The sequence below is a fragment of the Streptomyces sp. BV286 genome (genome assembly GCF_019090165.1).
Classification (GTDB): Bacteria; Actinomycetota; Actinomycetes; order Streptomycetales; family Streptomycetaceae; genus Streptomyces.
The window spans coordinates 57,672-104,028 of sequence record NZ_JAHRIB010000059.1; the positions used below are offsets into that span (position 1 = coordinate 57,672).

General features: G+C 70.3%; 34 protein-coding genes (1 of these 34 running past the window's edge). 9 read left to right on the forward strand and 25 right to left on the reverse strand.

What is annotated here, in order from left to right; translation table 11 throughout:
• The 5 genes from argF to KUF83_RS08365 form a co-directional block, all read right to left on the reverse strand.
• A protein-coding gene (argF, locus tag KUF83_RS08345; protein WP_217453944.1) for an ornithine carbamoyltransferase crosses the window boundary here: on the reverse strand, window positions 1-689 show its 5' portion. It extends 319 nt beyond the left edge of the window; only the first 689 of its 1,008 coding nucleotides appear in the window; the start codon lies at window positions 687-689; its stop codon lies beyond the left edge, outside the window.
• A gap of 157 nt (window positions 690-846) precedes the next feature.
• Window positions 847-2,073, reverse strand: coding sequence for an arginine deiminase (locus tag KUF83_RS08350; RefSeq protein WP_217453945.1), 1,227 nt, complete (start codon window positions 2,071-2,073; stop codon window positions 847-849).
• A 208-nt stretch (window positions 2,074-2,281) separates the two neighbouring features.
• Window positions 2,282-4,852 (reverse strand): polynucleotide kinase-phosphatase, encoded by a 2,571-nt coding sequence (locus KUF83_RS08355; protein ID WP_217453946.1) that lies wholly within the window; start codon window positions 4,850-4,852, stop codon window positions 2,282-2,284.
• The gene (locus KUF83_RS08360) at window positions 4,849-6,342 is read right to left on the reverse strand and encodes a 3' terminal RNA ribose 2'-O-methyltransferase Hen1 (RefSeq protein ID WP_217453947.1); all 1,494 of its coding nucleotides are present in this window, start codon (window positions 6,340-6,342) and stop codon (window positions 4,849-4,851) included. The genes KUF83_RS08355 and KUF83_RS08360 overlap by 4 nt, the downstream gene beginning before the upstream one ends.
• Window positions 6,343-6,734: 392 nt before the next feature.
• Window positions 6,735-7,655, reverse strand: a complete 921-nt coding sequence (locus KUF83_RS08365) for an LLM class F420-dependent oxidoreductase (protein WP_217453948.1) — start codon at window positions 7,653-7,655, stop codon at window positions 6,735-6,737.
• A 237-nt stretch (window positions 7,656-7,892) separates the two neighbouring features.
• Here KUF83_RS08365 and KUF83_RS08370 point away from each other — a divergent pair, with 237 nt between their 5' ends.
• Window positions 7,893-8,057, forward strand: a complete 165-nt coding sequence (locus tag KUF83_RS08370; RefSeq protein ID WP_217453949.1) for a hypothetical protein — start codon at window positions 7,893-7,895, stop codon at window positions 8,055-8,057.
• 145 nt (window positions 8,058-8,202) lie between these two features.
• Here KUF83_RS08370 and KUF83_RS08375 read toward each other — a convergent pair whose 3' ends face one another.
• From KUF83_RS08375 to KUF83_RS08390, 4 genes are all read right to left on the reverse strand, one after another.
• Window positions 8,203-8,664, reverse strand: coding sequence for a DUF6099 family protein (locus KUF83_RS08375; RefSeq protein ID WP_217453950.1), 462 nt, complete (start codon window positions 8,662-8,664; stop codon window positions 8,203-8,205).
• A 219-nt stretch (window positions 8,665-8,883) separates the two neighbouring features.
• Window positions 8,884-9,210, reverse strand: coding sequence for a nucleotide pyrophosphohydrolase (locus KUF83_RS08380; RefSeq protein ID WP_217453951.1), 327 nt, complete (start codon window positions 9,208-9,210; stop codon window positions 8,884-8,886).
• Window positions 9,207-10,373: an ATP-binding protein gene (locus KUF83_RS08385; protein ID WP_217453952.1), complete on the reverse strand. Its 1,167-nt coding sequence runs from the start codon at window positions 10,371-10,373 to the stop codon at window positions 9,207-9,209. The genes KUF83_RS08380 and KUF83_RS08385 overlap by 4 nt, the downstream gene beginning before the upstream one ends.
• 132 nt (window positions 10,374-10,505) lie before the next feature.
• The gene (locus KUF83_RS08390; RefSeq protein ID WP_217453953.1) at window positions 10,506-10,940 is read right to left on the reverse strand and encodes a cell division protein SepF; all 435 of its coding nucleotides are present in this window, start codon (window positions 10,938-10,940) and stop codon (window positions 10,506-10,508) included.
• A 305-nt stretch (window positions 10,941-11,245) separates the two neighbouring features.
• On the opposite strand from KUF83_RS08390, the gene KUF83_RS08395 reads away from it, so the two are divergent.
• Window positions 11,246-15,349 (forward strand): bifunctional nitrate reductase/sulfite reductase flavoprotein subunit alpha, encoded by a 4,104-nt coding sequence (locus tag KUF83_RS08395; RefSeq protein WP_254643553.1) that lies wholly within the window; start codon window positions 11,246-11,248, stop codon window positions 15,347-15,349.
• 54 nt (window positions 15,350-15,403) lie between these two features.
• Here the strand turns inward: KUF83_RS08395 and KUF83_RS08400 are convergent, their stop codons facing one another.
• The 4 genes from KUF83_RS08400 to KUF83_RS08415 all read right to left on the reverse strand — a co-directional run bounded on the left by KUF83_RS08400 (window position 15,404) and on the right by KUF83_RS08415 (window position 20,478).
• Window positions 15,404-17,392: an ABC transporter permease gene (locus KUF83_RS08400; protein WP_217453954.1), complete on the reverse strand. Its 1,989-nt coding sequence runs from the start codon at window positions 17,390-17,392 to the stop codon at window positions 15,404-15,406.
• A gap of 6 nt (window positions 17,393-17,398) precedes the next feature.
• On the reverse strand, window positions 17,399-18,190 hold the full coding sequence (modA, locus tag KUF83_RS08405) for a molybdate ABC transporter substrate-binding protein (protein WP_217453955.1): 792 nt from the start codon (window positions 18,188-18,190) through the stop codon (window positions 17,399-17,401).
• A 95-nt stretch (window positions 18,191-18,285) separates the two neighbouring features.
• On the reverse strand, window positions 18,286-18,690 hold the full coding sequence (locus tag KUF83_RS08410) for a molybdopterin-binding protein (protein ID WP_217453956.1): 405 nt from the start codon (window positions 18,688-18,690) through the stop codon (window positions 18,286-18,288).
• A 312-nt stretch (window positions 18,691-19,002) separates the two neighbouring features.
• Window positions 19,003-20,478: an MFS transporter gene (locus KUF83_RS08415; protein ID WP_217453957.1), complete on the reverse strand. Its 1,476-nt coding sequence runs from the start codon at window positions 20,476-20,478 to the stop codon at window positions 19,003-19,005.
• A gap of 334 nt (window positions 20,479-20,812) precedes the next feature.
• Here KUF83_RS08415 and KUF83_RS08420 point away from each other — a divergent pair, with 334 nt between their 5' ends.
• Window positions 20,813-21,250 (forward strand): Fur family transcriptional regulator, encoded by a 438-nt coding sequence (locus tag KUF83_RS08420; protein ID WP_217453958.1) that lies wholly within the window; start codon window positions 20,813-20,815, stop codon window positions 21,248-21,250.
• 34 nt (window positions 21,251-21,284) lie between these two features.
• On the forward strand, window positions 21,285-23,507 hold the full coding sequence (gene katG / locus KUF83_RS08425; RefSeq protein WP_217453959.1) for a catalase/peroxidase HPI: 2,223 nt from the start codon (window positions 21,285-21,287) through the stop codon (window positions 23,505-23,507).
• A 502-nt stretch (window positions 23,508-24,009) separates the two neighbouring features.
• Here the strand turns inward: katG and KUF83_RS41840 are convergent.
• The gene (locus tag KUF83_RS41840; RefSeq protein WP_254643546.1) at window positions 24,010-24,207 is read right to left on the reverse strand and encodes a hypothetical protein; all 198 of its coding nucleotides are present in this window, start codon (window positions 24,205-24,207) and stop codon (window positions 24,010-24,012) included.
• 990 nt (window positions 24,208-25,197) lie between these two features.
• A complete protein-coding gene (locus tag KUF83_RS08435; protein ID WP_217453960.1) occupies window positions 25,198-27,126 on the reverse strand; it encodes a TerD family protein in 1,929 nt (642 codons plus the stop codon).
• A 127-nt stretch (window positions 27,127-27,253) separates the two neighbouring features.
• On the opposite strand from KUF83_RS08435, the gene KUF83_RS08440 reads away from it, so the two are divergent.
• Together KUF83_RS08440 and KUF83_RS08445 are read left to right on the forward strand one after the other, a co-directional pair.
• Window positions 27,254-27,694, forward strand: coding sequence for a hypothetical protein (locus KUF83_RS08440; RefSeq protein ID WP_217453961.1), 441 nt, complete (start codon window positions 27,254-27,256; stop codon window positions 27,692-27,694).
• A gap of 177 nt (window positions 27,695-27,871) precedes the next feature.
• Complete coding sequence (locus tag KUF83_RS08445) at window positions 27,872-28,114, forward strand: hypothetical protein (protein ID WP_217453962.1); 243 nt, start codon at window positions 27,872-27,874, stop codon at window positions 28,112-28,114.
• A 574-nt stretch (window positions 28,115-28,688) separates the two neighbouring features.
• On the opposite strand, the gene KUF83_RS08450 is transcribed toward KUF83_RS08445, so the two are convergent.
• The gene (locus tag KUF83_RS08450; RefSeq protein ID WP_217453963.1) at window positions 28,689-32,861 is read right to left on the reverse strand and encodes an NACHT domain-containing NTPase; all 4,173 of its coding nucleotides are present in this window, start codon (window positions 32,859-32,861) and stop codon (window positions 28,689-28,691) included.
• Complete coding sequence (locus KUF83_RS08455) at window positions 32,858-33,976, reverse strand: 5'-methylthioadenosine/S-adenosylhomocysteine nucleosidase (protein WP_217453964.1); 1,119 nt, start codon at window positions 33,974-33,976, stop codon at window positions 32,858-32,860. Before KUF83_RS08455 ends, KUF83_RS08450 begins: the two co-directional genes overlap by 4 nt.
• 772 nt (window positions 33,977-34,748) lie before the next feature.
• On the opposite strand from KUF83_RS08455, the gene KUF83_RS08460 reads away from it, so the two are divergent.
• Window positions 34,749-35,042, forward strand: coding sequence for a hypothetical protein (locus KUF83_RS08460; RefSeq protein WP_217453965.1), 294 nt, complete (start codon window positions 34,749-34,751; stop codon window positions 35,040-35,042).
• A gap of 104 nt (window positions 35,043-35,146) precedes the next feature.
• On the opposite strand, the gene KUF83_RS08465 is transcribed toward KUF83_RS08460, so the two are convergent.
• The 4 genes from KUF83_RS08465 to KUF83_RS08475 form a co-directional block, all read right to left on the reverse strand.
• Window positions 35,147-35,593, reverse strand: a complete 447-nt coding sequence (locus tag KUF83_RS08465) for a thermonuclease family protein (protein ID WP_254643557.1) — start codon at window positions 35,591-35,593, stop codon at window positions 35,147-35,149.
• Window positions 35,556-35,750: a hypothetical protein gene (locus tag KUF83_RS41845; RefSeq protein WP_254643560.1), complete on the reverse strand. Its 195-nt coding sequence runs from the start codon at window positions 35,748-35,750 to the stop codon at window positions 35,556-35,558. The genes KUF83_RS08465 and KUF83_RS41845 overlap by 38 nt, the downstream gene beginning before the upstream one ends.
• A gap of 550 nt (window positions 35,751-36,300) precedes the next feature.
• Window positions 36,301-37,641 carry a class I SAM-dependent RNA methyltransferase gene (locus KUF83_RS08470; RefSeq protein WP_217453966.1) on the reverse strand — a complete coding sequence of 447 codons (1,341 nt, stop codon included), beginning with the start codon at window positions 37,639-37,641 and terminating at the stop codon, window positions 36,301-36,303.
• Between the two features lie 116 nt (window positions 37,642-37,757).
• The gene (locus KUF83_RS08475) at window positions 37,758-39,809 is read right to left on the reverse strand and encodes an APC family permease (protein ID WP_217453967.1); all 2,052 of its coding nucleotides are present in this window, start codon (window positions 39,807-39,809) and stop codon (window positions 37,758-37,760) included.
• A gap of 428 nt (window positions 39,810-40,237) precedes the next feature.
• Here KUF83_RS08475 and KUF83_RS08480 point away from each other — a divergent pair, with 428 nt between their 5' ends.
• Complete coding sequence (locus KUF83_RS08480; protein ID WP_107021535.1) at window positions 40,238-40,909, forward strand: TrkA family potassium uptake protein; 672 nt, start codon at window positions 40,238-40,240, stop codon at window positions 40,907-40,909.
• Complete coding sequence (locus KUF83_RS08485; RefSeq protein WP_217453968.1) at window positions 40,909-41,586, forward strand: TrkA family potassium uptake protein; 678 nt, start codon at window positions 40,909-40,911, stop codon at window positions 41,584-41,586. The genes KUF83_RS08480 and KUF83_RS08485 overlap by 1 nt, the downstream gene beginning before the upstream one ends.
• 72 nt (window positions 41,587-41,658) lie before the next feature.
• Here KUF83_RS08485 and KUF83_RS08490 read toward each other — a convergent pair whose 3' ends face one another.
• The 4 genes from KUF83_RS08490 to KUF83_RS08505 form a co-directional block, all read right to left on the reverse strand.
• Window positions 41,659-42,378 (reverse strand): DUF3159 domain-containing protein, encoded by a 720-nt coding sequence (locus KUF83_RS08490; RefSeq protein ID WP_217453969.1) that lies wholly within the window; start codon window positions 42,376-42,378, stop codon window positions 41,659-41,661.
• 3 nt (window positions 42,379-42,381) lie between these two features.
• On the reverse strand, window positions 42,382-42,780 hold the full coding sequence (locus KUF83_RS08495) for an OB-fold nucleic acid binding domain-containing protein (RefSeq protein ID WP_055615472.1): 399 nt from the start codon (window positions 42,778-42,780) through the stop codon (window positions 42,382-42,384).
• A gap of 166 nt (window positions 42,781-42,946) precedes the next feature.
• Window positions 42,947-43,630 carry a response regulator gene (locus tag KUF83_RS08500; RefSeq protein WP_217453970.1) on the reverse strand — a complete coding sequence of 228 codons (684 nt, stop codon included), beginning with the start codon at window positions 43,628-43,630 and terminating at the stop codon, window positions 42,947-42,949.
• Window positions 43,627-46,212: a sensor histidine kinase KdpD gene (locus tag KUF83_RS08505; protein ID WP_217453971.1), complete on the reverse strand. Its 2,586-nt coding sequence runs from the start codon at window positions 46,210-46,212 to the stop codon at window positions 43,627-43,629. The genes KUF83_RS08500 and KUF83_RS08505 overlap by 4 nt, the downstream gene beginning before the upstream one ends.
• Between the last annotated feature and the right edge of the window lie 145 nt (window positions 46,213-46,357).

The window sequence follows — 46,357 nt, forward strand, 5'->3', positions numbered from 1 at the left end:
TCGGCGCCCGCGACACCCTCGGTGACCTCCTCGGTGAGCGTGATCCGCGCCCCGCTGCGCACGGCGAGCTCACGCGCCTGCTCCACGACCTCCTCGGCGGGCCAGTAGGCCCTGGGCGCGACGATCCGTACGTCCATGCCGAGCAGCGCCCCGGTGACCAGGTACGAGTTGCCCATGTTGAGGCGGGCGTCGCCGAGGTAGGCGAAGGCGATCTCGTCGAGCGGCTTGGCCGAGTGCTCGGCCATGGTGAGCACGTCGGCCAGCATCTGCGTCGGGTGCCAGGCGTCGGTCAGGCCGTTGTAGACGGGCACGCCGGCGTGGGCCGCCAGCTCCTCGACGCCCTCCTGGCTGTCCCCCCGGTACTCGATCGCGTGGAACATCCGGCCGAGCACCCGAGCGGTGTCCTTCACGGACTCCTTGTGCCCTATCTGCGAGCCGGACGGGTCCAGGTACGTGGTCGACGCGCCCTGGTCCGCCGCCGCGACCTCGAAGGCACAGCGCGTGCGCGTCGAGGTCTTCTCGAAGATCAGCGCGATGTTCCGGCCCCGCAGGTGCTGGGTCTCCGTCCCGGCCTTCTTCGCCGCCTTCAGCTCGGCGGCGAGCTCGATCAGGCCGCGGAACTCCTCCTGCGTGAAGTCCAGCTCCTTCAGGAAGTGTCGGCCGGCGAGGGCGTACGGGACTGTCGCCATGGGGGCGCTCCAGGGTTACGTAAACAGGGACTCTTGGAATTCTATACGACGCTCCACATTTCTATACGGTCTCGTTTTCGAGACGACTGTCCCGCTCCCCGGGCATCGGTCCCGCTCCGGGGCGGCGCGACGCGTCAGGGGCCCTCGGAAACCGGGCCTAGCCCACCGGGTCCCGCTCGACCGGGCAGCTCATGCAGCGCGGTCCGCCGCGCCCCCGCCCCAGTTCGCTCCCCGGGATCTCGATCACCTCGATGCCCTGCTTGCGCAGATGCGTGTTCGTGGTCTGGTTCCGCTCGTAGGCGACGACGACGCCCGGCTCGACCGCGAGGACGTTGCAGCCGTCGTCCCACTGTTCGCGCTCGGCGGCGTGGACGTCCTGCGTGGCGGTCAGTACGCGGATCCTGTCGAGCCCCAGTGCCGCGGCGATCGCGCGGTGCATGTGCTCCGGCGGGTGGTCGGTGACCTTCAGTTCCTTGTCGCCGACGCCCGGTTCGATGGTGTACGAGCGGAGCATGCCGAGCCCCGCGTACTGGGTGAAGGTGTCGCCGTCGACCATCGTCATCACCGTGTCGAGGTGCATGAGGGCACGCTTCTTCGGCATGTCGAGCGCCACGATCGTCTGTGCCGAGCCGGTGGCGAAGAGCTTGTGCGCGAGCATCTCCACGGCCTGGGGGGTGGTCCGCTCGCTCATGCCGATGAGCACGGCGCCGTTGCCGATGACGAGTACGTCGCCGCCCTCGATGGTGGACGGGTAGTCGGCCTGCCCCTCGGACCACACGTTGAACGTTTCTTCTCTGAACAGCGGGTGGTGCCGGTAGATCGCCTCGAAGTGCACGGTCTCGCGTCTGCGCGCGGGCCAGCGCATGGCGTTGATGGAGACGCCGTCGTAGATCCAGGCGGAGGTGTCGCGGGTGAAGAGGTGGTTGGGCAGCGGTCCGAGCAGGAAGTCGTCGAGGTCCATGACGTGGAAGCGCACGGACGTCGGCTCCGCGTGGGCCTCCAGGAACTCCCGCTTGGTCGTCCCGCCGACCAGCACCTCGGCCAGCTCGCCCGCCGGCAGCGTCTCGAAGGCGGCCCGCAGGTGGTCGGTGGCGAGCGGCCCGTACTCCTTCTCGTCGAAGACCCGGTCCAGGACGAGCGACCGGGCCGCCGGGATGGCCATGGTCTCGGTCAGCAGGTCACCGAAGAGGTGGACGGTGACTCCGCGGTCCCGCAGGACGTCCGCGAAACCGTCGTGCTCCGCGCGGGCCCTGCGCACCCACAGCACGTCGTCGAAGAGCAGGGCGTCCTTGTTGCTGGGGGTGAGCCTTTTGAGCTCCAGATCCGGCCGGTGCAGGATGACGCGGCGCAGGCGCCCGGCCTCGGAGTCGACATGGAATGCCATGTCTCCATCCTGACCATCCGGACGCGCGTTCACCCACCGAAGTGCGGAGGTTTTCGCCCCCGCCGCTCCTGCCCGCCCGGACCCCGGCGCCCCCGCTTCCCGGCTTCCCGGCTTCCCGGAACGCCGGAACCCCGGACGGGCTGAGGCTCTCAGCCCGTCCGGGGTTCCGAAAGCGTGCGCTCCAGGGCGAGGCGACCCCTGCAGACCTCTACAGCCGCGGGTCCACCGGCTCCGACTCCAGGGCCAGTACCCCGAACACCGCCTCGTGGACCCGCCACAGCGGCTCGCCCTCCGCCAGCCGGTCCAGCGCCTCCAGCCCCAGCGCGTACTCGCGGAGCGCGAGCGAGCGCTTGTGGTTGAGGAAGCGGCCCCTCAGCCGGTCGAGGTTCTCGGGCCGGGTGTACTCCGGCCCGTAGATGATCCGCAGGTACTCGCGGCCCCGGCACTTGATCCCGGGCTGCACCAGGCGTCCCTCCTTGCCGCGCGCGAGGGCCTGGACGGGCTTGACGACCATGCCCTCGCCGCCACGGCCGGTCATCTCCAGCCACCAGTCGACGCCGGCCTCCACCGAGGCCGGGTCGTCCGTGTCGACGAAGAGACGCCGGGTGGTCCGCAGCAGTCCGGACGGGTCGGCCGTCACCAGCCGGTCGATCAGCGTGAGCTGCTCGTCGTGCGGCACACCCGCAAGGCTCCGCCCCTGGACGGCGAGGATCTGGAAGGGCGCGAGCCGCACGCCGTCCAGGCCCGACGTGGTCCAGCAGTACCGCCGGTAGGCGTCGGTGAAGGAGGCCGCGTCGACGGCCCGTTCACGCTGCTTGGCGAGCAGGTCCGCCACGTCGACGCCCCGCGCCGCGGCCCCTTCGAGTGCGGCGACCGCTCCCGGGAACACGGCACCGGCGGCCGCGCCCACCGCGGCGTACTGCGAGCGCAGCAGCCCCGACGCCTTCAGCGACCAGGGCAGCAGCTCGGCGTCGAGCAGCACCCAGTCCGTCTCCAGCTCCTCCCACAGCCCGGCCTCCGTGACCGCGTCCCGCACCCGCCCGAGGATCTCCTCGGTGACGGAGAGGCCCTCGGACGAACCGCCGGCCTGTTCCGCGAAGAACGGCCGTCCGGTACGGGTGTACAGCGCGCCCGAGGCGCCGGCCGCTCCGAACCGCTCCCGCGCGGTCCCGGCGTCCCGGCACACCAGCGCCACCGCCCGCGACCCCATGTGCTTCTCCTCGCACACGACCCGGGCGACCCCGTCCGCCCGGTACTGCGCGAAGGCCTCGGCCGGGTGCTCCAGGTAGCCCTCCACCTTGGACGTCGCGGTGGGCGCCATGGTCGGCGGCAGGTACGGCATCAGCCGCGGGTCCACGGCGAAGCGGCTCATGACCTCCAGGGCCGCGGCCGCGTTCTCCTCGCGCACGGAGACCCGGCCCGCGTGCCGGGTCTCGACGACCCGGCGGCCGTGCACGTCCGCGAGGTCGAGCGGCCGTCCCTCGTGACCGCCCGGCGCCTCGGAGGCCAGCGGCTTGACCGGCTCGTACCAGACCCGCTCGGCCGGTACGTCGACGAGTTCGCGCTCCGGCCAGCGCAGCGCGGTGAGCTTGCCGCCGAAGACGGCACCGGTGTCCAGGCAGATGGTGTTGTTCAGCCAGGTGGCCTCCGGGACGGGGGTGTGGCCGTAGACCACGGCCGCCCGGCCGCGGTAGTCCTCGGCCCACGGGTAGCGCACCGGCAGCCCGAACTCGTCGGTCTCGCCGGTGGTTTCGCCGTACAGCGCGTGCGAGCGCACCCGGCCCGACGTACGCCCGTGGTACTTCTCGGGCAGCCCGGCGTGGCAGACGACGAGACGGCCGCCGTCGAGGACGTAGTGGCTGACGAGTCCGTCGACGAACTCCCGCACCTGCTGCTTGAACTCCTCGCTCTCGCCCTCCATCTGCTCGATGGTCTCGGCGAGGCCGTGGGTGTGCTGGACCTTGCGGCCCTTGAGGTAACGCCCGTACTTGTTCTCGTGGTTGCCCGGCACGCACAGGGCGTCGCCCGAGCCGACCATGGACATCACCCGGCGCAGGACGCCCGGGGAGTCCGGGCCGCGGTCGACGAGGTCGCCGACGAAGACGGCCGTGCGCCCCTGCGGGTGCACGCCGTCGGCGTAGCCCAACTTGCCCAGCAGGGCGTCCAGTTCGGACGCGCAGCCGTGGATGTCGCCGATGATGTCGAACGGGCCGGTGAGGTGGGTCAGGTCGTTGAACCGCTTCTCGGTGCGGACCTCGGCGCTCTCCGCCTCCTCCGCGCCCCGCAGGACGTGCACCTTCCGGAACCCCTCGCGCTCCAGGTGCCGCAGGGAGCGCCGCAGTTCGCGGGTGTGCCGCTGGATGACGCGGCGCGGCATGTCCGCGCGGTCGGTGCGCGAGGCGTTGCGCTCGGCGCACACCTGCTCGGGCACGTCGAGGACGATGGCGATGGGCAGCACGTCGTGCTTCCTGGCGAGCTCGATCAGCTGCTTGCGGGCCTCCTGCTGCACGTTGGTCGCGTCCACGACCGTGCGCCGGCCCGCCGCGAGCCGCTTGCCCGCGATGTAGTGCAGGACGTCGAAGGCGTCCCCGCTGGCGCTCTGGTCGTTCTCGTCGTCGGCGACCAGGCCCCGGCAGAAGTCCGACGAGATCACCTCGGTCGGCTTGAAGTGCTTGCGCGCGAAGGTGGACTTGCCCGAACCGGACGCGCCGATCAGCACGACGAGGGAGAGGTCGGTGACGGGCAGCGTGCGCACCCTGGTCTCGTTGTCGTCGCTCATGCGGCCTTCTCCCCCTTCGCGTTCCGTGTGATGGCAGTGCTTGCTGCGGTCTCGGTGGCCGCGGTGAAGACGGCCATCTGCGTCGGCGGCCCCACCTCCGGGTCGTCGGGGCCGACCGGTACGAACTCCACGCCGTACCCGTGCCGTGCGGCCACCGCGCCCGCCCAGTCCCGGAATTCGGCGCGGGTCCACTCGAAGCGGTGGTCGCCGTGCCGGACGTGGCCGGCCGGGAGGCTCTCCCAGCGGACGTTGTACTCGACGTTCGGTGTCGTCACGAGCACGGTCCTCGGGCGCGCGGAACCGAACACCGCGTACTCCAGGGCGGGCAGCCGCGGCAGGTCGAGGTGCTCGACGACCTCACTCAGCACCGCGGCGTCGTATCCCTTGAGCCGCTTGTCGGTGTACGCGAGCGAGCCCTGGAATAGCTTGACGCGGTCGGCCTGCCGCTCGCCCATGCGGTCCAGTTTGAGGCGCCGGGAGGCGATGGTGAGGGCCCGCATCGAGACGTCGACCCCGACGATCTCGGTGAAACGCGGATCCTTCAGCAGCTCCTGCACCAACTGGCCCTGCCCGCACCCGAGGTCGAGCACACGAGCGGCATCGGCGGCCTTCAGCGCGGCGACGATCGCGTCCCGTCGGCGGACGGCGAGCGGTACCGGCTTCTCCTCGGTGTCCGCCTGCTCGTCCACCGCGTTGTCGATCTCCTCGACCGCGCTGTCGTCCGTCTCGGCGAGCCGGACGAGCTCCAGCCGCTCCATGGCCTGCCGCGTCAGCGACCAGCGGCGCGACAGATAGCGGCTGGTGATCAGCTTCTGCTCCGGGTGGTCCGGAAGCCAGCCCTCCCCCGCCCGCAGCAGCTTGTCGACCTCGTCACTGGCGACCCAGTAGTGCTTGGCGTCGTCGAGCACCGGCAGCAGGACGTACAGATGGCGCAGCGCGTCGGCGAGACGCTGCTCGCCCTCCAGGACGAGGCTCACATACCGGGAGTCGCCCCACTCGGGGAACTCCGGGTCCAGCGCCACGGGTTCGGCAGCCACCGTCCAGCCGAGCGGTTCGAAGAGCGCGCGTACGAGACCGGCGCCGCCGCGGGCCGGCAGGGCCGGCACCTCGATGCGCAGGGGCAGCGGTCGCGCGGGCAGCTCGGGCCTGGCGTGGCACGTCCCCTTCATCGCGCTGGAGAACACGCTGCTCAGCGCCACGGCGAGCAGCGAGGACGCGGCGTAGGGGCGGTCGTTGACGTACTGCGCGAGAGCCGCGTCCGGTGCGCCGCCACGGCCCTTGCCCTTGCCGCGCCGGACCAGTGCGACCGCGTCGACCTCCAGGAGCAACGCCGCCGTGCAGCGCTCCGCGCTCGCCTCGGGATAGAGGACGTGCGCCTTGCCGTAGGAGGTGGAGAACGCCTGCGTCTTGTCGGGATGCTTGTGCAGCAGGAAACCGAGGTCGGTCGCGGGGCGCTCCGGGGAGCCGGTGGTACTGATCGTCAGGAACACTGTTCTGCCTCGAAACGTCTTCTGAACTGCGGGAACCTACCGTGCTGCCCGATCACGGCGCACCGGGGCACGCACGCGTCGGACACCGGCGAACCACAGCGATGGGAGTGCGCGCCCCCAGATCACCGCTCCTGGCCCTCACTCGCCCTCGCAGCGGTGTGTACGCCGCGCTGCGGCAGGCCGCCCGCGCGGCGCCCCTTCGTCGGCGCGCCTGCTCAACGTACAGCGAACACCCCTGCCGCACGCAGGCATTTTCGTCCCCTCGGCTGCTCCGGCGGAGCACGCGCCCGCGCCGCGCCCGGCCGGAGCGGCCACGCGGTCCGAGCCCGGCACGGCCGGTCGCCGGGCCGCCCGGTGGCGTCGGCCGTCCCGGCGGGGACGGGCCGTCACCGCTACAGCTGCGACTGGACCTGCGAGGAGATGAGGTCCAGGTGGTCCAGGTCGTCGAGGTCCAGGATCTGCAGGTAGATCCGCTGGGAGCCGATCTCCGCGAAGCGGCCGATCCTGTCGACGACCTCGTCGGGGGAACCCGCCAGGCCGTTCGCCTTCAGCTCCTCCACCTCCCGGCCGATCGCGGCGGCCCGGCGGGCCACCTCCGCGTCGTCCTTGCCCACACAGGCGACGAGCGCGTTGGAGTAGACGAGGTCGGTGCCCTTGCGGCCGGCCTCCACCGCGGCGGCGCGCACCCGGCCGAACTGGCGCTCGCTGTCCTCGACCGACGCGAACGGCATGTTGAACTCGTCGGCGTACCGGCCGGCGAGACGCGGAGTGCGGGTCGCGCCGTGACCGCCGATGAGCACCGGCACCTTGGCCTGCGCGGGCTTGGGCAGCGCGGGCGAGTCGGTGAGCTGGTAGTAGGTGCCGTCGTGACTGAAGGTCTCGCCGATCCCGGTCCCCCACAGCCCCGTGACGATCGCCAGCTGCTCCTCCAGGCGGGCGAACTTCTCCTTCGGGAACGGGATGCCGTACGCCTTGTGCTCCTCCTCGAACCAGCCTGCGCCCAGGCCCAGTTCGACGCGGCCGCCGGACATCTGGTCGACCTGGGCGACCTGGATCGCCAGGACGCCGGGGAGACGGAAGGTACCGGCGGTCATCAGTGTGCCGAGACGGATCCGCTTGGTCTCACGGGCGAGTCCGGCAAGGGTGATCCAGGCGTCCGTCGGCCCGGGAAGCCCGTCCGCGGACCCCATGCGGAGGTAGTGGTCGGAGCGGAAGAAGGCGTCGAACCCCAGGTCTTCGGTGGCCTTCGCCACGGCGAGCAGGGTGTCGTAGGTCGCCCCTTGCTGGGGCTCGGTGAAGATTCGAAGATCCATGCCTCCATCCTGCACGGTCGAACGCCGGTCAACCCCATCGGTACCGCGGGTCCCCCTCGTCCCCCGCCGGGTGAAATCCGTCAACAGTGCGCCCGGCGCGGGCCGGCGGCAGTTACCCGGCTCCGCGGTGATCGTTGGCTCGGGCGGAGCCGGACCGCCCGGCACCCGTCGTCGGCGGCCGGCCGGCGCGTTGCTGGTTCTCCCCTCAGGGGGAGGGTGTAGGCCGAGGAGGCCGTCATGTCCCAGGAAGCCGTTCCCTCGTCGCAGCCCAAGGGTCTGCTGCAGCAGATGGAGGAGCTGATGGCGACGCTCAACGCTGATCTGTCGCAACTCGACGCGGAGTTCCAGCAGTCGGGCGCTCGGCCGTCTCCGGCTCCGGCCGACCGTCCCGACTGCGTCTGAGGAGTTCGCCCGAACAGTTCGTCCCGCCGCCCTGCCCGCTCCTTCGGCGTCCGCGTCCGGGGAGCGCGGGTCCGGTGGCAGCGTCCCCGAGCGGGTGCCGCGGAGTGCGGGAGACGGCGAGAGCCCGGGGCGAACCGGGCCCCGGCTACCCGGCCGCGGCCTCCTGATCCCGTACCGCGAGTCTTCGGAGCATCTCCAGCACCCGGTCACGCGCCTCGTCCGCCGCGTCGATGGCCTCCATGCACTGCCAGTACGTCCCCTCATCCGCCGCTCCGCAGGCGATACCGACGAGGGCGATACCGACCTCGCCAAGCAGGCCACCGAGGTCGAGCAGCGCCCGGCGCGCGTCACCGAGCTCGGTGAGCTGCGCGGCCCGCAGTCTGCTGATGTCGAGCACGGGAGCGTCCAGCACCCCGCATCCCCGGCCGGCCAGCTCCGTCAGCCCCAGTGCCTCGCCTCGTAGTTCGGGCGGCCCGGACACCGCCAGCCGACTGCCTATCGCCTGGGCGAGGGCCTGTGCCTGCCAGGCCTCCGCCATGATCTCGGGGGCGTCGCCGCTCCCCATCAGGGCACACCTGCTCGCGCTGATGAGCCGCACCGCGTCCATGCGCTGCCCCTCTGTCCCGACGCGCTTTTCACACGCCTGCCCGAACTCCGCCTGTCCACTACCCAGAGTGAAGTGCCTCGGGACGAAAAGCCAGAGGAAGCCTGAAATCTGTGGACACGGAATCGAATGTGGACAGATCAACAACTCCGGAGAGTGACAATCGGGGATTTCGAGCCCGTTCCCGGGGAGGGAGGAGGGCTGAGCGCCGGAGCGGCTGGTTCATTCCCCCACCGGAAACCTCCGTTCGTTCCGGTCGATCTTCGCGTCGAGCGCCGCGAGGGGATCGACCCCGAGCACCTCGCACAACTGCAGCAGGTACGCGAGCACGTCCGCGACTTCGTCCCTCACACGAGGCGCCTTCTGCGGGTCGTCCATCACCCGGACCGACTCCTCGGGTGTCAACCACTGGAAGATCTCGACGAGTTCGGACGCCTCCACGCTGAGCGCGGCCACCAGGTTCTTGGGCGTGTGGTAGGGCTGCCAGTTCCGCGCGGCGGCGAACGCGGCCAGTCTGCGCTGCAGTGTCGCCACATCAAGTTCGGTCACGGCTCCAGGTCTACCACCGTCACCCCGCCCACCCCGGCCGCCCAGGACGCGTCACTGACCGCCCCCACCAGCCGGATGTGCCCGCGCTCGCACATCCGCGCGGCCAGCCGCACGAGCCCCACCCGCTGCCGTACGTCCAGATCGCGGTCGAATCCGTCGGCGAGCACGGTGAGCGTCTGCAGCGTCGCGGGCACCTCCCCCGCCGGGTCGACCTCCAGCACACCGGGACCCGTGAGCAGCACCAGGGCCAGCGCCAGGTATCTCAACTCCCCGTCCCCCAGCCGCCCGAGTGGTGTCCGCAGACCGTCGCCGCGGTCGAGCAGCGCCCGGACCGTCCCGTCCACCCCGCCGGTCGCGGTCTCCGCCAGCAGGTCGCGGACCGGTCCCGCGCAACCCGCCCGCACCGCGTCGACCAGAAGTCCGTGCCGCCGCCCGCACTCGGCGCGCGTACGCCACAGCACCTCGGCGAGGTTGCCGCAGCCGCGCAGCAGCCGTCCCGCGCCGAGCGGTACGGCGGAGCGCATGGAACGGGGCAGTGGGTCGCAGGCGTAGACCGACCGCAGGGCGACCACCATCTGTTCGGCGGCGGCGAGGACCTGGCGCTGGCCGTCCGTCTTGCCCGCGACGCGCAGGGGAAGGAGCGCGGTGCCGAGCCGGTCGTCGGGGAGCGGCGCCCTCGTCACCGGGGACGAACCGGCGGTGTGCCAGGCCGCCTGCACCGTACGGCGGCCCGGATCGCGCAGGGCCGTCTCCAGCAGGGTGAGCCCGCCGGCGGTCAACCGCTCGCCCACGATGCGCAGTTCGGGTTCGGCCTGCACGGCCACATCGAGCCGTACGGGGCCCTCGGGGCCGTCCGCCGTGCAGCCGATGCGGAACCCGCGCCGCCGCTGGGAGTCGGGCCGGGCCCGCTCGGGCACACAGGCCACCGGGTCCGGGAACACCTCGTCCAGTTCGGCGCCGCCGCCGAGCCGGGCCAGTGCCTCGTAGGCGCGCAGGGCACTGGACTTGCCGCTGCCGCTGGGTCCGGAGAAGAGACTGAGGGGGCCGAGCGGGAATCCGGCACGGCGGTGGGCGGCGAACGCGGCGAGCCGCAGTTCGGTGACGCTCGGCCGGTCCGGTCGTGGTTCGGCTTCCGCGCGGGTCCCGGGCGATGACAAGGTCATGTCCGGACCGTAGGGCTCCGCCCGGAGGCCGAACCGTTTCGCCCGCGGACCTTCCTACGATCGAGGTACCCGGCCACCGCGGTGGACGGGCACGCTCACCACACACCGGCCGGGGCCCGGCTTCCGGCCTCGTCAGACGCCGGGGATCCCCGCCCCCTCCATCAGTCCGCGCACCTCGGTCCCGGGCGGCGTGAGCAGGAACACGTTCCGGTCCACCCGGTGCATTCCGCTCGCGAGGCCGAAGACGACGCCCGTACTGAAGTCGAGCACCCGCTTGGCGACGTCCGTCTCGGCGCTGGTGAGGTCCAGGAGGACCGGGATTCCGGCCATCAGGGTCTCGGCGACCTCACGGGCGTCCGCGAAGATGGTGATCCGCAGGACCACGAAGCGGCGCCGCGTCTCGGTCTCCGCCTCCGGCATCGACCGGTGGCCGACCGACGACGGCCAGGCATCGCGGCCGCGCAACGGAACGACCTGGGCGAGCCCTTCCCACTGTTCATCGGTGACGTCGTGGCTGTTCACCGGCTCCCCCCGACCTGAATCGCATTGATTGCCTGCACTGACCATTGTTGCGCATGGTCACCCGTTCGGCCCAATGCGACACGGTCCGCAGCAGACCGGCCGCGACCCGTTCGGGCCCCCCTCACACCGGATCGGAGGTGACTGTGTGACGGGTGTAACTCCTCATGATCGCGCCATGTGACACAGGCGTAACGGGCAATTCGTACGCTCACGTACCGAGGTTCTGTCGGAAGCGTTCCGAGAACGCCGAGGACTGATCCGAGAAGGCCGGAGAAAGGCAGCGTGTGAGCACGACCTCCCCCACGACCCAGGTGCGCACGGTCTGCTCGTACTGCGGCGTCGGCTGCGGCATGGTCCTCGACATCGGGATGGGCCCCGACGGCCGGCGTACGGTCCTGAAGGCGTCCGGGGACAAGACGCACCCGGCGAACCACGGCCGGCTGTGCACCAAGGGGGCGACCACCGCGGACATGCTCGCGGCGCCGGGACGGCTCTCCACCGCGCTCGTACGGGAGGACCGCGGGGCCGAGCCGGAGCCGGCTCCCGTGGACGCGGCGATCACCGAGACCGCGAGGCGGCTGCGGGCGGTCATCGACGAGCACGGTCCCGACGCCTTCGCCTTCTACGTCTCGGGGCAGATGAGCCTGGAGGCCCAGTACCTGGCGAACAAGCTGGCCAAGGGCTTCGTACGGACGAACCAGATCGAGTCGAACTCCCGGCTGTGCATGGCGAGTGCGGGCGCGGGCTACAAGCTGTCGCTGGGCGCCGACGGGCCGCCCGGCTCGTACCAGGACTTCGAGAAGGCGGACGTCTTCCTCGTCATCGGTTCGAACATGGCCGACTGCCATCCGATCCTCTTCCTGCGGATGATGGACCGGGTGAGGTCGGCGGGCGCCAAGGTGATCGTCGTCGACCCGCGGCGCACCGCCACCGCCGACAAGGCCGACCTGTTCCTGCGGATCAGGCCCGGGACCGACCTGGCCTTCCTGAACGGGCTGCTGCATCTGCTCCACAGGGACGGGCACACCGACCCCGCGTTCATCGCCGCACACACCGAGGGCTGGGACGCGATGCCCGGCTTCCTCACCGACTACCCGCCCGCCGCCGTCGCCGACATCACCGGCATCGCGGAGGACGACCTCCGCGAGGCCGCCCGGCTGATCGGCGAGGCGGGCGAGTGGATGAGCCTGTGGACCATGGGCCTCAACCAGTCCACGCACGGCACCTGGAACACGAACGCGCTGGTCAACCTGCATCTCGCCACCGGTGCGATCTGCCGTCCGGGGTCCGGCCCCTTCTCGCTCACCGGACAGCCCAACGCCATGGGCGGCCGCGAGATGGGGTACATGGGGCCCGGCCTGCCCGGGCAGCGGTCCGTACTCGTCGACGACGAACGCGCCTTCGTCGAGGAGCTGTGGGAGCTGGCACCCGGCACCCTCCGCAAGGACGGGGTCGGCAAGGGCACCGTCGAGATGTTCCGGAAGATGGCCGACGGCGAGATCAGGGCCTGCTGGATCATCTGCACCAACCCGGTCGCCTCGGTGGGCAACCGCCGCACGGTCATCGAGGGCCTGGAGGCCGCCGAGTTCGTCGTCACCCAGGACGTGTTCGCCGAGACCGAGACCAACGCGTACGCCGATGTCGTGCTGCCCGGCGCCATGTGGACCGAGACCGAGGGCGTCCTCATCAACAGCGAGCGCAACCTCACGCTCGCCCGGGCCGCCGTGGAACCGCCCGGCGAGGCGCTCGCGGACTGGCGTCTCATCGCCCGGGTGGCCTGCGAGATGGGCTACGAGAAGGGGTTCTCGTACGAGAGCGCGGAAGAGATATTCGAGGAGATCAAGCGGGCGTGGAACCCCACGACCGGGTGGGACCTGCGAGGTGTGACGTACGAGCGGCTGCGGGACACGTCCGTGCAGTGGCCGGCCGCGCGGGAGGACGGACCCGACCGCAATCCGATCCGGTACGTCGGTTCCGGTGACGGTGACGGGGCGGGTTCCGGTGAGGGGGCGGGGGCGGGGGCCGTGAACGGGGGTCCGGTCTTTCCCACGGCCAGTGGGCGGGCCGTGTTCCACGCCCGGCCGCACCTGCCGGCCGCCGAACTGCCCGACGACGACTTCCCCTTCGTACTGAACACCGGTCGGCTCCAGCACCAGTGGCACACGCTGACCAAGACCGGGCGGGTGGCCAAGCTCAACAAGCTCGATCCGGGGCCGTTCGTGGAGGTGCATCCGGAGGATGCCGCGGAGCTCGGCGTGGCCGACGGGGACCGGGTCGAGGTCGCCTCCCGGCGGGGGCGGGCCGTGCTGCCCGCGGTGGTGACGGACCGGGTGCGGCGTGGGTGTCTGTTCGCTCCGTTCCACTGGAACGACCTGTTCGGTGAGTACCTGAGCGTCAACGCCGTCACCAGTGACGCCGTCGACCCCGTGTCGTTCCAGCCCGAGCTGAAGGTGTGCGCGGTAGCGGTGGCGAGGGTCTCCTCCCCCGTTCCGTCCCTCTCCGGAAGCGGAGCGCCGCCCCGGGCTCCGCTGGGTGCTCTGCCCCCGGGCCCCGGCTCCCCGGGCGCCGGACGGGCCGGGGACCACCCGGCCGCCGCCCGTACGGCCGGTGTTCCCGCGACGGCCCACGTCGGCGAGGTCTTCGGGCTCGTCCCCGCACCTCCCCCCGTCCTGACCGCTCAGGAGCGCCAGTACCTCACCGGGTTCCTCGCCGGGCTTCCCGCCGGCTCCGAGGGGGTGCCCGTGCTGCCGGCCGACGCCCCCTTCGACCCCGACCACGCGCTCTGGGTGAACGGCGTTCTCGCCGGGATGTACTCGCGTGCCGCGGCCACCCCGCCGAACCCGGTCACGCCTCTTCGCGAGGTCGTCGTCCTGTGGGCCTCACAGACCGGGAACGCCGAGGAGTTCGCCACCGCCGCCGCCGAGCGGCTCGCCGCGACCGGCCATCGGGCCACGCTCGTCGGGATGGACGACGCCGACCCGCGCGCGCTGCCGCCCGGTGCGGACCTGCTGCTCATCACCAGCACGTTCGGCGACGGGGACGCGCCCGACAACGGCTCCGGTTTCTGGTCGGCCCTGGACGAGCCGGGGTCCCCGCGCATGGACGGCGTGCGCTATGCCGTGCTGGCACTCGGCGACTCCTCGTACGACGACTTCTGCGGGCACGGCCGCCGGCTCGACCAGCGGCTGGACGAGCTGGGCGGAGTGCGGCTCGCTCCGCGCACGGACTGCGAACCGGACTACGAGCCGTCCGCGCAGGCCTGGCTCGACCAGGTGGTCACCGCGCTCGCGCCGGGCCAGGAGCCCGCCCCCGCGCCTGCTCCCCCGTCGAGGAGGCCCGCGGCGGTCACCGCCCGGCTCGTCGGCAACCGGCTGCTCAGCCTGCCCGGCGCGGACAAGGAGGTGCGCCGCTTCACCTTCGACACCCGGGACAGCGGTACGCCGCTGACGTACGAGGCCGGGGACGCGCTCGGCGTACGGCCGGTCAACTCGCCGTCCCTGGTGGCCGAATGGCTGGAGGTGTCCGGACTCGACGCGGCAACCACCGTGGAGGTGAACGGAGTGGGCCACACCTCTCTCGCCGACGCGCTGGAGCGGCATCTCGACATCACCAGGATCACCCCCGATCTGCTGCGTTTCGTCGCCGAACACACCGCCGACAACCGGGAGTTGAAGAGGATGCTGCGGCCGGACAACAAGGACGGGCTGGCCAAGTGGAGTTGGGGCCGGCAGGCCGTGGACGTGATCGCCGAGCATCCCGTGCGGGCGGGCGCCCAGGAGTGGGCCGAAGTCCTGAAGCGGCTCCAGCCGCGCCTGTACTCCATATCCTCCAGCCCGCTCACCGACCCGCACCTCGTGTCGCTGACGGTCTCCGTCGTGCGCTACGAGAACCTCGGCGGACAGGCCCGCGGCGGGGTCTGCTCACCCTTCCTCGCCGACGCCGAACCGGACACGCCGGTACCGGTGTTCGTGCAGCGCTCCCCGCACTTCAGGCCCCCGGCGGATCCGGCGGCCCCGATGGTGATGGTGGGGCCCGGTACCGGAGTCGCGCCCTTCGTCGGATTCCTGGAGGAGCGGCGGGCCCTCGGCCACCGGGCGCCCAACTGGCTGTTCTTCGGCGAGCAGCACCGGGCGACCGACTTCTACTACGAGGACGAGCTGGCCGGCTTCGTCGCCGACGGCACCCTCACTCGCCTGGACACGGCGTTCTCCCGGGACCAGCGTGCCAAGGTCTACGTCCAGGACCGGATGCGCGAGCACGGGCCCGAACTGTGGTCGTGGCTCCAGGACGGCGCCCGCTTCTTCGTCTGCGGGGACGCCTCCCGCATGGCGAAGGACGTCGACCGGGCGCTGCGGGACATCGCGGTCACCCACGGCGGCCTGGGCGAGGCCGAGGCCGCCGCGTACGTCAAGCAGCTCGCGGCGGACAAGCGGTACGTCAGGGACGTGTACTGACCAGGGGCGTCCGCCGCTGCCCCGGAGGCCGTCCCAGCTGCCCAACGGGGCGTCTCAGAGGGGCACCACGGTCGTCTCGGTCGCCTTGACGCTGGTCCACACCGGCACGCCGTCCGCGAGGCCGAGTTCGGCGGCGGCCTGCGGGGTGATCTCCGCGACGACGTCGGGCGCGCGGTCGGACCCGATCAGCACACGCAGCCGGCTGCCGCTGGCCGTGATCTCGCGCACCGTGCCCGGCCAGACGTTGCGGGGGCTGCCGGTGGGCCTGTCCCGGTGGACGGAGACCGCCTCGGGAGCGATGATCGCCAGCGCCAGCGTCCCTACGGGCAGCGGCTCGGCGATGACGAACAGGCCTCCCCCGTCGGCGAGTTCGAGTCCTTCGGCGCTCGCCGTGCCGGGCCAGGCGTTGCGGCCGAGCATCCGGGCGACCCAGGGCGAGCGGGGGTGCCGGGTGACCTCGGCGGGCGGCGCGTCCTGAAGGGCGCGGCCCTCGTCGAGTACGAGGACGCGGTCCGCGAGGGAGACGGCCTCGACGGGGTCGTGGGTGACGATCAGGCAGACGCCGCCGAAGCCGTCGAGGTGGCGGCGCAGGGTGTGCCGTACGCGCGCGCGGGTGCTCTGGTCGAGTGCGGCCAGCGGCTCGTCGAGGAGCAGGAGCCGGGGGCGGGCCGCCAGTGCCCGTGCCAGGGCGACGCGTTGGGCCTGTCCGCCGGAGAGCTGGGCAGGCCTGCGGTGCGCGAGGTGGCCGACGCCGAGCCGGTCGAGCCACTCCTGTGCGGCCCGACGGGCCTCGGTCCGGTGCACGCCCTGCGCCCGGAGCCCGTACGCGGTGTTGGCGAGCGCGGTGAGGTGCGGGAACAGCGCGCCGTCCTGGGGCACCCAGGCGACTCCTCTGCGGTGCGGGGGCAGTCCGGTGACGTCGGTGCCGCCCAGGCGCAGGTCGGCGTGGGCCCGCGGGGTCAGGCCGAGCAGGGCGCGCAGGAGGGTGGTCTTGCCCGCGCCGTTGGGTCCGACGACGGCGATGGTGGTGCCCGGGTCGGCGTCCAGGACCAGCGTGTTGAAACCGGTGACGTCGGCATGCAGCGACCAGAGCGTCCCGTCGGGGCCGGGAGCGGGACCGGGAGTGAGGCCGTCGGCCGGGGCCGCGCCGGCCTCGGCCGCCCCCGGCGGGTCCTCCTCCGGGGGCGGCTTGGCCACGTACGCGCGGGTGCCGCCCGGGGTGCCCGTGAAACGGCCGCGCAGGGCGACGAGGACCGCCATGGCGATGGCGAGGAGGAGGAGCGAGACGGAGGTGGCGGCCTGCGGGTCGTCCTGGAGGAGCAGATACACCTGGAGGGGCAGGGTCTGGGTGGTGCCGGGGAGGTTGCCCGCGAAGGTGATGGTGGCCCCGAACTCCCCGAGGGCGCGGGCCCAGGTGAGTGCGGCCCCGGCGATCAGGCCCGGGGCGACCATGGGCAGGGTGACGGTCACGAACACCCGTACCGGGGAGGCTCCCAGCGAGGCCGCGGTCTCCTCGTAACGCGGCCGGAGCCCCGCGATCGCCCCTTCGAGGCTGATCACCAGGAAGGGCATCGCGACGAACGTGGCGGCGAGGACCGCTCCCGAGGTGTGGAACGGCAGCGTGACGCCGAACGTGTCCTCCAGCCAGGGTCCGAGCAGCCCGCGCCGCCCGAACGCGAGCAGCAGCGCGACACCTCCGACGGTGGGCGGCAGCACCATCGGCAGCAGCACCAGAGAGCGGACGAGCGCCTTGCCGCGGAACGGCACCCGGGCCAGCAGCCAGGCCAGCGGGACACCGAGTACGAGGGACAGACCGAGCGACCAGAAGGAGACGACCAGCGAGAGCCGCAACGCCTCGCTGGTGTCCGGGTCGCTCAGGTGCCCGCCCAGGTCCGCCCAGTCGGTGCGGGCCAGGATGCCGGCCAGCGGAAGGACGAGGAAGACGATGGCGAGCAGCGCGGGAAGGGCCAGCGGGAGGGGCGCGCGGAAGCCGCGGGAGCGCCTGCTTCCGTGGTCCGGCCCGGGTGTGCGTACGGCTTTCACGGCCGGTTACGGCTTCTCGAAGCCCGCGTCGGTGAGGATCTTCCGGGCCTCGGCGGAGGAGAGCCACTTCACGAAGGCCGTGGCCGCCGCGGAGTGCTTCGACTCCTTCAGCGTGGCGGCCGGGTAGGAGGCGATGGCGTTCTGGCCGTCGGGGATGGCCACGGCGTCGACCTTGCCGGTCGCCGCGGCCGCGTCGGTCCGGTAGACCATGCCCGCGTCCGCCTCGCCGAGTTCGACCTTGCTGAGCACGGCGCGGACGTTGGGCTCCTCGGAGACCGGTTTCACGGTGATCTTCCGGGCGTCGAGGATCTGCCGGCTGTAGCGGCCGACCGGGACCTCGGGGGCCGCGAGCACGACCTTCAGCCCGGTGTCCGCGAGGTCGTCGAGGCCTTCGATCTTCTCCGGGTTGCCCTTGCCTGTGGCGATGACCAGGCGGTTCCTGGCGATGACGACCGGTGTTCCGGTGTCGGCCTTGAGCCCGTCCATCGTCTTGGTGTCCGCGGTGACGAGCGCGTCGGCGGGGGCGCCCTGCCGCACCTGGGCGGCCAGTTCCTGCGATCCGGCGAAGGAGAAGGTCACCTTCGTGCCGGGGTGCTCCTTCTCGTACACCGCGCCCGCGTGCTTGAAGACGTCGGTGAGGGAGGAGGCGGCGAGGACGGTCAGCTCGGCCTTCGAGGAGCCTGCGGCGGCCTGCGTACCGCTGTCACTGTCGTCGCCGCCGTCGGCGCCGCAGGCCGCGAGCGTGACGAGCAGGGCGGAGGCGAGGGCCGCGGTGGCGGCGCGGCGGGTGGGGAACACGGTGGCGGGCTCCTTGGGACTGCGGACGGCGACCGCCGTCCGAGCGGATGGGACGGGGCCGCGCCGGGACGGCGACGCGCCGCGGAGGGCTGCGGTCAGGTGCGGTCGATGTGCACGTTGGTCGACTTCACGCGGGCGGTGGCCCGCATGCCGACCTCCAGGCCCAGTTCCTCGACGGCCTCCCGGGTCAGCAGGGACACCAGCCGGTGCGGGCCGGCCTGGATCTCGACCTGGGCCGCGACGTCACCGAGCTTGATGGCGGTGACGATGCCGGGGAACGCGTTGCGGACCGAGGTGTACGGGGTCTCGTCCTCGCCGGTTCCGGTGGTGCCGTTCTGCGCGAGCTCGACGGAGAAGGCGGCGAGGTCCCGGCCGTCGATGACGCGACGGCCGCTGTCGTCACGGTGGGTCGTGACCCGGCCGGCGTCCGCCCAGCGGCGCGCGGTGTCGGGGCTCACGCCCAGCAGACGCGCCGCCTGACCGATGGTGTAGGACTGCATATGCGACAGATTAGGCCGCGAACCCTCTCATCTGCAATGCACCCCCGGATTGCCCATGGCAGATGCGGTACGGGCCGCAGGTCGTGCGACACCGACGATCCGGCGCCCCGGACTCCGGGCTCGGCCACTCCCGCCCCTGCTCCGGCGACCGCGGCCGGGTTCCGTAGGCACCGCCCTCCAGGTACTTCCTCCCAGGTACGCCCTCCGGTCCTCCGGCCTGAGCCGGCGGTGCCGCCGCGCACGCCTGCCCGGGCCGGAATCCGGCCCGGGCAGGTGCGTCGAGGCTGTGGGGTCGAACCTGAGTCAGGGGAGTCAGGCCCTGGCTTCGGCTCCGGCCGCCTCGGGAGCGGCGGGGCCGGGCGCCGCTGCGGACCCGGAGGCGTCCGCCTTGGGGACGGGGATGAGGGAGGCGACGGCCGCGGCCGCGAGAGCCACCGCGCAGCCGATCAGCATGGCGACGCGGAATCCGTCCTCGGAGGGCAGGGCGAAACCGCCGAAGTCCGTGGTCATCTGCGCCAGGACCACCGCGATCACGGCGGCCGACACGGAGCTGCCGATCGAGCGCATCAGCGTGTTGAAGCTGTTGGCCGAGGCGGTCTCCGACTGGGGCACCGCGCCCATGATGAGGGCCGGCATCGCACCGTAGGCGAAGCCCACGCCCGTGTTGCAGACGATGGTGGCGACGAGCAGACCGCCGGTGGAGCCGAGCAGCGGCAGGGAGAGGCCATAGCCGAGGGCGATGATCAGGGCTCCGACGGTCAGCGTGACCTTGGGTCCGCGCGCGGCCGATACCTTGGCGCCGAGCGGCGACATGACCATCATCATCAGGCCCGCCGGGGCCATCCAGAGCCCCATGGCCAGCATCGACTGGCCCAGTCCGTAGCCGGTGGCCTCGGGCAGCTGCAGCAGCTGGGGCACGACCAGCGACTGGGCGTACATCGCGAATCCGACGAGGACCGACGCCGCGTTGGTCATCAGTACCTGCGGGCGGGCGGTCACCCGCAGGTCGACCAGCGGCTCGCTCGTCCGCAGCTCCCACCGGCCCCAGGCGGCCAGCACGACGACCGCGGCGCCGAGCAGCCCCAGCGTGGTGGCACTGCCCCATCCCCAGTCGGCGCCCTTGGACACCCCGAGGAGCAGGCAGACGAGGCCCGTACCGAGGCCGACCGCGCCGACCAGGTCGAAGCCGCGGCCCGCGGCGGTGTTCACCCGGCCGCCCGGCACGACGAACCAGATCAGGGTGGCGACCGCGAGCGCCAGGGCGGCGACGACCCAGAACAGCACCCGCCAGCTCGCGTTCTCGGCGATCGCCGCAGAGAACGGCAGGCCGAGCGCGCCGCCGACCCCCATGGAGGCGCTCATGATCGCGATGGACGAGCCCAGCTTCTCCGCGGGCACCACGTCCCGCAGGAGGCTGATGCCGAGGGGCACCACGCCCATGCCGAGGCCCTGGAGGCCGCGTCCGGCGATCATCGGGATCACGGAGGAGGACAGGGCGCAGACCACCGAGCCCACGACGAGCGGTACCAGCGAGACCAGCAGCATGCGCCGCTTGCCGTACATGTCCCCGAGGCGTCCGGCGACGGGCGTCGCCACCGCCGCGGCCAGCAGCGTGGCGGTGATCACCCACGAGGCGTTCGAGGCGCTGGTGTCGAGCAGCGTCGGAAGCTCCCCGATCAGCGGCACCACCAGGGTCTGCGTGACCGCGGCGACGATGCCGGCGAAGGCGAGGATGCCGATGACACCGCCTGAGCGGTTCTCGGCCTTGGGACTGTCAGAACTCTCCACGGGCTCCCCTCCAGGGCTTCCGGACCACGGCGCCACGCGCCGGACGGCAACACCGGACGCCAGAATGCATCATGCACAGAATGTGCATCTTACATATCCAGTGCATCACCCATACCGCGCGAGCGGCCGGCGGGGCGGCACGCGAACACCCGACAACCGTGCAGACGTGCAGTCGCGCCGCCGCGCAGCCGTGTCGCACACCGGATTCACCGCCCGTCCAGGACATACAGGACATGAGTCGACGGGCCGGCGAACACCCGCCCAACGCGACACGCCAAAACTTGCATCATTCGTTTACTTGAACTGTTCGTGTTTATGGACGTAGGTTTGGCCCATGACCGCATCCGGTACTCCGACCACCGCCGCCGAGCTGCGTGGTGCCGGGCTGCGGGTGACGGCCGCCCGCGTCGCGCTGCTCGAGACCGTCCGGGACGGTGATCACCTCGATGCCGAGGCCATCGCCTCCGGGGTACGCACCCGCGTGGGCCACATCTCCCTCCAGGCCGTGTACGAGGCGCTCCACGCGCTCACCGCGGCGGGACTCGTACGCCGCCTCGAACCGCCCGGCAGCCCGGCCCGGTTCGAAGGGCGCGTCGGGGACAACCACCACCATCTCGTGTGCCGGTCGTGCGGAGTCGTCGCCGACGTCGACTGCGCGACCGGTCACGCCCCCTGCCTGACCGCTTCCGACGACCGCGGCTTCTCCGTCGACGAGGCCGAGGTCATCTACTGGGGCCAGTGCCCCGACTGTTCCACCGCCCTCAGTTCCTGAGCTTGTGATCCACCACGTTCGGAAGGATTCCCCCATGACCGAGAACCACGACGCGATCGTCACGGACCCGAAGCCGGAGGAGACGGGAGGCTGCCCGGTCGCGCACGGTCGCGCCCCGCACCCGACCCAGGGCGGCGGAAACCGTCAGTGGTGGCCGGAGCGCCTCAACCTGAAGATCCTCGCCCAGAACCCCGCGGTGGCGAACCCCCTCGGTGAGGAGTTCGACTACGCCGAGGCGTTCGGGAACCTCGACCTTCCCGCGGTCAAACGGGACATCGCCGAGGTGCTGACGACCTCCCAGGACTGGTGGCCCGCCGACTTCGGCCACTACGGCCCGCTCATGATCCGCATGGCCTGGCACAGCGCCGGTACCTACCGGATCAGCGACGGCCGCGGCGGCGCCGGCGCCGGCCAGCAGCGCTTCGCCCCGCTGAACAGCTGGCCGGACAACGCCAACCTCGACAAGGCCCGCCGTCTGCTGTGGCCGGTCAAGAAGAAGTACGGCCAGAGCCTGTCGTGGGCCGACCTCATGATCCTCACCGGCAACGTCGCCCTGGAGTCGATGGGCTTCGAGACCTTCGGCTTCGCCGGCGGCCGCGCCGACGTGTGGGAGCCCGACGAGGACGTGTACTGGGGTCCCGAGACCACCTGGCTCGCCGACGAGCGCTACACCGGCGACCGTGAGCTGGAGAACCCGCTCGGCGCGGTCCAGATGGGCCTCATCTACGTCAACCCCGAGGGCCCGAACGGCAACCCCGACCCGCTGGCCTCGGCCCGCGACATCCGTGAGACGTTCCGCCGGATGGCGATGAACGACGAGGAGACGGTCGCCCTGATCGCGGGCGGTCACACCTTCGGCAAGACCCACGGCGCGGGCCCCGCGGACAACGTCGGCGACGACCCCGAGGCCGCCACGCTGGAGCAGCAGGGCCTCGGCTGGAAGAGCACGTTCGGCACCGGCAAGGGCGGCGACACCATCACCAGTGGCCTCGAGGTCACCTGGACGAGCACTCCCGCCCAGTGGAGCCACGGCTTCTTCAAGAACCTGTTCGAGTACGAGTACGAGCTGACCCAGAGCCCCGCCGGGGCCAACCAGTGGGTGGCGAAGGACGGCGCAGGCGCGGGTACGATCCCGGACGCCCACGACCCGTCGAAGAGCCACGCCCCGACGATGCTGACGACCGACCTCGCGCTGCGCTTCGACCCGGCCTACGAGCAGATCTCGCGTCGCTTCTACGAGAACCCCGACCAGTTCGCGGACGCCTTCGCCCGCGCCTGGTTCAAGCTGACCCACCGTGACCTGGGCCCGAAGTCGCAGTACCTCGGCCCGGAGGTCCCGTCGGAGACGCTGCTGTGGCAGGACCCGCTGCCGGCCGCCGAGGGCGAGGCCATCGACGCCGGTGACATCGCGGCCCTCAAGGCCAAGCTCCTCGACTCGGGGCTGACCGTGTCCGAGCTGGTGTCCACCGCGTGGGCGTCCGCCTCGTCCTTCCGCGGCAGCGACAAGCGCGGCGGCGCCAACGGCGCGCGCATCCGTCTGCAGCCGCAGAGCGGCTGGGAGGTCAACAACCCGGACCAGCTCGCGACGGTGCTGCGCACCCTTGAGGGCATCCAGCAGGAGTTCAACTCCGGCGCCAAGAAGGTCTCCCTGGCCGACCTGATCGTGCTCGGCGGCGCCGCTGCCGTGGAGAAGGCCGCCAAGGACGCCGGTCACGCGGTCGAGGTCCCCTTCACGCCGGGCCGTGTGGACGCCTCGCAGGAGCAGACGGACGTCGAGTCGTTCGCCGCGCTCGAGCCGACCGCCGACGGCTTCCGCAACTACCTCGGCAAGGGCAACCGCCTCCCCGCCGAGTTCCTGCTGCTCGACAAGGCGAACCTGCTCAACCTGAGCGCCCCCGAGCTGACCGTCCTCGTCGGCGGCCTGCGTGTCCTGGGTGCGAACCACGGGCAGTCGGCGCACGGCGTCTTCACGGACACCCCCGGGACCCTGACGAACGACTTCTTCGTCAACCTCCTCGACCTGGGCACGACGTGGAGCTCGACCTCCGGTGACCAGACCACCTTCGAGGGCCGCGACGCCGCCACGGGCGACGTCCGGTGGACCGGCACGCGTGCCGACCTCGTCTTCGGCTCGAACTCCGAGCTGCGCGCGCTCGCCGAGGTCTACGCGAGCGACGACGCGAAGGAGAAGTTCGTGAACGACTTCGTCGCGGCATGGGTCAAGGTCTCGAACCTGGACCGCTTCGACCTCGTCTGATCACCCCACCCGCACAAGGGCGATGCCCGGGCCGGTCCCTGTGGACCGGCCCGGGCATCGCCTTTTCCGCTCGACGTCCGCCGACGGGACGGGGACGCAGGGCGTCAGCCGTCCTTCTTCACCGGCTCCAGGATCGCCACGCACTCCACGTGATGCGTCATCGGGAAGATGTCAGCAAGCGAAGAGTCGATAATATCCGCAGGTCAGGGGCAGTTTTCGGCCCGGCTGGACGGCTCCTTGGTTGCCCTGAGCGTCACGCCCGGCCAGAGCAGCGGCCGGTCGAACCGGCGCCCTCAGTCAGGATCCCAGCCGAAGCGGCCTGGCTCGGGGCTGTAAGGGCTCCAGCCCTTCAGGAACGGCTTCAAGTCCTCCGGTGTCGGCTCACGGCGGTTCGGCATGACCGGTAGCCGACCGAGCGGGTCAAGCGCCCGAATGTACAGTCGAGCCCAGTCCAGCCACAGCCTCGACGCTTCCCTGTCGGGCCTGTCGACGTCCTCGACGTTTACGAGTCGGCCCTCCGGTGCGTCGCAGTAGCGCGCAGCAGCATCGCCTCGTGCCAGTCGCCAGCCTGTTCACGGAGCACTTCGGCGAACTGGGCCTGTAGAGCCTGCTCCCTCGCCTCGACCATGGCCGCTTTCCACCGGACCTCACGGTCGGCCTTGGCCCGCTCCTCGTCCACCTTGCGCTGTGCGTCCTCCACAGCAGGGCCTCGATCTCCTTCAGGACCGCGCCCAGCGCGTCCTCAACGACCCACCTCTTTCGATCTCCCCATCGGCGCTGACGTCGCGACCTGTCGTAGGGGAGCTCGATCACGAGCTTCCCAGAACGTTCCGGGTTTTCGGGCTGAGGGAACTCCTGCTGGATCGTGACCGTGCACGTGAAGTCGTCGACGACCACATCCACCTCGCCCGCTCGCCATGAGCGGGCCGGACTGCCCTCCACCTCGTACGCACGTCGCACGGCCTCGCCGACCAGCCCCTGCAAAAGAAGGAGCGTCCGCCGACGAAGCGCGGACGGCATAGTCGGCCGCTCATTGTCCCGGAGCGCCAGGACAACAGGGTGCGGCGAACGTAGCTGGGCCGGGACCCGGACTTCCGGCGCGTCGCTCGGCGCCTGCCCCCGCGAGTTGACGTGCGGGCCTGTCGCCAGGAACATCTCCAGTCCGTTCCGGCCGTAGCTCGTCCTCTCGATGCGCTTACCCTGGGGCTCCAGACCGTGCCGCTTGGCATAGTTGATGACGCGACGCCACTCCGTGACCTCGTCCTCATCGGGATGGCTCACGACGACGCGCCCTTCGGCCAGCAGTCGTTCAACGAGTTCGGTGGCCTTCGCACGTCGCGCACGAGCGACAGGGCGCTCACTGTACGGCGTCGGAGCATGCGCTGCCTTCCCGACTGACGCGCCCTCCTCGCACTCCTGCGGTGCGCTGGATGGTCCGGGTGATGGCCGTTCCGAAGATAGAACGTCCCTGCCTCGGTCACCTGCAGATGCGCTTCGTCTTCGCCGCGCCTGACCGTCAACAGCCCCCGGTCACGTAACGCGTAGGCCGAACGCCACTCGCCCGGTGCTCAGCCGCCGGAATCCTCGCCGTCGGCTATGCGGCCGCCCACACCGCTCCGACGTCCCCTGCAATGACGCATACGGGTGATAGCGCCTTGAGGGCCCGGCCCTCCCGAAGTGCACCCGTCGCTCACTCGTCGGCGTCGACGTCGACGCCGTAGCCGCGAGCAAGGTTGGCCAGTCCATGGTCGTACCCCTGCCCGACGGCCCGCAGCCGCCACCCGTCGCCCCTGCGGTAGAGCTCGGCAAGGATCATGGTGCGCTCGGTGGTGGCGGCGTCGAGGGTGGCCCGGGCGGTCGGGGCGGCGCCGATTCCGCAGGTGACGGTGATTTCGACGGCCCCGACGTCGGCGAAGGTCGCGGCACCGTCGCTCGCGGCGGCGATCACGACCCGGTGGATCTCCAGGGGAAGCCGCTCCAGGTCCGCGGTGACGGCCTGCTCTGTCGGACCGTCCGTGGCGAGCGTTACGGTGCCGTCCGGGTGCTCGGGTGCGCCGTAGAAGACGAAGTCCTCGTCTCCCGGGACCTGTTCCTGCGCGTCGACCGCGAAGGCGACGACGTCCACGTCGCAGGCGGTCTGCTGACGCCAGGCGGCGGCCATGGTCCAGGCCGTGCCGGTATCGGGCAGGTCGATGACAGCGCCTCGGACCAGGACATCAGCAGTGTCCGGCCGGTTCCCGACCGCGCCTTGCGTCGGCGCGGGGGTGGGTGCGCGGAGCCAGTCGGCGTCGTGCACGCGCAGAGCGAGCGCGGTGATGCGGCCCATGCGTCGGTCCGTTTCGCCGCCGGGCAGCAGGACGACGTCGGAGACGCTGGCCGAGAGGTTGACCGCCGCGGAGGCGCCGAGGGCGATGGCACGAGCGCGCGCCTCGACAGCCTCGTCGTGGGTGCCGCCCAGGACCAGGACACGGCGTCCAGCGAGCGTCTGGGTCGCTGTGCCGGTGGACGCGGTTGGCGTGGCATGGCTCTGGGCCAGGGCGTTCGGCGCGGACGCGGCCGGTACGGCAGGACGTTGGGCCGGCACACTCGGCGTGGAAGCGGTGAGCGCCGCAGGATTCTGGGCCGGGGCGTCCGGCGCCAGCGCAGGAGATGCGGTGGTTGAGCTCGCGGGCGCCTCCGCCGCGGGGCGCTGCCGGGCGGTGCCCTTGGCCTGACCTTGCCGCACATTCTCCAGCAGTCGCAGGTAGGCGGGCTCATCCACGAGGGGTACGCCCTCGTCCGCTGCACGACGCAGCTTCCCGGATGCGGCGCTGGGGTCGTTGGTGACGACAACACTGGTCTGGCCGCTGACCGACGTCATCATGTTCAGCCCGGCCGCAACCGAGCGGGCGACCAGTTCCTCGCGGGAGACCTGCGTGTCTCCGGTGATGGCGACCTTCATCCCCTGTACCAGCGCCCCGTCCGACTCCAGGCGGCCCGGATTCCGGTACGCGCAGGGCGTCTTGGGGACATACGGCTTGTAGTCCTGGCGGGGCGGGCAGTCCAAGAGCGGCAGGGACAGGCCCAGTTGCTCGGCCGCGCCCAGGGAAGCGCGCAGGATGCCGGAGAGCACCCGTACGTCGTCCTGCGCGTCGTGAGCCTTCTCCTGACGCACCCCGTAGTGAGCGGCGAGCGTGCCCAGCTTGAGATCTGAGGTCGCGGCGCCGACGAGACGGTTGAGAGCCAGCGTGCACAGGCGTCTGCTCACCGGCACCCATGAGCGGACGTGGGCGAACTCGTGGGCCAGGAAGTCGTAGTCGAACTGCGCGTTGTGGGCGACCAGGACCCGCCCGGAGAGCAGCGCCCCTACCTGCGGCGCGATCTCCTCGAAGGTGGGAGCGCCGGCGAGACGGTCGGGGGTGAGGCCGTGGACGTGAACCGGACCGGGGTCGCAACCCGGGTTGAGGAGCGTGGAGTACTCCCCCGTCTGGTTGCCGTGAGCGTCCAGCGTAAGGATCGCGAGGGACAGGACGCGGTCCCGTCCAGGTCTCAGCCCGGAGGTCTCCACGTCCACCAGCGCCCAGTCATGGAAGTAGTCGGGCAGAGTGGGCCACTTCGGGCTCGACGACAGCAGGACCATATGGGGCTCCCCTCCCCCGGGCGCAGCGAGCGGCACACCCTCCGCACCAGTGATCAACTGATGGGATTTTCGCACGCACCGGGTGCAGCCCGTGGTGCATCCGTAACGGAGCGCCAATTGGAAGGCGGTGAGGCTGGTGCTCTGCCGGGTCGGCATTGGTGCCAACCGTTTCCTGAGTGGACAGACTTTGGCTGTGATGGTTGCGCTCCCCAAGCGCCGGGCACCACAGTTGACCTGGACCGACTACCCCGAACTTCTCCGAGAAGGAGTGCGACCGGCCGGTGCCCGTGGCGTGACGGTGCAGGCGGGACTCGCCTCAGGTGAAGACGGCCGAGCGATCGTGGAGGTACTCAAGGCCGCACGCGACGACTACCGGCACACCGTCCAGGACCGCTTCGAAAAGGCCGTGGTCGATGGAGACCTGCCCGCCGGTACCGACTGCAAAATCCTCGCCCGCTTCCTCATGGCCACCGCCGAAGGCCTCGCCGTCAACGCCGCCGCCGACGCGCCCCGCGAAGAACTCCTGGCCGCCGCAATCCTCGCCGCCCAGATGGTACCCGCCAATTGACCGGCAGCCGGCCCGGAGTTCGCGCCCGGTCTCGGCATCGACCAGCGCGCACCCGGTCGGCGTGCCGCATGGCGCGCGACCACCATCACGGGAGGAAACGCCGTGGGAAGTCAGGCCGTCTCCGTCGCCATCCAGACCCTGCACAGCAACTGGAACTGAGCCGGCGGCGCCAACGGTTTGACGCTCCCCACGGATCGGATTCCCAGCGGGGGCAACCTGTACCAGATCGCGGTCCTGGTCGCCGCACTGGCCATGGCGCACACCCTCTACGTCTGGCACGGCGCATTCGGCCCGCGGCTCGCCGCAGTGAGGAACAACGAAGCGTCCGTCGCGGGACTCGGTGTCTCCGTCCACCGGCACCGGCTCGCCGCTCTCGTCCCCACCAGCGCACTCACCGGCCTGGCTGGAGCTGGAGCCTGAACGCCGTCCTTGGCCGTTGTAGGCGGCGCGGGCATCGTGCTCGTCCCGTCGTCGGCGTCGTCTACTACGAGCTGACCTGCGGGCTCCAGTATCAGCAGACCCTGTCCCTGGTCATCGAAGGAGTCCTGCTGATCGCGATCGTGCGCTTCGCTCCTCAAGGAGCCTGGCCCTCGATCTGCTGCGCCGCCCGAGTCCCGACCGCCCGCCGCCGGGCACCCGAACGCGGAGAGCTCGTCCGACCGGACGCCCAGCGCTTCCCGAAACACTCCCGGGTAACCGCCCAGGCGCACATGGCAGTTCTCGTCCACGGCGCCGCTGTGGAAGCCGAGCCCCGGTCGAAAAGCCAGGTCTTCGAACTCGTCGAAGACCCAACCGTCCTAAAGGCAGTCCGCGACCTCAACACCAGCGCTGGGAAGTCGAAGGACAATGCACCCGCGACTGCCGCACCTCCCGCTAGCCCTCGGTGACCTATGACAGCGGGATCTTCCGCAGACGACGGCGAAGGGTCGATCACTCCAGCCCAGCATCCAATGGTGCGACATCTCTGCAGGTCAGCGCCACCGAGTAGACGACTTCAAGACCAACTGGTGCCCGTGTCTTCACGTGGCGCGAGAAGCCCTTGAAGACGTTCCAGGGCGCCATCATCGGGACGGGCGTCCTTCAAAGCCGCGAGCAAAGCCCGCCGGGCTGCCGGACCGCCCTCGCCATAGAGGTACCGGGCGATCTCCCGCAGGTGGTCGCGTGCCACGTTGAGGTCCGCGATGGGTAGCAGACCGACCGAACCCATACGCCGACGCATGTCGTGCAGGATCCCCTCGCGGAAACCATGGCTGCCCATGTCCTGTAGGGCTTCCAACGCCTCGGTCAGTTCTAGCTCCGCCTCGATGAGGGCGGGATCGGACGTCACAGCCCCGCCAGCAAGGATGCCGACGACCTCATCGAGATTGGCCGGCGTCCACGTCGCGGCAAGGCACTGGGCGCGGGCCGCAATCAGTGCGGATCGAAGATTCAAACGGGTGGGAAAATCGGCTGCAAGGATCTTGAGTTGGCCGACCGCCTCCGGCGTACCACGACGACTCAGCGTCGCGGGCAGTGACTCGCGCCAGTCCAGAGCCTCCATCTCCGGAGTCACCGTGTACACGCCGAGCGGACGGCTGCTCGCTTCCTGGGGGAAGACTGTGCTCAGCCAGCGGTACAGCGTGCTCAGTCCTGCTTCGTCCGCGTAGACCTCTACATGCCCGCGCTCGGAGCGCCCGGCGCATTTCAGCGCGAGGGCTCGGCTGAAGCGATCGGATGCATCGATCAGCGTCTTCAGTCTTAGCCATGCCTCGAAACCATCGGCCTCCAGGAGCAACGCAGCGACAAGCGCGGGAAGATCGAGGTCCGTGTCGACGCCGCTCTGCTCCACGGCTGACAGGGCTGACTCGGCAACCAACCGTGCGAGGGAGTTGTCCACGGTGAGTAGGCGGGTGAGGAGACTGGACCATGTCTGGACCAGCGCCCATCGACCGTTCTCCTTATCAAGCGCCTCCGCCGAAACGGACCACGCATCCGCAGCAGGGACGGAGCTGAAGTCGGGAATCAATGCCGCGGAGAGCGCAGCCAAAAAGTTCTCCCACATGTCGGTGACGACCGAGGACCAGTTCGCCTCCAGGCGCTCCAGCACTAGCGGCTGACAGCCTTCGTTCAGTTGCGCTCTCGCAGCCGCAGCTATCGAACGAGCAATTCCCTGCGAGTCGTTGACCAGCGCTCGCTGCAGCAGCAGGCCCCACATCCTGGACGAGGTCAAGTGCCGGGGGTCGGCGATCGCACCGGCCCAAGCGCTCCAACGATCGGCCTCGAGGTCGTCCAACCGGCCCTCGCGGTCGAGCAGAATCAGCGCAAGCACACCGGCCCAGGCACGCATGTCCTGCTTGCCCAGTCCGAGCCATTCATCGGCGTGATCGTGCTCACCGCGCAGGAACTCCAGAGCGCAGTCGGGGAGATGGACGAGTTCATCCGCCGTGAATACGGAATAACCTGGCCAGTCGCTGATTTCGCCGTCGAAGCGGAGCTGCCCTTCGCCCGTGTTCGGATCGCGCTGCATGTTCCAGAGCAGCAGCCAGAAACCGTCGGTGTCGTGCTGGCGGGCGCGGTCCAGACGCTTCCGCTGCTCCGCGATGAACTTCGCCTTGTCGGGCCACGGCTCCGGCGAAGCGGCCCGGTGGTTCATGCGCCACGCCTTGGCCAAATCGCTGTCGATCTCGATGGGCTCGTAGAACCAGGCCAGGTACGGCCAAGCCGGGTTGTTCTGGTTCTGATAAGCGAGCTCGAAGTGTTCTCGGCTCTGTGGAGAGAACAGGACCCCCGTAAGCCGGGCGTACGCGTCCGCCAGTTCAGGACTCTCGGCGAAATCGGCGGTACTCGTCAACGCCCAGGGAAAGTCACCTGAGTCGAGCAGCATGTGCCGATCGCCGTGAGGGTCGTGCTCCTCTCCGAACCCCCTGCGACGGGGCTCCCATTCACGCACGACGAGCCACGCGAAATAGTTCATGGCCTGTCCCTCGCTCAGGCCGTGGACGAGCAGTGCGTGGGCAAGGGCGCGTCGCAGCTTCCGAACCGCGGCCGGCTCCAGCCCGTCCGATGTCACCGGGTTGAGAGCGTGTGGAAACTCCACCTTCTCGTGACTCAGTATGTGTGCTGTGATGATCCGGGCCAGGTGAGGAAGCATCGACTCGGCATCGGGAACGCTCAGCGCCCGGTCGACTGTGTCCGATACGAGCCTGTCTTCCGCGAACCTATTCATCTGGCTGCGGGTCCCGGCTGCGTCCTCCTGCACGACCCGCGCCAACCAGGTCACGAGTCGGTGCACTTCCGCCTCGGGACAAACTGCGGGCAAGGCTGTGACGAAGTGCTCGTACGTCCCGTACCGGTCGCCGCTCGGTAGCTCGATCAGTGTGTCGAGCATTGTCGCCGTGTCGAGGTATCGAGGCCAGAGCAGGGTCAATAGGACCCCTCTGAGGCCAAGGCCCGGGTCCGTCCCGCTTCCCGGTCCGAGTGTCGTCAGCACTTCGTTCAAGGCTGGTGCGGCCAAGGTCTCGTCGCACGCGAAGGCGGCCTTGGCGGCGTGCGCGCGATTGCCGGACGGCCACCGAGGGTCTGCCGCCACCTTCAGCAGCAGCGGTGCCAGGTCCGGTGAGGGGCACTGCTCTGCCAGCCTCAGCGCCACCTCGACCTTCGCCCGGGTCTCCCAGTCCTCGAAGTCCGCAGGATCCAGAGTGAGCACGGTAGCGAGCTGACGGCCCAGACCGGGGTGCCCGAGCACCCAGCGCGTGAGCTCCCACCGGGCCTCGCCAAATTCGACATCGGCGGCCCTCTCCAGCAGGCGCCGGACTATCAGTTCCCTGATGCTGTCGGCATCGACAAGTCCGCTGTGCGGCGTCAGGCTCTCCGGGTCCGCCGAGGCGAGCCACTGAGTGCGATCGGGAGCCAGAGCAACCAGCCAAGCGGCCGTTTCCCGGAGCGATACGGGGATGCCCGCCGTTTCCTGGTCCGGCGTTCCGACCAGGAACAGACGGCGAAGTGCGGCGTCGGGGACCGAGCGGGAGATGAGGTGCTGAGCGGCGAGGAAGGCGGCGAGCGACGAATGCCGGAAAGCGGATCTGTGGTTTCCGCTCGCCGTGAACAGCCCGGTGGAAAGCACTTCTTTGACGACGGTCGCAGTCACTTCGAAGGGCTGACAGCCCGAGGTCCGCTCGGTGCCTCCGGCGAGGGTTCCGACGTCCAGGTCGGTCGTGCTCGGTCGCCCTTCTCTCATACTCCCCCGCCACAGGGTGCGTCGGCCTGACAACACGAGTCTTGCTGCGATGCGGCCTGCGACTTCCAGACGCTGCTGCCATGTCGTGGCCTGCACAGGCATGGGGAGGCGGTAGGCGTCGTACTCCTGGGACAGCAGTCGGACGCTGTCCTCGAACAGTTCCTTGGCACTGCCCTTGAGGCTGCCACTGACTCGATACTCGCGCACAATGAGTTCCAGAGTCAGAGGCACACTCGCAAGGGCTCCAGCACGCCGGGCGACAAGCTCGGAGATCAATTGCTCCCCGTGGACGCCGGCGCTGTCGACCAGCGCCACCGCGTCGGCCCGCGATAGCGGAGCAAGGTCCACCAGAGCGCATCTACGAAAGGCGTCGTTCAGGACACGAGTCAGATCAGGTGGGTAGTCACCCGTACGACAGGCGACCAGCAGTTTCAGTTTCCCAACGTCTTTGCTCCTCAGGCCCAGCTTGAGGTAGGTAGGCAGATTGCGGCAGATCTCGCTCTCATCGGCCTGGTCGATCACCACCGTTACACTTCCAGTGCTTGGCGATGGGTTCTGCCCCACGGTCATGCTCGGCAGCCGGGCAAGGTGCTGGCCCAGGACCATCTCCCAGGTGGCTGCTGTCAGGTCCGGGCCATCGACCCACACACAACAGTCCGCGCCCTCAACAAGAGTCGGGTCGTCCCACATCGGCAACCCCTGCACCAGAGACCTGAACACCGTGCTCTTTCCTGCACCGGGCTCGCCCAGCAGTACCGTCGCTCCTTCACGCGACACGTCACTCGGGACGACGAGCGCACCTGGCACGGCCTCGGTCCCCGGGGGTGCCACCATGTGCTCGCCGTTCAGAAATCCATCGCTGTCGAGCGGGAACAGGTCCCCGTCGAGAGAGCTGTCAGCTCGTACGCGGCACAGGCGCGGGACTTGTACCGTAAAAACCTCGTTCGTCATGGCACCAACCGGCCCAACCGCTCCAGGGCCGCGTCGTCAGGACGGGCGAACTCAAGAGCGGTGTAGACAGCCATGCGCGCGGCCGGAGGATCCCGGTAGTCGTTCATCCGTCGGACGATCTCGCGCACATGATCACGGGCCATGGGTAGTTCCGCGGCCATGAACGCATGTGGCAGGCCAAGCACTTTCCCCATGTCGGAGAGAAGGGCCTGCCGGAAATCCGCCTTGGACATGTCTCCGAAGGCCATCAGAGCGTTCGCCCACTCGGTATCCGTGGATGGTGGCTTGTCGGTATCAGTCGCGGGTCCAATGGTCCGGCTCGAACGTGGATCGGCACGTCCATCGGTGTCGGGCAGCAGTTCACACAGCAGGGCCGCCGCTGCGGCGGCGGCGTGGGCGGACGCACGGTGCTGTGAACCGGACGCGTCGTCACTTCCCTTGTCCGGATCAGCGTGGTCGCTGATGCCACGGATCGTAAGGATCTGGAGTCCCTCGGACAGAGCAGCGGCTCGGGTAACACCAGCCGATTCCATCTCAATGGCCAGGGAGTCCTCGTAGTTGGACACGATCTGGCTGCGCAAGGGAGTGTCCGAGGAGTTCAGAACCACCTCGCCGGCGATGACGGGCTCGAAGTGGACACGTGGGCCGGCTCCCTTCCAGGTCTCACGCACTTCGTCAGGAATCCACGCGTGCCAGGTCTCCGCGCAAAGCGCCGTCCCGGCCGCCTGTTCCAGTCTGTGCGACACGGCGCCCGGGACCGGGCGCGCGCGGAAACCTCCGGGCGCTTCCTTCCCCGGGTGGAGATGGTGGACCTTCGTCGGCACGATTACATCTCCGAGCGCGGCTGACGGTTTCAGACCACCCGCGACGCCAACGAAGAGCAGTGTCTTCGGACTCAGCCACTGGCGGACCCGCTCGGTGATGGTGGCAGCGCCCAGGTTGCCGGGACCGATTCGGGCGACGGCGATGGTTCCGCTCGCCCCTGGCAGTGTCCCCACCACACAACGAGTGCCCTCCGGGTGAACCAGCGTCGATCGGTCGTGGAGTAACGCCAACACCGCCTGGAACTCGACCGGCAGAGCAGTCAGGATCACCACGTCTGCGCTCGCACCCATGTCCCCCACCTCGGCCACGGTGAACAGTTCCCGGCAACATTAGCTTGGCCTGGGGATGTGGCACTGCTCTGACGGATGGCAGCGACGCGGCTGGTGGGCTCGGAGTTGTTTCTCGGGACAGGGCGTCAAAAGGCACGGAATCCCGAGAGTTGAGGGCGCGACCGTGTGACCGTGCCTCCAGGGACCGCCTGCGCAGGGGCTGGCGCGCAGCTCTGCATGCAGTTCCCGCCAACGCATGGCTTCGGGAACGTGGACGAACGGCTCCGCGACGAGGCATGGCCCCCAGGCATGCACGCACCGGCGGAGGTAAGAGGGCGCCTACAGAATCCGGTGTTCACGCCACCCTGGGAGCACTCCGGATGGCAAGGCTGGCGCACCGTTCTGAAGCTTCGAATTGGGCGAGCGAGCGGGAGCAGCAAGCACCGGACAGAACGGTCACGACATATCGGGACCAGAGAGCGTCTGAGTAACTGAACCATTCGGGGGCCACTCGGGGTGGCCCCGTCGCGCCTCGGAAGTCGTGTAGGGATCTCCGACTCGGGGAAGACACCGGCCAACGGAGACAACGCACAGGGGGATGCACATGCCAGGGGCGACGCCAACGGCGTCACCGGCATGCCGAACCCGGTGACCAACCGCCCACCTGGCTGAGTCGAGCGACCTCCCGACAGCACGGGCACGGCCACCGCTCGGCCAGCGCCAGGCTCCTCGGCACACCCCCGGCTGGTTCATCGCGGACCTCGCCCTCGCGCCTCCGGAAGGCCCTCATCCCGTGCTGCCCGACCTCTCAGCGGTCCCTGCCTGGGCCGCCGCCTGCCTCGTCGCCCTGACCACCGTCACCACCGCGCTCGTCACGCTGGCGCGCACTCTCGTCCGCGCCCTGCCCCAGACCGCCCCGGCGCGGTTGGAGTGGTGGCGTGAGCTACTCCGCTACCGCCTCACGGTTCGCGAGCTCAAGGACGCCCGCCGGGCGAACCGCCGCCGCACCCACAACCCCTGTATATCCAGCGGCGATACGGATGTTGCCCGCACGGGGGACGGCCAGCGTGAGAGCACCGATCCGTGAAGGAGGCGACGCCGACCGCAGTTGGCGGCTGGGGGTGTCCGTTCGGTGGACGCCCTGCCGCAGTACCCAACTCGTCCCGGGGCGCGTCCGCGCCGAAGCGCACGTCACGCTCGGTGGACGCAGCCGCCAGCTCTTTGTTCAGTTGGAGTCGCAGCCGACGCCGTCACCGTCTCGGTCGAGTCGGTGCGGGTCCTCGGGGCCAACCCACACAGGACCGGGAAGGTCCGAGCAATCCACGTCGGGTACGCCGGCGGAGGCCCATCGGGCAGATCGGGACGTGCGGGCGTGTCCGGCGCGGAGGGCTCGGTCGTCTCCGGACAAGCCGCCCACAGGCCCGCAACGGTTTGACGGGCGGTGTCCTCAGCTTGGGAAATCACCGGCCAGTACTTGTCGTTGGGCGGGAACAGGACGGCCTCGGCATGACCACTGCTGACGAGGGATTCGTTGACGAAAGTGCCCTGCTCGTTCCAGACGTACAGCAGGTAGCGGTCGTAGCGGTCGGTCAGCTCGGCATCACGCTGGATGCGCGCACTGCTGCCCGGCGGAAGCAGCTCGGCCGTCCGAGCCGTGGCGGCGTCGGCGAAACAGGCACCCCGCTCCGGTGTCGATCTCCAGGAGCCGAACGCGGGCCACCGTGTCTTTCGGCACGATACGACCGTCGCCGCGCACTTCGATGGTGTCGCCGTCGATGACGCGCAGCACCACCACGCCCGGTGGCGTCGTATCCGGCGGCTTCGTGGTCGGAGGGGTCGGAGGGCTTGTGTCCGGCTGCGAGGTGGCGTCTCGCGACTCGGAGAGCACCGACGGCTGCGGCGCCGCACCGGTGGGAGGCTCCGTCCGCGGGACGCTGGAGGGCGCTGTCTCGGAGCCGGCGGATTTCCGGTCCGGCTCTTCCCGGAGTGCCCCAAGACCACCGAAGGCCGCAATAGGACCGAGCACGACCAGGACCGCGGTGATCCAGGGATGCTTGACGCGTTCGGCCCGCGCCGGGCGGGACCGGCTCGATCGGCGGCGCCACGCGTCCCGATCGGGAGGAGGCGAGTGACACATGCCGCCCTCCCTGGGCGGGGAAATACGGCCCCTTCAGTACAGCACCGTCCCTCTACGGCCGCCCGTACGGATGCCCTGACCAGCCCAAGAAAGCCCCTGACACCCCATCAGAACGAGCGTCAAATGAGCGTCACGAGCGTCATTTCAGCGTCAAGATATCGCCCGTAACGCCCACACCGCCCATAACGCGCACGGGCAAAAGCCCAGGTCAGGCGCCCTTTGCCACCGGCTCAAGAATCGCCACACACTCCACGTGATGCGTCATCGGGAACAGGTCGAACGCCCGCAGCGTCCGCACCCGGTACCCGCCCTCCCGGAAGTACGCCAGATCCCGTGCCAGCGCCGCCGGGTCGCACGCGACGTACGCGATCTTGCGCGCCTTCAGTGAAGCCAGGTGCTGCACCGTCTTCTTGCCGGCGCCGGCCCGCGGCGGGTCCAGGACGATGAGGTCGACCTCGGTGATGCCGGTGCGCGGGAGGACCGTCTCGACCTTGCCCTGTTCGATGCGGACGCGGTCGAACGCGGCGAGGTTGTGCTTGGCGTCCTCCACCGCGCGCTTGCCGGACTCGATGCCGAGGACCGCGCCCTTGTCGCCGAGGCGGTCGGCGAGGGCACCGGCGAAGAGGCCGACGCCGCAGTACAGGTCGAGCGCCATGTCGCCCTTGCGCGGGAGCAGGCCCTGCATGACCGCCTTCACGAGGGTGTCGGCGGCCTGCGGGTGGACCTGCCAGAAGCCGCCGCTGCCGACCCGGTGCGTACGGCCGTCGGCACGCTCACGGACGAAGGCACGGCCGTGGACCCGGTGGATGCCGCCGTCGTGCTCCTCGACGCGCATGACGGAGACGGGCTTGTCGAGTTCGACGAGGGGCAGCCGGGCACCCGGCTTCGGTTCGAGGATGACCATGCGGTCCTGCGAACCGGTCGCCGCGATCGCCTCGACCGACTCCATGCCGGACCAGTCGCGCTCCTCGATGCCCAGTTCGGAGACCCCGGGGGCGGCGATCATGCAGTGCTCGATGGGCTCGACCTCGTGCGAACGGTGGCGGCGCAGACCGGCGTTGCCGTCCTCGTCGACCGCGTACTGCACCCGCGTCCGCCAGGAGGGCACCTCACCGGGGGGCAGCTTGTCGCCCTCGGCCGGCATGACCGTGCCGTCCCAGCCGGCCTCCTCCGGCGTGAGGCCCGCGAGCCGCTGGAGTTGCTCGGTGACGACCTCGCCCTTCAGCCGCCGCTGCGCGCCCGGCTTGGCGTGCTGCCAGTCGCAGCCGCCGCAGCGCCCGGGACCGGCGTAGGGGCACGGGGCCTCGACACGGTCCTTGGAGGCCTCCAGGACCTCGACCGCGTCGGCGCGCAGGAAGCGCGAGTCCTCCTCGCCGTCCGTCACCCGCGCCACGACCCGCTCGCCGGGCAGCGCGTGCCGTACGAAGAGGACCTGACCGGTGTCGGTACGGGCGATGCAGTGCCCGCCGTGCGCGACGGGCCCGATCTCGACCTCGTACTCCTGTCCCACGAGCGACCCCGCCGGCGTTTTCTTCGGTTCTGCCTGCATGGCGGGGTGACTCCAGATGCGAAATGGGGAACGGCCGGACAACAGCCCACCAGTCTACGTGGACGCCGCCCGGCCGCTCGCCACAAGGCCGTCGGCACCATCGGCCCGGGGTGTTCTCACTTCTTCGGAGTGGAGGACTCCCTCGGCCGCTCCTCCGCCGGACCGCGCCGCACCGAACCCGGCGCGTTCCAGTCCTGCCTCTTGCGGGCCCGCTTCTTGGCGACCTCGGAGGACTCCAGCTGATAGGGCACGGACGTCACCATCACGCCCGGTGTGAACAACAGCCGCCCCTTGAGCCGCAGCGCGCTCTGGTTGTGCAGCAGGTGCTCGTACCAGTGGCCGACCACGTACTCGGGGATGATCACCGACACCGCGTCGCGCGGGGACTCCCGGCGCAAACCCTTCACGTATTCGATGACGGGCCGGGTGATCTCGCGGTACGGCGAGTCGAGGACCTTCAGCGGCACGGTGATGCCACGTCGCTCCCACTCCTCCCGCAGGGTCTTCGTCTCCGCCGGGTCGACGTTGACGCTGAGCGCCTCCAGGGTGTCGGAGCGCATCAGCTTGGCGTAGGCGAGGGCACGCAGCGCCGGCCGGTGGATCTTGGAGACCAGGACGACGGAGTGGACGCGGGAGGGGCGCACGCTGTCGTCGGACGGGCCCTCGGGTGCGGCGATCTCCTCCGCCACCCGGTCGTAGTGCTTCCGGATCGCGGACATCGTCGCGTAGAAGATCACCATGCCCAGCAGCGCGACCCAGGCGCCGTGCGTGAACTTGGTGCCGAGGACGACGACGAGGACCAGGCCGGTGAAGAAGGCGCCGAACGCGTTGATGGCCCGGGAGCGGACCATGTGGCGGCGCTTGGCCGGGTCCTTCTCGGTGGCCAGGTGGCGGTTCCAGTGCCTGACCATGCCGGTCTGGCTCAGCGTGAAGGACACGAACACGCCGACGATGTAGAGCTGGATGAGGCGGGTCGAGTCGGCGCCGTAGATCCAGACGAGCAGGATGGCCGCGCCGGCGAGCAGCACGATGCCGTTCGAGAAGGCGAGCCGGTCGCCGCGGGTGTGCAGCTGGCGCGGCAGGTAGCGGTCCTGCGCGAGGATCGAGCCGAGCAGCGGGAAGCCGTTGTACGCGGTGTTCGCGGCCAGGAAGAGCACGAGCGCGGTGGCCGCGGCGAGCACGATGAACAGGAAGCTGCCGTCACCGAACACCGCCTCGGCGACCTGCGAGATCACCGGGTTCTGGACGTAGTCGGAACCGACCGCGACCCCGTCCTTCAGCAGGTCCTTCGCCGGGTGCTCGGCCATGCGGACGTTCGTGGCCATGGCCAGGGCGATGATGCCGCAGAACATGGTGACGGCGAGCAGGCCCATCGCCGCGAGCGTGGTCGCCGCGTTCTTGGACTTGGGCTTGCGGAAGGCCGGGACGCCGTTGCTGATCGCCTCGACGCCGGTGAGCGCGGCACAGCCCGAGGAGAAGGCACGCAGCAGCAGGAAGACGAGGGCGAAACCGGCGAGCCCCTGGTGCTCGGCCTTGATCTCGAAGTCGGCGGTCGGCGCCTTCATCGTGTCGTCGAGGACGAACCCGCGGAAGGCACCCCACGCGATCATCAGGAAGACGCCCGCGACGAAGACGTACGTCGGGATCGCGAAGAGCTTCCCGGACTCCTTGACCCCGCGCAGGTTCATCAGCGTGAGCAGCACGATCACGGCGATCGCGCAGAACACCTTGTGCTCGACGACGAACGGGACGGCCGAGCCGAGGTTCTCGATGCCCGACGAGATCGACACGGCGACGGTGAGGACGTAGTCCACGAGGAGCGCGCTGGCCACCGTGAGGCCCGCCTTGGGGCCGAGGTTGGTGTTGGCCACCTCGTAGTCGCCGCCACCGCTGGGGTAGGCGTGCACGTTCTGCCGGTACGACGCCACGACGGTGAACATCAGGACGACGACCGCGACGGCGATCCAGGGGCTGAAGTGGTAGGCCGACACGCCCGCGATGGAGAGGACGAGGAGCACTTCCCCGGGTGCGTAGGCCACGGAGGAGAGCGGGTCGGAAGCGAAGACGGGGAGTGCGATGCGCTTCGGCAGGAGCGTCTCTCCGAGCCGGTCACTGCGCAGTGCGCGCCCGATCAGGATCCGTTTGGGCACGTCGGTCAGTTTGGACACGGAGAGGATCGTAAGCGGTCGAACATGCCCACGCCCACCCTCCCCCGCCCTCCGCCGCGGCCGATCGACACGATCCTCGGCCGTGATCTGCTCTACGAGTGAAATACGGTGCGGGCGCGCTTCCGGATTCCCTGGCCGGGTGAATCCCCATGCCTATATGAAAAAGGCCAAAACTTTGCCGCCCTTTGCCAATTCATGGAGGTTCCATGCACACCACGGCTGAACTCATCGGCGCCGCGGCCGGACTCGTCGGCCTGGGGATCCTGACCATGGTGAGCGTGCGCAGCATCAGCCGCCGTTGATCGTCGGCAGGAAATGGGCGAACGTGCACGGGGGTGCCGCCGACGGACCGCGCGTGTGTAGCTTGGGCGTCGGTCTGAGACCCTGATTCAGCCTGAGCAGTAACTTTTCACATCGGAAGGACGGTCGTGCACATCGTCATCATGGGTTGCGGAAGAGTGGGTTCCGCTCTTGCCCAGACCCTGGAGCAACAGGGGCACACGGTCGCCGTGATCGACCAGGACCCCACCGCCTTCCGACGACTGGGCTCCGGGTTCGGCGGCCGTCGCGTGACCGGCGTCGGCTTCGACCAGGACACCCTGCGCGAGGCGGGCATCGAGGAGGCAGGCGCGTTCGCCGCCGTCTCCAGCGGGGACAACTCGAACATCATCGCCGCCCGGGTGGCCCGCGAGATGTTCGGCATCGAGAACGTGGCGGCGCGTATCTACGACCCGCGCCGCGCCGAGGTCTACCAGCGCCTCGGCATTCCGACCGTCGCCACCGTCCGCTGGACGGCCGACCAGATGCTGCGCCGGCTGCTGCCGTCGGGCGCCGAGCCGCTGTGGCGCGACCCCACCGGCGGGGTGCAGCTCGCCGAGGTGCACGCGTCGACGGCGTGGGTGGGCCAGCGGATCAGCCGCCTCCAGGAGGAGACCGGCGTGCGCGTGGCCTTCCTCACCCGGCTGGGCGAGGCGGTGCTGCCCAGCTCGCAGACGGTGCTGCAGGAGGGCGACCTGGTGCACGTGATGATGCGCACGGACGACATCGAGAAGGTCGAGGCGTCGTTCGCCGAGGGCCCCGAAGAGGAGAGCGGTCACTGATGAGGGTCGCCATTGCCGGTGCCGGCGCCGTGGGCCGCTCGATCGCGGGCGAGCTCCTGGAGAACGGGCACGAGATCCTGCTGATCGACAAGGCGCCGACGGCCATCTCGGTCGAGCGCGTCCCGATGGCGGAGTGGCTGCTCGCCGACGCCTGCGAGATCACCTCCCTGGACGAGGCCGCGTTGCAGCGCTGCAACGTGGTCATCGCGGCCACCGGGGACGACAAGGTCAACCTCGTCGTCTCCCTGCTCGCAAAGACCGAGTACGGGGTCCCGCGGGTCGTCGCCCGGGTCAACAACCCCAAGAACGAGTGGCTGTTCAACGAGTCGTGGGGTGTGGACGTCGCCGTCTCGACCCCCCGGCTGATGTCGGCCCTGGTCGAGGAGGCGGTGAGCGTCGGCGACCTGGTCCGGCTGCTCCGCTTCAGCCACGGCGACGCCAACCTCGTCGAGCTGACCCTGCCCCCGGAGTCGGCCCTCGCCGGCACCCAGGTCGGAGACGTGGACTGGCCCGAGGACACCTCCCTCGTCACCATCATCCGCGGCACCCGCGTGCTCACCCCGACCCGGGAGGACTCCCTGGAGGCGGGCGACGAGCTGCTGTTCGTGGCGGCCCAGGCCCGCGAGGAACAGCTGGAGGACCTGCTGTCGGTACGCCGCGAGGACGCGACGGGCTGACGTCCGCGGACACAGAAGGAGGGGCGCCCGGAGATGTCTCCGGGCGCCCCTCCTTCTGTCGTGCCGAGGCGTCTAGTCGGCGGACCGCGCGGCGGCCTCGCGCTCCTTCGCCGCGCGCTCCTCCGCCTCCATCTCCGCGAACACGTCGATCGGCGGCGGCGCCTTCGCCAGGAAGACCCAGGTGAGCCAGACGGCGAGCAGGAAGGGCGGGATCTTCAGGGCGATCAGGACCCAGCCGAACTGGGTGGTGTCGGCCCACCAGTAGAGCGGGAAGAGGATCGCGCACTTGGCGAGCAGGATCAGGCCCCATGCGTAACTGGCCTTCGCGTACGCCTTCTTGCGGCCTGGGTTGCGCGTGCGCCAGGAGAGGTTCTCCTTGAAGACCGGGCCGAGGATCAGGCCGATCAGGGGGACTCCGGCGAGCGTCGTGATGATGTAGGCGAGGGCGAGCCCGAGCGTGTAGAGCATGCCCGGCAGGTAGAAGTCCTTCGCGTTGCCCGTCATCATCGCGAAGACCACGCCGAAGGCCACACCGAAGACACCGCTGAAGGCGTGCTTGACGGTGTCCTTCATGACCAGGCGGACCACGACCAGCAGGATGGAGACGCCGAGGGCCGCGATGGCCGCCGAGTGCAGGTCCTTGTTGATCGTGAAGATCGTGACGAAGAGCAGGCCCGGCAGGACCGTCTCGATCATGCCCCGCAGACCGCCGAACGCCTCGAAGAGCGCGGCCTCGGTCACCGCCCGCGAATCCCGCTGGGCGTCTTCGGTCGGCTTGTCGAGCGACGTCACCGGCTACTCCCGTCCGAGGGGTCTGAGTTCGTACTTCGGATTGAACAGCACGCGGCGGCCCCGGCTCATCGAGATCCGGCCCGACGCGATCAGCTTGCGCCCGGGTTCTATCCCCACTATGGAGCGTCTGCCGAGCCACACCACGTCCAGGGCGGCCGAACCGTCGAACAGCTCGGCCTCCAGGGCCGGGACACCGGCCCTCGGGCGCAGAGTGACCGTGCGCAAGGTACCAGTAACCGTGACCACCTGTCGGTCGCGGCAGTCACCGATGCGCGTGCAGCCCGCGGTCTCGGTGTCCTCGCGCAGCTCCTCCGACTCCAGGTCCTCCTGGGACGAGGAGAGCCGGTCGATCATCCGCCGGAACCGGCCCGCCGGCTTTTCGGAACGAGGAACAGCACTCATGTCTGAAGCGTACCGGGGGCCGCTGAGAGGTACGTACCCGTGGTACCACCGCCCGAACCGGCGTACGCCCCGAACCGACTCACCTCTCGAACCGGTACCCCGTCGCCGGCTCCGTGATACCGCACCCCTCGGGGAGCGACCCCCGGACCCCCGGCCGACTCCGGACTCACCTCTCGAACCGGTACCCCATCCCCGGCTCCGTGATGAAGTGCCGGGGATGGGAGGGGTCCGCCTCCAGTTTGCGGCGGAGCTGGGCCATGTAGACCCGCAGGTAGTTCGTCTCGGTGCCGTAGGAGGGGCCCCAGACCTCCTGGAGCAGCTGCTTCTGGCTGACCAGGCGGCCCGTGTTGCGCACGAGCACCTCCAGGAGGTGCCACTCGGTCGGGGTGAGACGCACGTCGCGGCCCGACCGGCCGACCTTCTTCGCGGCCAGGTCGACGGTGAAGTCCTCCGTCTCGACGATCACGTCGTCCTCGCCGCTCCCGTTGGGCTCGGCCCGGCGGACGGCCGCCCTGAGCCGGGCGAGCAGCTCGTCCATGCCGAAGGGCTTGGTCACGTAGTCGTCGGCTCCGGCGTCGAGCGCCTCGACCTTCTCGTCGGAGGAGTGCCGGGCGGACAGCACGAGGATCGGTACCCGCGTCCAGCCGCGCAGTCCCCTGATCACCTCGACGCCGTCCATGTCGGGCAGGCCCAGGTCTAGCACGACCACGTCGGGGTGGCGGGCGGCCGCGAGGCGGAGCGCGGTGGCGCCGTCGGGGGCCGCGTCCACCTCGTACTTGCGTGCCTTGAGGTTGATCACGAGGGCCCGGGTGATCTGCGGCTCGTCGTCGACCACGAGGACGCGGGTCATGAAGCCTGCCTTTCCGGTTGTACGGGTTCCACTGCTTCCACTGCTTCCACTGCTTCCACTGCTTCCACCAGAGGCTGTGGGCGGGAGGGGCCCGCCCGGAGCGTGAGGACCATGGTGAGGCCACCGCCTGGGGTGTCCTCGGCGTTGAGGGTGCCGCCCATGGCCTCGGCGAAACCACGGGCTACCGCGAGGCCGAGGCCCACCCCGGCTCCGCGCGGGGCGTCGCCGTAGCGCTGGAAGGGTTCGAAGATACGATCCTTCGCCTCGTCGGGGACGCCCCGGCCACGGTCCACGACCCGCACCTCCACCCGGTCGCCGAGCGCGCTGGCGGCGACGAGGACGCGTTCTCCGGCGGGGCTGTACTTGACGGCGTTCTCGACGACGTTGGCGACGGACCGCTCCAGCAGGCCCGGGTCGACGGCGACCATGGGCAGGGTCTCGGGGATCTCCAGTTCGACACTGCGCTCCGGTACGCCGCCCAGCGCCATCGGCACGACCTCGTCGAGGTCGATCTCGCGGATCAGCGGGGTGACCGTGCCGGTCTGCAGGCGGGACATGTCGAGGAGGTTGCCCACGAGGTGGTCGAGCCGGTCGGCGCCCGCCTCGATGCCCTCCAGGAGTTCGGCCTCGTCCTCGTCGGACCAGGCCACGTCGTCCGACCTGAGGGACGTCACGGCGGCCTTGATGGCGGCCAGCGGGGTGCGCAGGTCGTGGCTGACGGCGGCCAGGAGCGCCGTTCGGATGCGGTTGCCCTCGGCGAGGGTGCGGGCCTGCTCGGCCTGGGCCTGGAGGCGCTTGCGGTCCAGGACGACGACGGCCTGGGCGGCGAAGGCGGCGAGGACCCGGCGGTCCTCGGCGGGCAGCACCCGGCCGGAGAGGGCGAGCGCGGTGTGGTCCCCGACCGGCATGTCGACGTCCGCGGCCTCGGGCAGCGTCGGCGGGTGCGGCCCCACGCTGCCGGCGCAGGTCCACGGGTCCACGTCGCCCGCTCGTTCCAGCAGCGCGACCGACTCCATGCCGAACGTCTCGCGGACCCGCTCCAGCAGGGCGTCCAGGCTGGTCTCCCCGCGCAGCACGCTGCCCGCCAGGAAGGAGAGGATCTCGGACTCGGCGCGCAGCCGGGCCGCCTGGTGGGTGCGGCGGGCCGCCAGATCCACCACGGACGCGACCGAGATGGCCACCCCGACGAAGATCACGATGGCGACGAAGTTCTTGGGGTCGGCGATGGTCAGCCGGTGCAGCGGCGGGGTGAAGAAGTAGTTCAGCAGCAGTGAGCCGAAGGCCGCCGAGGCGAGCGCCGGGAGCAGCCCGCCGAGCAGGGCCGCCGCCACGGTCAGCGTCAGGAACAGCAGCATGTCGTTGGCGAGCCCGAGATCCGCGGCGCCGTGGGTGAGCAGCAGCGCCAGGAGGGCCGGGCCGGCCACCGCGACCAGCCAGCCCGCGATGATCCGGGACCGGCCGAGGCGCGCGCCCCGGGCGACGGGCAGGCCGCGTCCCTTGCCCGCCTCGTCGTGCGTGACGATGTGCACGTCGAGGTCCGGCCCCGACTCCCGGGCGACCGTGGCGCCGACGCCGGGTCCGAACACGTACTGCCAGGACTTGCGCCGCGAGGAGCCGAGCACGATCTGGGTGGCGTTGACACCGCGCGCGAACTCAAGGAGCGCGGACGGGATGTCGTCGCCCACGACATGGTGGAAGGTGCCGCCGAGGTCCTCGGCGAGGGTCCGCTGGACGGCCAGTTCCTTGGGCGAGGCGGAGGTCAGGCCGTCGCTGCGGGCGATGTAGACGGCGAGTACCTCGCCGCCGGCGCCCTTCTCGGCGAGCCGGGCGGCCCGGCGGATGAGCGTACGGCCCTCGGGACCGCCGGTCAGGCCGACGACGATGCGTTCGCGGGCCTGCCAGGTGGAGCGGATGCCGTGCTCGCCCCGGTACTGCCGGAGGTACTCGTCGACGCGGTCGGCGACCCACAGCAGGGCCAGTTCGCGCAGGGCGGTGAGGTTGCCGGGGCGGAAGTAGTTGGACAGGGCCGCGTCGACCTTGTCGGGCTTGTAGATGTTGCCGTGCGCCATCCGGCGGCGCAGCGCCTGTGGGGACATGTCGACCAGCTCGATCTGGTCGGCCCGCCGCACCACCTCGTCCGGGACGGTCTCGCGCTGCCGCACACCGGTTATCGCTTCGACGACGTCGCCGAGGGATTCCAGGTGCTGGATGTTGACCGTCGAGACGACGTCGATCCCGGCGGCGAGCAGTTCCTCGACGTCCTGCCAGCGCTTGGCGTTCCGCGAGCCGGGGATGTTGGTGTGGGCCAGTTCGTCCACCAGGGCGACGGCCGGGCCGCGCTCCAGTACGGCGTCCACGTCCATCTCGGTGAAGACGGTGTCCCGGTAGGCGAGGTTCTTGCGGGGGATCTGCTCCAGACCGTGCAGCATCACCTCCGTACGCGGCCGCTCGTGGTGCTCGACGAAGGCCACCACGCACTCCGCGCCCCGCTCGACACGGCGGTGCGCCTCGGAGAGCATCGCGTAGGTCTTGCCGACGCCCGGTGCCGCACCGAGGTAGATCCGGAGCTTGCCTCGTCCCATGGCCTCATTGTCTTCCCAGACGCACTGCGTACGCTGCGTAGACCCTACGGCCGACGATCCGGACCAATGGGGCGAGGGGTGCGGGCGGAGGCGTCCTTGACGCAACCCTGACGCACCGGGGCGCCATCCCGGCGCGCCGGGCAGC

Excerpts from the sequence above, each read along its gene's own strand:
- KUF83_RS08410 (WP_217453956.1), bottom strand. The coding sequence starts at position 18,690 with ATGCAGTCCTACACCATCGGTCAGGCGGCGCGTCTGCTGGGCGTGAGC.
- KUF83_RS08505 (WP_217453971.1), bottom strand. The coding sequence starts at position 46,212 with ATGGGACGAGGCAAGCTCCGGATCTACCTCGGTGCGGCACCGGGCGTC.
- KUF83_RS08365 (WP_217453948.1), bottom strand. The coding sequence starts at position 7,655 with ATGGATCTTCGAATCTTCACCGAGCCCCAGCAAGGGGCGACCTACGAC.
- katG (WP_217453959.1), top strand. The coding sequence starts at position 21,285 with ATGACCGAGAACCACGACGCGATCGTCACGGACCCGAAGCCGGAGGAG.
- KUF83_RS08495 (WP_055615472.1), bottom strand. The coding sequence starts at position 42,780 with ATGAGTGCTGTTCCTCGTTCCGAAAAGCCGGCGGGCCGGTTCCGGCGG.
- KUF83_RS08375 (WP_217453950.1), bottom strand. The coding sequence starts at position 8,664 with ATGGACGCGGTGCGGCTCATCAGCGCGAGCAGGTGTGCCCTGATGGGG.
- KUF83_RS08355 (WP_217453946.1), bottom strand. The coding sequence starts at position 4,852 with ATGAGCGACGACAACGAGACCAGGGTGCGCACGCTGCCCGTCACCGAC.
- KUF83_RS08385 (WP_217453952.1), bottom strand. The coding sequence starts at position 10,373 with ATGACCTTGTCATCGCCCGGGACCCGCGCGGAAGCCGAACCACGACCG.
- KUF83_RS08370 (WP_217453949.1), top strand. The coding sequence starts at position 7,893 with ATGTCCCAGGAAGCCGTTCCCTCGTCGCAGCCCAAGGGTCTGCTGCAG.
- KUF83_RS08500 (WP_217453970.1), bottom strand. The coding sequence starts at position 43,630 with ATGACCCGCGTCCTCGTGGTCGACGACGAGCCGCAGATCACCCGGGCC.
- KUF83_RS08450 (WP_217453963.1), bottom strand. The coding sequence starts at position 32,861 with ATGACGAACGAGGTTTTTACGGTACAAGTCCCGCGCCTGTGCCGCGTA.
- KUF83_RS08420 (WP_217453958.1), top strand. The coding sequence starts at position 20,813 with ATGACCGCATCCGGTACTCCGACCACCGCCGCCGAGCTGCGTGGTGCC.
- KUF83_RS08455 (WP_217453964.1), bottom strand. The coding sequence starts at position 33,976 with ATGGGTGCGAGCGCAGACGTGGTGATCCTGACTGCTCTGCCGGTCGAG.
- KUF83_RS08485 (WP_217453968.1), top strand. The coding sequence starts at position 40,909 with ATGAGGGTCGCCATTGCCGGTGCCGGCGCCGTGGGCCGCTCGATCGCG.
- KUF83_RS08470 (WP_217453966.1), bottom strand. The coding sequence starts at position 37,641 with ATGCAGGCAGAACCGAAGAAAACGCCGGCGGGGTCGCTCGTGGGACAG.
- KUF83_RS08350 (WP_217453945.1), bottom strand. The coding sequence starts at position 2,073 with ATGGCATTCCATGTCGACTCCGAGGCCGGGCGCCTGCGCCGCGTCATC.
- KUF83_RS08395 (WP_254643553.1), top strand. The coding sequence starts at position 11,246 with ATGGTCCTCGACATCGGGATGGGCCCCGACGGCCGGCGTACGGTCCTG.
- KUF83_RS08390 (WP_217453953.1), bottom strand. The coding sequence starts at position 10,940 with ATGGTCAGTGCAGGCAATCAATGCGATTCAGGTCGGGGGGAGCCGGTG.
- KUF83_RS08435 (WP_217453960.1), bottom strand. The coding sequence starts at position 27,126 with ATGGTCCTGCTGTCGTCGAGCCCGAAGTGGCCCACTCTGCCCGACTAC.